Origin of the sequence: Coprococcus intestinalis (genome assembly GCF_023656595.1) — a bacterium.
GTDB lineage: Bacteria > Bacillota > Clostridia > Lachnospirales > Lachnospiraceae > Coprococcus_A > Coprococcus_A intestinihominis.
This window is the reverse complement of record NZ_JAMOKJ010000003.1, coordinates 57,672-115,342: the sequence shown is the minus strand read 5'-3', so window position 1 is coordinate 115,342 and position 57,671 is coordinate 57,672. Positions and strand designations below refer to the sequence as shown.

Here is a 57,671-nt window from a genome sequence, read left to right as displayed (position 1 = left end):
AGCAGATGAGGCGGCCTCACCTGCTGTGTACTGCACAGATGTGTGAGCAGGTCAGAATAAGAGAGGAGTGTGGCAGTGCGTATATATCCGGCAATTCATATTTCAGATGGCAGATGCATCAATGAGCTGCCTGACGGGATAACAAGGGGTCGTATACTGACGTCTCAACCGTTGGAAATGGCCAGAAGGTGGCAGGATCAGGGAGCGGAATGTCTCCATGTTGTCGATCTGGACGGTGCGGATTCCGGTACTTCCGTGAATGGAACAGTGATCCGTGAGATTCTGGAGAATGTCCATATTCCTGTGCAGGTCGGTGGCGGTATCCGTTCTATCAAGGATATTGACCAGTATATGAATATAGGTGTACATCGTGTTGTCATCGGAACTCAGGCAATTGAGAATCCGGTTTTAATAAAGGAAGCTGTCCATCTGTTCGGCAGTGATAAGATTCTGGTATCTATTGATGCGAAAGATGGGCTGATTGCCACTGAAGGACGAAAGAAATTCAGTCATTATAACGCAACGACAGTGGCTTCCAACATGAAGGCAATGGGAATAGAATCCGTTATTTATACGGATATTCTCAGAAGAGGACTTTATAATGGTGCCGGTATCATGCAGGCACGGGAGATTGCACAGAAACTGCATATGAAGGTGATCTACAGCGGCGGAATTGTTACCCTTAAAGACATCGAGGCATTCACAGATATGCCGATGGAGGGAATCATTATCGGAAGAGCGCTGTATGAATCCCGATTAAAGCTGTCCGAAGCAATCGAAGTGTGCAGATGGCATGAACGTTCAATTTGAGTCGAGGAGAATAGATTATGGAAGTTAAGAGTATATATCCGATTATCAATTTCAGTGATGAGGATGAGATTGCTGTTCAGTATGAACGTCTCGGTGCAGACGGTGTGATTATCATTAGTCCGGATTTTTCTGATGAGGCAATGCTGATCAAGAAAATCAGGAATATCTGTGAAAAGTCGGACTGCCGGTTATATATCTGGCAGCCATACAGAAGACTTGAGGATATTAAGAAAGTGCTTTATGCAGGGGCAGCAGGTGCCTGGATCGAGGCAACAGAGCAGACACTGATCAGAGAAGCAGCAGATCGTTTTGGCGCTGACAGAGTGGGAATGGTGATCAGTGAACCGAAGCTGGCAGCGGATGAATTCAAGTTGGCGAAAGAACTGAATCTGACCAATATTTTTGTGACAGGTACCATTGAGAAGCTGCCGGAGACAGTAGGCAATCAGAAAGTGATCGCAACCTGCCGTTATGAGAACAAGGAAGGCCAGAAACATTTGCTGGCAGATGCCAATGTCAGTGCGATTGCCCTGATTTATGAGAATGAAACAGCAGCGTTGCCGAATATTCATGCCATGAAGGCAGCCCTTGAGACAGACAGTGTGAAGTTTAATCTTTTCAGAAGCAGTCTGCCGTTTTCCTCATTCAAGTTAAACGAAGATGGCCTGATTCCTGTGATCGTACAGGATTTCAGAACAGCTGAGATTCTCATGATGGCCTATATGAATGAGGAAGCCTATGAGCAGACATTGCGTGAAGGTATGATGACCTACTGGAGCCGCAGCCGCCAGGAGTTATGGCGTAAGGGGGATACAAGCGGTCATTATCAGTATGTGAAATCATTGGACATTGACTGTGATCGGGACACGATTCTTGCCAAAGTCGAGCAGATTGGTGCGGCCTGCCATACAGGTCATCGTAGCTGTTTCTACACTAATCTTGCCAGCAAGGCCTATGACGGACGCAACCCGATGACTGTTTTTGAAGATGTTATGGCAACGATTCTTGAGCGCAAGGAAAATCCAAAGGAAGGTTCCTATACGAATTATCTTTTTGATCAGGGTATTGACAAGATCCTCAAGAAAGTCGGAGAAGAGGCAGCGGAGATTATCATTGCAGCCAAGAATCCGGATTCCGATGAAGTGAAATATGAAATCTGTGATTTTCTGTATCATATGATGGTTTTAATGGCTGAAAGAGAAGTTTCATGGAAAGATATCACAAAAGAACTGGCGGAACGCCATTAAATGTGTTATAATATTTTCATGTATTGAATTTAGAACACAGGAGGCGGATCATTATGCTTACAGCATTTGCAACATATCTTGGCAAATTCGTATTCTTTATTGCAGTCGCAGCAGCTGGCTTTACAGCAGGCAAGAAGTTTAAAGCGTCAAAAAAGGCGAAAAATAGCGCGACAGCAGAATAATCAAATTGACAAAGGCGGTATTTGATTTTATAATAAGAAACTGGTAGGTTTTGCTTACCAGTTTTCTTGTGTTATAGGTATTTAAGCATGGCTTGAATTTGAATCTGCAACGCAGAAAGCAGAATTTATACTGCAGTGGCGTTTTAGCCATTACAATGAAAAGAAAGAGCGGTTTCTTTAGGGTGCCGCTATAAACAGGAGGAATAAAGATATGGAAAGACCGTATAGTCTTAACGAATTGAGGAAGATGTTTCTGGAGTTCTTTGAGAGCAAGGGCCATCTGGCAATGAAGAGCTTCTCGCTGATTCCTCATAATGATAACAGTTTACTGCTGATTAACTCAGGTATGGCACCATTGAAGCCATATTTCACAGGCGCAGAGATTCCTCCGCGTCGTCGTGTAACTACATGCCAGAAGTGTATCCGTACAGGTGACCTGGAGAATGTTGGTAAGACAGCAAGACATGGTACATTCTTTGAAATGCTGGGCAACTTCTCATTTGGTGATTATTTCAAGCATGAAGCCATTGCATGGTCATGGGAATTTCTGACACAGGTTGTCGGACTTGATCCTGACCGTCTGTATCCGTCTATCTATCAGGATGACGATGAGGCATTTGATATCTGGAACAAGGAAATCGGTATTGCTCCGGAGCGTATCTTCCGTTTTGGCAAGGAAGATAACTTCTGGGAACATGGGGCAGGTCCTTGCGGTCCATGTTCAGAAATCTACTATGACCGTGGTGAGAAGTATGGCTGCGGTAAACCGGGCTGTACGGTTGGCTGTGATTGTGACCGTTATATGGAAGTATGGAACAACGTATTTTCACAGTTTAACAATGACGGACATAATCATTATACAGATCTTATCCAGAAAAATATTGATACAGGTATGGGTCTTGAACGTCTGGCTGTTGTTGTCCAGGATGTGGATTCTATTTTTGATGTGGATACAATTCAGGCACTGCGCAACAAAGTCTGCGATCTGGCAGGTGTGAAGTATCTTGAGAAGCATGAAACAGATGTTTCTATCCGTATCATTACAGACCATATCCGTTCAGCAACATTTATGATCTCTGATGGTATTATGCCATCCAATGAAGGCCGTGGCTACGTGCTCCGTCGTTTGATCAGACGTGCGGCAAGACATGGAAGACTTCTTGGTATTGAAGGCAAGTTCCTTGCAAAACTCAGTGAAACAGTCATTGAGACATCCAAGGACGGTTATCCGGAACTGGAAGAGAAGAAGGAATTTATTTTTAATGTACTGACACAGGAAGAAGATAAATTCAACAAGACTATCGATCAGGGTCTCAGTATTCTGAATGAGATGGAAGAGAAACTGTCAGCTGAAGGCAAGAAGGTACTTGACGGTGCAGATGCATTCAAGCTTTATGATACTTATGGTTTTCCAATGGATCTGACAAAGGAGATCCTTGAGGAAAAGGGTTATGATATTGATGAAGAAGGCTTTACTGTATGTATGCAGGAGCAGCGTCAGAAAGCAAGAGATGCCCGTAAGGTATCCAATTACATGGGTAAGGATGCCACTGTTTATGATGAAATCGATCCTTCAGTGACAAGCGTGTTTGTGGGTTATGAGAAGACAGAGTGTGAATCCCCAATTACTGTTCTGACAACAGAGACAGAATTGACAGATGCCCTGACAGACGGTCAGACAGGTACAATCTTTACACAAGAGACACCTTTCTATGCGACAAGCGGTGGACAGATGGCAGATACAGGTGTGATCACAGGTCCTGAAGGTACATTTGAGGTTAAGGATGTCGTTAAACTTCTGGGCGGCAAGATTGGCCATATCGGTGTTGTAACAAGCGGTATGTTCAAGAAGGGCGATGTTGTGAAGCTTGCCATCAACAAAGAGCAGCGAAGCGACACAGCCAAGAACCACAGTGCAACTCATTTGCTGCAGAAGGCACTGAGAATTGTCCTAGGTTCCCATGTAGAGCAGGCAGGTTCCTTTAACAATCAGGATAAACTGCGTTTTGACTTTACACATTTCTCAGCACTGACACAGGAAGAACTGGACAGAGTTGAAGCTATCGTGAACGAAGAAATCGCCAAGGGTCTTCCTGTTCTGACAAAGGTTATGAACATTGAAGATGCCAAGAAGACAGGTGCTATGGCACTTTTTGGTGAGAAATACAGTGATGATGTTCGTGTTGTATCCATGGGTGACTTCTCCAAAGAGCTTTGCGGTGGTACACACACAGATAATACAGCTTCTATTGCTGCCTTCAAGATCATTTCCGAGACAGGTGTCGCAGCAGGTGTACGTCGTATTGAAGCCCTGACAGGCAACGGCGTATTTAAGTATTATAAGGAAGTTGAAAAGGAACTTCATGAAGCTGCCAAGGCTGCAAAATGTGATCCTGCTCAGCTTGTAAAACGTATTGAGGGTCTGCACGAAGAAATCAAGACATTAACAGCGGAGAATAATCAGCTGAAGAATAAGATGGCGAAGGATGCCATGGGCGATGTCATGAATCAGGTGAAGGATGTGAATGGTGTTTCCTTCCTGCCTGTACATGTCAAAGATATTGATATGCAGGAACTGATGAATCTGGGCGATCAGCTGAAGGCTAAACTTGGTGACGGTGTTATTCTTCTGGCATCTGAAAACGGCGGCAAAGTAAGCCTTCTTGCTATGGCAACAGACGGTGCCATGAAGAAGGGCGCACATGCCGGCAATCTGATCAAAGCAGTGGCTAAGCTTGTCGGCGGCGGCGGCGGTGGCCGTCCGAATATGGCTCAGGCAGGCGGCAAGAATCCTGCCGGTATTAATCAGGCACTGGAGGCTGGTGCAGAAGAACTTGCAAAACAGCTTCATTAATGGCCTATGAAAGAAGTTAAGAAATTACTTGTTGTTCTTGTAGCGGCAGTGTTTTTTATCGGACTTTTCGTTCTCTGTGATAAGTATTCAGAGAACGTGAAGGCTGATTATGCGTCACAGATCAACCCATCGATTGTGAATCAGGGCAGCAGCGGTACAGGCAGTAAGGGGCAGACAGTGGATGCCGGCCAGCTGTCTGTGGAGAAAATGGTTCAGAATATGGTGACAAAGGATTATTCAGCGTCAGTGACTCTTGCAGCAGCAGGAGATATTCTCTGTCAGCAGTCTGTACTTGAGAAGGCCTACAACAGTGATTCGGAAAAATTCGATTTTTCGGATGATTTTCAGTATGTGAAGGACTTATTCCTGACATCTGATTATGCGGTTGCCACGCTGAAGACAACACTGGCTGGCAAGTATAACGGCAGTTCTGATGAATATTATGGTTATACCACGGAGGACAGCAATTACAATTCTCCGGAGGTGCTGGCGGATAATTTGAAGTCTGCCGGAATTTCTCTGGTGAACATTGCAACGAATCATGCACTGGATAGTGATGCCGCAGGCCTTGTTTCAACTATTGGCTATCTTGATCAGGCTGGTCTGGTGCATGTGGGTGCCGCAGCGACTGCTGACGGCAGTACAGATTATACACAGAATATCGGCGGCGTTAATATAGGTTTTATTGGATATACCAATTCCTCCAATGGTTATTCGTTGGATTCTGATGCAGAATGTGTGCTGAATACATTGAATGATTATAATGCGCAGTCTATAGAGACATTATGTAATCGTGTATCCGCAATGAAAGATGAGACGGATCTTGTGGTTGTGATGCTGAATTTCGGAAGTGTCGAATCAGACAGCATTGAAACAGATCAGCAGGCACTGGCTCAGAAGCTCTGTGATGCCGGTGCAGACCTGATTCTTGGTACAGGTTCAAGAGTGATGAAGCCTGTGGAGAAGCTTTCTTCTGAAGATGAGACGGGTCAAAGCACAAGAAGCTGTCTGGTGCTTTATGGTATGGGGGCACTCCTTTCCGGAGAGACATATGCTTCCAGCGAGAAGGATACAGATATCAGTGCAGTTTTTGATTTTAACATCGCTCGGAATGATTTTGGGGAAACGGCGATTCAGAGTTTTACTGTAACACCTGTTTATCTCAACTGGTATAATGACGCGATTCAGCCGATACCTGTCTGCGAAGCCAAGGATACGGATAAATATACAGAAATGCTGGATGACAATGCCATGGATAGAATCAACAGTGCTTATGAAGGAACGATTACCCATCTGTTGGATGGCAGCGGTCTGACAAGTACCTACGAGAATTATGCCTATCATGTCAGCTTACAGTAAGTATATCTGTTAGTTTTGAGCAATTGAATTTGAATAACACTTTAAAGATGCAATAGAAGAAGACGATGAAGTCTTTGGATATTGCATCTTTTTGCGTTTAGGTGCGCAATCGTGTGAAAAGCTTTTGATTTTCTATATATTGACAATCAATTAACATCATTGTATTGATTCGTATTCAATTTGTATCATTATAAATTTAAATTTGTTATTTTAAAAACGAAATATTAAGAATTTAAATGGAAAATAATAACAAAAAAATTTTTATAAACTAAAAAATTTTGTTAAAAACGAGTTGCAATTTGTTTAAAATATGATAAAATGAAAGTATAGTTTTTGACATATTATGAAAATTGACGAAATAACCATCAATAGAGCAACAGGAAAGTTGAGGATTAAGGATGTATAGTTTCTTTGTAAATGGATGTCAGGTTTCGACATCAAAAAAACAATCTCTTTTGCGCTTCCTGCGGGATGAAATGCACCTGACGTCTGTCAAGGACGGATGCAGTCAGGGGGCCTGCGGTGCATGTACAGTGCTTATTGACGGAGAGACCTGTAAGGCCTGTGTGCTGCAGACAGATCGACTGGAGGGTCGATCAATCATCACTGTAGATGGTCTCAGTAAATGGGAATCAGAGGTTTACACGTATGCTTACGGTGAGGCCGGAGCTGTTCAGTGCGGTTTCTGTATTCCGGGTATGATCATGTGCACCAAGGGACTTCTGGACCGCAATCCGGATCCGACGGAAGAGGAGATTAAATATGCGCTTCGCAATAACTATTGCCGCTGTACCGGCTATGTGAAGATTATTGCCGCGGTAAAGCTGGCGGCAAAGATCATGCGTGCCGGTAAGATTCCGGCGGCAGGTGCGGATGACTGGCTGCTTGGTTCAAGGGTACACAGACTGGATGTGGAGGAGAAGGTGCTGGGTTACGGCAAATATCCGGATGATTACTATCTGGATGGCATGTGTTATGGTACGGCGCTCAGAAGTAAGTATCCGAGAGCAAGAGTTTTGTCGATTGATACAACAGCGGCGAAGGCTCTGCCGGGGGTTATTGATGTTTTTACGGCAGCAGATATCCCAGGAGAGAATAAGATCGGCCATTTGAAGCACGATCAGTATACAATGATCCCGGTAGGCGGATTGACGCATTATCTGGGAGATGCCATTGCACTTGTGGCGGCGGAGGATATGGAGACCGCAGAGAAGGCAAAGAAGCTCATTAAGGTTGAATATGAGGTACTGCCGGCTGTACATAATATTCAGGAAGCGGCTGCGGAAGGTGCACCTCTTGTATTTGATGAAGAGACAACCAATGTTCAGGCTTATAAACATGTCAGCAGAGGCAATGCAGATGAAGCCATCAGTAAGGCGGCGCATGTGATTTCTCATCATTTTGAGACACCATGGACGGAACATGCTTTTCTGGAACCGGAATGTGCAGTGGCTTATATTGATGATGACGGGGATGTCATGATCATTTCTACAGACCAGTCTGCTTATTGCACATTCCATGAAAGCAGTCTGATGCTTGGCACAGACAAGGTGAAGTGTCAGAATGCCCTTGTAGGCGGCGGCTTCGGCGGCAAGGAAGACATGACAGTTCAGCATCTTGCTGCACTGATTACTTATCTGACGAGACGTCCGGTCAAAGTCCGTCTGACAAGAGCAGAATCTCTGCTGATCCATCCGAAACGTCATCATTTTGAGATGGATTTTACCATGGGTTGTGATGAAAAAGGCCATATTATGGGAGTCAAGGCGAAAGTGGCTTCTGATACAGGTGCTTTTGCATCCCTTGGCGGGCCGGTACTGGAACGTGCCTGTACCCATGCAGCAGGTCCATACGCCTATGAGAATTTTGAGATTGAGGGAAGAGCTTATTATACCAATAATCCGCCGGCGGGCGCCTTCAGAGGCTTTGGTGTGACTCAGACGTGCTTTGCCACAGAGACACTGCTGAATATGATGGCAGATGAGATTGGTATTACACCTTGGGAGATCCGTTACCGCAATGCCATTCGTCCGGGAGGTGTTCTTCCGAATGGGCAGATCGTAGATGAATCCACAGGTCTTGTAGAGACACTGGAGGCTGTGAAGGAAGAATATGAAGCCGCGCTGGCTGCAGGCAAACCGGTGGGGATTGCCTGTGCGATGAAGAATGCCGGTGTCGGTGTTGGTATTCCTGACTGGGGCCGTGTGAAGCTGATTGTTGAGGAGGATGCAAAGCTTCATATTTATTCCGGAGCCTCCTGTATTGGTCAGGGACTTGGAACAGTGCTTGTGCAGATGACTGTGACGAATACAGATCTTAAGAGAGATGATATTGTTTATGAGCGAAGCAATACATGGATCGCACCGGATTCAGGAACGACATCCGGTTCAAGACAGACTATGATCACCGGAGAAGCCTGCAGGAGAGCCTGTGAGAAGCTCATGGAAGCAAAGGGCAGCGATAAGTCATTAAAGGATTTGATCGGTCAGGAATTCTATGGGGATTATCTTGCAAAGACAGATCCGCTGGGGGCAGATGTGCCGAATCCTGTTTCACATGTGGCCTATGGTTATGCTACGCAGGTTTGCATTCTTAATGAGAAGACAGGCAAGATCGACCGGATGATTGCAGCCCATGATGTGGGCAAGGCTGTCAATCCATTGTCCTGCGAAGGACAGATTGAAGGCGGTGTGGTGATGTCCATCGGTTATGCGGTGCGTGAAAAATACCCGATCGATGAGAACTGCAAGCCGATTGAAAAATATGGATCCATTGGCCTTATTAGAGCCCATGAGATACCGAAGATCGATGCCATTGTCATTGATAAGCCGGGGTTAAATGTTGCCTGCGGTGCTATCGGTATCGGTGAGATCACATCCATACCGACTGCGCCGGCTATCACAGATGCGTATTACCGTTATGACGGCAGCAGACGTTATGTTCTGCCGATTGACAATACCCCTTATGAGAGGAAGGAATAAATATGGCTGTTAAGAAGAAATTTCCTTATCGTTCAGCATTGGTGGCCTGTAATGGAGGATGTCATGTACAGGAAGGACAGAGCTGTGAAAATGGCTGTATCGGCTGCGGCATATGTGTGTCAGTCTGTCCGTTCCAGGCGATTGTCATCAATGAAAATGGTGTGGCACAAGTAGATGAAGCAAAATGTGTTGCCTGCGGCAAATGCGTGCGTGAATGTCCGAAACAGGTGATCCATATCCATGAATGTGCCAATTATATTGTGGTTCGTTGTTCTAACCGACAGAATGGCAAAGAAGCCAGACAGGTCTGCTTGGCCAGCTGTATCGGCTGCGGTATCTGTGAGAAGACCTGCACAGCTGGTGCTATCAAGGTAACAGAGCACTGTGCAGTGATTGATGAATCTGTCTGTCTCAGCTGTGGCATGTGCGTAGTTAAGTGTCCGCGTCACGTTCTGACAGATTTAAGAGGAATTATCTGTTAGAATCGCATAGTGGGCGGCAAAAGCACAGATGAAGCGCATATGATGAGGTTTGTTGGTCGGTGTCGGCGCTGTCCATGAAAAAAGACGGATAGAGTGATAAAAAATAGTTGACGAATTAAAAATTTATGGTATAATGCTTTTAGTGCTATGAATATACCCACAGTTGTATCAGCACAATACACAACTGGAGGGAGGTAAGGTGTGAGCTATGTCGAATGTAATCGTTAAAGAAAACGAAACTTTAGATAGTGCTTTACGCAGATTTAAAAGAAACTGCGCTAAAGCCGGTATCCAGCAGGAAATTCGCAAAAGAGAGCATTACGAAAAACCAAGCGTAAGACGTAAGAAGAAATCAGAGGCAGCTAGAAAACGTAAGTATAAATAAGCTGTAGTTCTCGTATTGCAGTATGAAAGAATCAAAGGGTTGTTTCCGTTTAGGAAGCAACCCTTTTTTCGTAAAAGTTCTGCAGATATGGCACGTGTACATCGTTTTCGAAGGGCTTGTAGCCGACAATGAATTAAGAGGGAAAGTTATGGAAAGAGCATTTGCTATGTTGGCTGAACTTCTGCAGCAGGAGCAGTTTGAGCTGCTTATATCGGAAGAGGATCAGACGGATCACAGTGTAGAGACGGATATTCGCCTTGTCTATTTGATGAATGATGCAGTGGAAAGTTTTCTTGTTTTTAAAGAAGCAAAAATGACTGGTAAGTATCTGAGAGACTATGAGGGTATGCTGGACGCGACACTCAGCAAAGAGGAAGAAACTTATATTCTGACTGTATGGCAGGATGATCAGGCACTGACAATCTTTTTTAAGCAGTTGGAACTGGAAGTTCATCTTTATGAATATGGCGAGGTTGCGCATTTCTGGGTACCGGGATATGAATATCTGCGTCTTTTGGAGTATCAGATTGCCATTTTGCGGGACAAATATGATTACCTTGGAGAAAATTACTGCACGGATATTGAAAAGAAACTGGCTCAGTTGGCGGATTTTCCGCCTTTAAATGATACATGTTATCCTGCGGTGCCGGAGAAATATCTGGTACCGAGAGTCAATGGGTGGAGGCCAACAAAGGCGGCAATTGATGTGATGATTGAATTGGCTGGAGAAGTCAATGATCGAAGCATGATCAGAAATTTGAAACTATACAGGAAGTGTCATGGAAGGTGGATGACACGGAAGATTGCCGGAATGCTGTGTCAGACGATACATCAGCAGTTGATTGTTCTGATTTCCGAAAAAATGCAGGAGGGAACCAGACATTACTCAAAACGCATTTTTGATGAAAAAATTGAAGATGAGTTTAATCGTCGATTAAAAAAGGCAGTGAAGCGGCAGCAGAAATTGATTGCTAGCGGTATCAGAGCCCTGGTGTACCGGGAAGAACCATTTACGACAGCAAAGGACAGTCTGGAATTTCATGTTTACCTTATGATTGATGAAAAGTGCAGAAAAAACAGGAAGGTTCGAATTGAAGAAATCAGATGAAGGTGCACTTACAATTACGACAATCAGTGGTGCTTTGCTGATGTGTGATAAAGAAGCAATAGAAGTGTAAAAAATTTTGCCGTTCCTATCCGGCACTTGCGCATTGTGTCGGATAGGTCGGGCGGTTATTCGGGCAAGTCCACCTTGCCGCCAGCATACGGGCAGCGTCAAAGGACGCATGACGAATAACAATCCGGCAATAGGTATCATGGGTATAGCGGATATGTTCTTGATAGGCTTCCTGTTCGGTCATGGAAACTCCCCCTTCCTTCGATTATGGGAAAGGGCGGCAGCACTTTTTACTGTCGCCCCTTGATTCCCCACCAGCAAGGACAGACGGGGCTGTCAACGGTGGGCGCAGCACATTCACTTGCCGTTGACTGGCTCGGCTGGGTTTGCTATTTTTGAATGGTAATTGCAGATTTAATTCTTGCGACTATATCCAATGGTGCTTATTATGAGGGAAATTCCAAAAATCAAAATTGCCGCTATCCCTGTGATTAGCACATATGAATGAACAGAATTTACCATAGCAGCCATTCCCGGCCCATCTTCAAAATATTTTACAAAGTAAAACATTGGAATTACCACAATCAATCCCATAGTTTGCGCAGAACGAAAACCAAACCAATAAGTTAATGGCAAGCAAATTCCTGTCCATAATAATGGGATAATAATTGCTGCTGCAATCGAAAATAACCAGATAAGCATATCAAAGTTTTGAAAAATTATGCTGGATAAACTATTGAACGCAATGCTTCCCAAAATGCTGATTGCAACAGTATATATTACGGAAACATATTTACTTGCAACAACAGTAAAATTGCTTATCGGCATAGCTAATTGATATTTTTTCCAGCTTGCCTTTTCATCACTTGCGAAACTCATAATATTTTGCATACCGATTGTCATGGCAAACATAACGGAAGTAAATAAGCCGGCATAAATTCCAGCATTGAAAATAAGCAGAACAATAGCTGCTGCTGCAATCAGAATAAGTTTCTTATCAATACTCTTGAAGAAAATGGATATGTCTTTATATATCAATCCTCGCATGATGTACCTCCTTTAACATAGAAAAGCATAATATCTTCTAATGTGGCATTATCCACAATGATGTTTTTGTATTTTCGTTTGAATGCTTCCTTGTCATGAACAAGACACTCCACGCTCATATTTGTAGTTCGATGTATGATATAATCATCAGAGGAAAGCTGTGCAAATTTTTCTTTTCCGCACTTTGCCACGCCATAATTATAAACAAGATCATCTTTCTGTTCCTCGAAAATGATTTTTCCCTGATGAATTAAAATCACATAGTCTGCAATTTTTTGTATGTCCGAAGTAATATGCGACGAAAAGAAGATAGAGCAATCTTCATCTTGGATAAATTCCAAAAATAGGTCTAATACTTCATCACGCACAACGGGGTCAAGACCTGTTGTTGCTTCGTCAAAAATCAACAGTTTAGGTCTATGTGCCATAGCACAAATGATAGACAACTTCATTTTCATGCCTTTAGAAAATGTGCCAATCGTTTTCTTGGTCGGGATTTTGAATTTTTTCAAGTATTGTGAAAAAAGGTTACTATCCCATGTCTTATAAACTCCTTTCAAGATTTTTTCAATATCTGCGGCTGTGAACACATCATGAAAATTACATTCATCAAAAACGACGCCAATATTTTCTTTGACAGTTGGAATTGTATGGTCTATTCCAAAGACTTGTATCTGTCCGCTATCTTTGCTTAGTTCATTTAATATCAGATTGATAGTAGTGCTTTTTCCTGCACCATTCTCGCCAATAAAACCTACAATCCTGCCTTTAGGGACTTTGAACGAAACATTGTCCAAAGAAAAATCCTCGAATTGCTTGCATAAATTCTGCACCAAAATGTTGTTATCCATGCCTGTCACCTCTCGTTATTCCTCGTAAAATAGTTTTAGAATATTCGTCATTTGCTCAAGACTAATGCCATGTGCTCGACCAATTTCTGCGACCTTTTGTAAAAGTTCTTCAGCAATTCGTAACTGTTCCTCTTGAATAAATTCCCTATTCTGTGATGCTACAAAACTGCCTTTTCCAGATACAGTTTCTATAAATCCATCTCTCGTTAAATCTTCATATGCTCTCTGAACGGTAATAACACTGATATGTAAATCTTTTGCTAAAGCTCTCATAGAAGGGAGGGCTTCGCCAGCAGATAATGTGCCGTCCATAATAAAACTTTTTACTTGCATACAGATTTGTTCGTAAATAGGCTTATCACTGCTATTACTTATGATAATCTCCACTTGCTCACCTCACCATGCGTACTTATCGTAATAAGCGTACTTATTCGATAAGTACAATATAGGCGATTTGTGTGAACCTGTCAAGAGAAAAGATGTAAATACATTCGGAAAAGTGAGTGGCTGTCTATCAAATTCTTGTGTGTTACTTTACCGCACATGAGCATTTATACATGGATTATAAGAATGACATTTCATTTTTGATAGACAGCACATTGAATTTATATGAGCATCAGTCAACGTGGAATCCGAATATGCCGCTTCGTGGATTGGGATATTTTGCGCGATTATATGAAGACTATGTCCGATTGAATGAACTGAATATTTATTCTGAGACGCGTCTTAAACTGCCAAAACCTCAGTATTTTGTCTTTTACAATGGTACAAAGGCTGAACCTGACAGACAAATTCTAAAATTAAGCGATTCATTTCCAGATGATGGCATACAATCGCATCTCGAAGTTATGGTAGTTGCATTGAATATTAATTATGGCCATAATAGAGAACTTATGGAGAAGTGCCGGAAGATCTTAGAAGAATACTAGGAGAGCAGAAGAATTCAGTGATACTCAGGAATAAGAGCGAATGATGTTTAGCTTTAGCCTGAGTTCGGTTTTTTGTATAGAAAAAGTGGAATACCTAAAAGGATTGCTGATAACAGAAACACTTGCCAGAAAAATGATTGAATTTGAATAACAATGGTATGTTTAACAGCTGCGTGCATAAACTGATGTGAGGAGAATGTGGAGGCGGCAATGGTGAAACAGCATAAGCGGTTTGTTCAAAATCAGGTTCAGACACATTTTTCTCAAAAAGAGAAGAAAAAGTATCCTTTTTGGAAGATTGCCATGGCAACTTTTTTTCAAGTGCCGGATGAGACTTTGGCGACCTTGCCGGTTTTTTATGGTGTTGGCAGGCATCGGCTTCGGGTGGAAAATTATTCCTCTATACAAATTTATCAGGAGGAAAAGATTGTACTGCATTGTCCGAAAATGTCTGTGACGATTGTCGGAAAAGCGCTTCAGATTATCTGTTTGAATGAGGATGAGGTGATGATAGAGGGCTACATAGAGCATATAGAATATCGCTGAAAAAACAGTATAAAGTAAGGATATTGTTGATGACAGCAAATATAAAGGAGGCGCATCATGTCCGTCGTGTCAAATCAGGTGCGGTGTCTTGTGACAGGTGAAGAAACCCTGCGTTTTGTGAATCTCTGTCGGAATAACGGCATTGAGTTGCGGCATTTGGTTCGGAGAGAAAATGCCATACAGATGGAAATAGATGCAGAGAATTTTAAAAAGCTGAGACCATTGGTTCGGAAAACACATGTTAAAATACATATTCTGAATCGGCATGGGCCGGCTTTTTTCTTTTACAGACATAAGCGGCGATGGTGGTTTTTGTTGGGAATGACGGTTTTTGCCGGCATGATCTATATATTGTCTCTCTTTGTCTGGCAAATTGATATTGACGGTAACCGCAAATATACGGATGCCTTGATTTTACAGGCATTGGCGCAGATGGATGTGAAGACCGGATGCCGAAAATCAGAGATTGATCTTCCGGAAATTGAAGAAGAATTAAGGATTATGTACAATGAAATTACCTGGGTGTCGGCCAGTATCGCGGGAACAAAACTGCAGATTGAACTGAGGGAAGGTGATTTGAAAATATCCGGAAGTTCAGGAGGCGGGCAGACCGGAAATGTGAAGCGTGTTGAGAATCGAGAGAATAACCCCAAAACGCAGAATGGTGAAAGTGAGACTGATTTGCCGGCAAATTTGGTGTCAGATGAAGATGCGATTATTACCAATTTGGTGGTACGGCGGGGGACAGTTGCAGTCCGCTATGGTGATGAAGTCAAAAAGGGTGATGTACTGATTGAAGGAAAAGTGTATATTTATAATGAAGATGAAACACTGAAAAAAGTGGATTATTTGACCGCGGAAGGAGATGTTTTCGGAAAATATCAAGAATTATATGAGAAACATTATCAGCGAAAACATGAAGTGCGCAGCTATACGGGGAAAAATTATCGAGAACTTGGGGTGGCAATAGTCGGAAAGAGCTTTTGCCTGCCTGTATGGGAGAACATTTTAAAAAAGCAATTGGAGGAGAATACTTTAAGTGAGGTATGGTCCTGGAAGAAGCAGTTCAGGCTGACACCGACTTTTTATTTGCCTTTTGCACTGGAGTATACGGAGTATGTTCCTTATAAAAATGTTGTGGAAGAGTATACCGATGAGGTCATCAAAAAGATGGCGGAAGAGGAATTGCAGAAGTATTTGAATGAATTGGAGAAAAAAGGGGTTCAAATTATCTCGAATAGTGTTACAATATCACTAGATGCTGACGGAGGTCATGTTAAGGGAACACTGATTCTGGATGGGCCGATTGGAAAAGAAGTGCCCATCAGCAGTGAGCATATGGCATCGACGCGGCATAATGAATAGATGGAGGATTATGCGACAGGATGAGTATTACTGAAGAAATCATTGATATCCCTGCGGAACATATCAGAAATGTATTTGGCGAATTTGATCATTATATCAAAAATATCGAACGGGCTTTGAATGTGACCATTATCGCCAGAGGCGGCAGCCTGAAGATTATTGGTGAAGCTGCAAAAACAAAGCGGGCAGTGAATGTACTGAATCAATTGATTCAATTATCTGTCAACGGAGAGGTTATTACAGATCAGAATGTTAATTATACGCTGGCACTGAGTATGGAAGATAAACAGGAGAAAGTGACGGAGCTTTACGATGAACTGATCTGCCATACCATTGGCGGACGGCCGATCAAGCCGAAGACGCATGGACAGAAGAATTATATTCGCAATATCCGTGAGAAAATGATTGTATTCGGTGTAGGTCCCGCCGGCACGGGCAAGACATATCTTGCCATGGCTATGGCTATTACGGCCTTTAGGAATAATGAAGTCAATCGAATCATTTTGACAAGACCGGCTATTGAGGCAGGTGAGAAACTCGGTTTTTTGCCGGGAGATTTGCAGAGTAAGATCGATCCTTACTTGAGACCTTTATATGATGCGCTGTATGAGATCATGGGAGCAGAAAGTTTCCAGAAGAACATGGAAAAGGGATTAATTGAGGTGGCGCCGCTTGCTTATATGAGAGGGCGTACCCTTGATAATTCGTTTATTGTTTTGGATGAGGCGCAGAATACAACACCGGCTCAGATGAAGATGTTCCTGACCCGTATCGGTTTTGGCTCCAAGGTTATTGTGACAGGTGATTTAAGCCAGAAGGATCTGCCAACGGGGCAGCAGTCTGGACTGGATGTGGCACTGAAAGTGTTAGGCGGCATTAATGATATTGGGATTTGTATGCTTTCCAGCCAGGATGTTGTGAGACATCCGCTGGTACAGAAGATTGTCAAGGCTTATGATGATTATGAAGCGAAGCAGAAGCATTTGTCAAAAGACGGTCTGAAGAAAGATGAAGCAGCCAGGGCTAGAACAAAGCGATCATCAGTACGCAGAAAGATAAGCGAACGAGGAGATAAATAGGAGAGAGTTTATGACAGTAAATATTGATTATGAAGCAGATAAGAAGCTTGATTTTGACTATGAGAAGATTATCAGGGAGGTCATCAATGGTGCCCTTGATTTTGAAGAATGTCCCTATGAAACAGAAGTAAATGTGGTTTTGACAACGAATGATGAAATTGCAATGATTAACAGAGACTACAGAGATCTGTTCAAACCGACAGATGTGTTGTCATTTCCTATGATTGACTATGTACGGCCGGGGGATTTTTCAGTATTGGAGGAGGGATTGACAGAAGATTTCTTCAACCCGGAGAGTGGTGAACTGATATTGGGGGATATTATTTTGTCTGTGGACAAGATTATTGAGCAGGCTGCAAGTTATGGCCATTCCCAGCAGAGGGAATTGGGCTTTCTTGTGGCTCATAGTATGCTGCATTTGTTCGGATATGACCATATGCAGGATGAAGAGCGGGAAGTGATGGAGGAGAAGCAGAGAGACATTTTGAATATGCTGAATCTGAAGCGTTAGTGTATGTAGGACGGAAGGATTCAGAGATATTTTTAGTGGAAAGACAACAACACAAATTTATAAGATAATGGGGGTAATTTTATGAAAAAGATGAAATATGGTATGACAGCTGTATGTTTGGCAGTAGGTATGATGCTGGCAGTAACTGCTTGTGGCGGTAAGAAGACAGAATCAACGGAAACAGAGACTCAGACTGAAGTTACGGTTGAAACACAGACAGAAAGTGAGACAGAAACGGAAGCAGAGACGGAAGCAGCTTTGCCTGCCGGCGAAATGTACAGTTATCTGACTGGAGAGCCTGTCAGTGAGACAATCGGAAAGCAGCGTCCGTATGCGATTATGATCAATAACATTGATGTGTCGCTTCCGCAATCTGGTGTCAGTCAGGCTGAAATGATTTATGAAGCACAGGTAGAAGGCGGTATTACGCGTCTTCTGGCTCTTTTTCAAGATGTGGATAACGTTGAAAAAATCGGGTCTGTCCGGAGTGCAAGACATAATTATATTGATTTTGCCAATGATAATGATGCTATTTATGTACACTATGGTCAGTCAAGGTTTGCACTTGAACGTATTGAAAATGAGAATATTACGACAATTCATGGCATATCAAGCTATGAACCGAAAGTTTTTTATCGTTCAACGGATCGTGTAGCACCACATAATGTCTATACAACCGGCAAGATGCTGGCAGCGGGACTTGAAGTCACAGGCCTTACCAGAGATTATCCGGAGGGATATACACCGCGACTGCAGTTTAATCATGTTGATACGGAGCTGAAAGATGGAATAAATGCACAAAAAGTGAATATTCCATTTGACTCGAAGCCATATTTCACATATAATACTGAGGATGGTCTTTACTATCGCTATCAGTTTGGTGAAGCCCATATCGACCGGGAGAATAATGAACAGCTGGCCTTTAAGAACATTATTGTTCAGTATGTAGCTCAGAAGTCCATCAGCGAAGAAGATTATCAGGATATGACGTTGAATGGTTCTGGCAAGGGACTGTATATTACAGATGGCAAAGCTGAAGAGATTACATGGAAAAGAAATGATAATGCAGATAAGACGAAATACTATGATGCATCAGGCAATGAGATTTCCTTGAATCCTGGAAAAACATTCTTCGAGGTCGTATCAGACAGTAAAACTGTCACTTTAGAATGATATAGACAAGAGGTGTATGAATGGGAAGCTCTTCCAAAAGCAAAAACAAAGGCGGCGATATCATTGTGCAGGGGTCGATCCTGGCCGCTGCACAGATTATTGTCCGCCTGATTGGGCTGTTCTACCGTATTCCGCTCCAGCGAATTGCAGGAGATGTTGCGATGGGGTATTACGGCTACGCATATGATATTTATATGTTACTGTTGCTTGTTTCGTCCAATGGTGTGCCGCTGGCAGTCAGTAAGTTGGTGTCAAAGACGCATGCCAAACGGGATTATACCAATGAACACAGAATTATGGTCAGTGCCCTTTTGTGGACACTGGTTGTGGGATCTGTGATCGGCCTTGGTACATTTATCTTTGCGAAACAGATTACAAGTGCTGTATTTGGCCCTGAGATGATTGGGGTGGTGCCGGCACTCAGAGTTCTGGCACCGACAATTTTCCTCTGTTGTGTCATGAGTACTTTCAGAGGTTATTTTCAGGGAATCGGCAGCATGATGCCTACAGCCATTTCACAGATTTTTGAACAGATTTTTAATGCAGTTGTCAGTGTAGCAGCCGCAGCAATCCTTGTATCCCAGGGACCTGCATGGGCCGCCATGGGCGGTACCCTCGGTACCTGTATCGGTGCACTTGCAAGCACGATTTTCCTGATTATTATATATATGTTGTATCACCCACGGTTTATGCATCGTGTACACAAGGATAAACTGCATCAGCCGGAATCCTATAAGAATATTTATAAAGTGTTAACACTGACGATGGCACCGGTTGTTTTGAGTTCTGTTATTTATCAGGTGAGCGGCATCATTGATTCTTCTTTATATAGTAATATTTTAGCTAAACTTGGCTATGATGCAGAACTGATTTCATCTTTATATGGCGTCTACAGCAGCAAGTATAAGATGCTTGTGAATGTACCGATGGCGATGGCAACAGCACTTGGATTGGCCGTTGTCCCGGGTATTTCATCAGCCATGTTAAGGGGTGACAGGGAAGAAATTCACAGCAAAATAGAGACAACAGTTAAATTCTGTATGATCATTGCAATCCCGGCCTGTGTAGGTTTATCCGTGCTTGGCGGACCGATCATGCAGCTGCTGTTTAATGATTCATCTGCGCTGACAAGACATTTGATTACGATCGGTACACCGTATTTGTTGTTTTATTCTTTGTCGACGGTAACGATTGGTGCACTTCAGGGAATTGACAAAATGAACACACCGATTGTGAATTCAGGTATTGCTCTGGCGATTCATACGGTATTTATTGTAATTCTGCTGAGATTCTGTGATATGAATATTTACGCAATTTTATATAGTAATATTCTATTTGGTTTCCTGATGTGTATTTTTAATCAGGTTGCTTTAAGACGTTATATCGGTTATGAACAGGAAGCAAAACAGACATTTCTGATACCTGCAGCTGCATCGGCGGTGATGGGCGTAGCTACATTTATTGTTTATAAGGGTGTTTATTTTGTTTTACATATCAATGCAATTGCAACATTGCTGGCAATCATTGTCGCAGTGGTTGTTTATGCAGTGGCATTGCTGAAGTTCCATGGTCTGACGGAGGAAGAATTATATTCTTTCCCGAAGGGAACAACACTGAGTGTGTATTTAAAACGTTTTCATTTGATATAAGGAGCCTTGTATGATTTACGATGTATGTATCATCGGAGGAGGCGCTTCCGGACTGGCTGCAGCGATTGCAGCCGGGAGGGAAGGAGCCTCAGTTTTAGTTATTGAAAGAATGGATAAAACCGGCAAGAAGATTCTGGCAACGGGCAATGGCAAGTGTAATCTGACCAATCAGGCCATTCGAAGGGGCTGTATTTCCTCCGGTGTTTACAGATCCGGGCAGGAGGTGTTTCCGCTTCATGTACTGGAGAATTTTGATGCCGGTGATACACTGGCTTTTTTTGAATCCATGGGGCTTTATACAAAAGCGCGAGATGGTTATGTATACCCGATGTCTGAACAGGCCGCATCGGTCCGAGATATATTGTGCTGGGAACTGGCAGAGCAGAAAGCCGATGTGGTAACCGGACAGGAAGTAAAGAAGATCAGAGTTGGCGGTAAAGGTTTGTCGAAGGGCGGTTTTACCGTTTATTCGGTAGACAATGTTTATCAATGCAGAAAACTGATCATGGCCTGTGGCGGCGCATCTGCATCCAAACTTGGCAGCAACGGTTCCGGATACAGACTGGCAGAGAGTCTTGGACATCATGTGTCTGCACCGGTGCCTGCATTATGTGCGCTTCATTGTAAGGAGAAATATTTTAAAGAACTGGCGGGAATTCGTCTTCAGGGCAGGGTAAGACTTCTTACAGGCGGCAAAATGGCTGCGGAGGACAGCGGTGAAATCCAATTGACTGCGTATGGTATTTCAGGAATTCCGGTGTTTCAGGTGAGCCGTTACGCCGCGAAAGCTTTGCAAATGAAAAAAACAGTGACAGCGGTACTTGATTTGATGCCAGCTGTCAGCGACAAAGGACTTCGTGCCAGACTGATGTGGCAGATGCATGCCAGTCCGAAGTGGACAATGCGGATGGTGCTTTCGGGAATGATGAATAGTAAGCTGGCAGCCTGTCTGTTAAAATGCGCTGGCATAGACGGCGGACAGCCATGCTGCAAAGTAGATGATCGTGCACTGGAGCGTTTGATTGCACTGGTGAAACATCACGAAGTGCATATTAACGCGACAAACGATTTTGAACAGTCCCAGGCAACAGCCGGAGGGGTTGATACAAGAGAAATAGATGAGAAGAATATGGCATCAAAAATTGTCAGAGGACTTTATTTTACCGGAGAATTATTGGATGTTGATGGCATCTGCGGAGGATACAATCTGCAGTGGGCTTGGGCAACCGGTATTCTTGCAGGTTCAGATGCCGGAAGGAGCTGCCGTGTTAAAGGTTAATCAGATTAAACTGCCTCTGAACCATTCAAAAAAACAATTAAAAGAGGCGATTGTGCATAAATTGCGTATCAGACCGGAGGAGATGATAGATTACCGGATTCTCAAACAATCAATCGATGCGAGAAAATCCGGAAAAGGCGGGCATGCCGGGGAAGTTCTTTATCAGTATTCCGTGGCAGTGACATTAGCAAATGAAAAGCAGTATCTGAAAAAGCATCATGCCAATAAAGATATACTGCCTTATACACCGGTCATCTATCAGATGCCGGAAAAGGCAGCGGACAAACCAGCAAAGCCTCCGGTAATCATCGGCAGCGGACCGGCCGGCCTGTTCTGTGGGCTCATGCTGGCCAGACAGGGATATGATCCGATTATTCTGGAGCGGGGAAGTGAAGTGCACACCCGTATGGAGAAGGTGAATGCCTTCTGGGCAGGCGGTAAGCTTGATAAGGAGTGCAATGTACAGTTTGGTGAGGGCGGTGCCGGTACTTTTTCAGATGGTAAACTCAATACGCTTGTTAAGGATCCATCTGGACGACAGAGAAAAGTTATGGAGACTTTTGTAGAGGCGGGAGCACCGGAAGATATCTTATATGTGCAGAAGCCGCATGTGGGGACAGATCTGCTTGTAGGGATTGTTGAAAAACTTCGCAATGAGATACTTTCTCTGGGCGGTCAGGTGCACTTTGATTCAAAAGTGACAGATTTTGTGATAGATGCTCAGAATCATATTAGAGGTGTTATTGTCAATGACCGTGAGAAAATTGAAGCTGACCAGGTTGTTCTGGCAGTGGGACATAGTGCCAGGGATACTTTTGAGAAACTTTTGGAGAGAAAGATTACCATGGAGCCAAAGCCGTTTGCTGTCGGTGTGCGCGTGGAGCATCCGCAGTCAATGATTAATGCATCCCAGTATGGCAGCGTAGCAGACCAGCTTCCGGCAGCCAGTTACAAATTAACTTACCGGACGGGTAAGGGGCGCCAGGTGTATACATTCTGTATGTGTCCCGGCGGCTATGTGGTGAATGCTTCTTCAGAAGAAGGCATGTGTGCGGTGAATGGTATGAGCAACCGTGGACGTGACGGTGCCAATGCCAACAGTGCGGTGATCGTGGGCGTTTCACCGGAGGATTTCGGCAGTTCTGATATTCTTGCCGGGATGGCTTTTCAGCGAAAATGGGAGAAACTGGCTTATGAAGAAGGTCAGGGACTTGTGCCAGTGCAGCTTTTCGATGATTTCAAAGAAAAAAAAGTCTCAGAACGTTTTGGAGCGGTGAAGCCCGAACATAAAGGCGGTTATCATTTCGGCAATTTATGGCATTGCCTGCCGACGTTTGTCTGTGAAAGTCTGGTAGAAGGCATTGATGCTTTCGGCAGAAAGATCAAAGGTTATGACAGACCCGATGCTATTCTTTCGGGTGTTGAAACGCGAACATCTTCACCGGTGCGAATACCGAGAGATGAACATTTTGAAAGCAGTGTTGGGGGCCTTTACCCATGCGGTGAGGGAGCCGGTTATGCAGGCGGCATTACAAGTGCTGCTATGGATGGCCTGCGTGTAGCGGAAGCTGTAGCAGCGGCTTATGCCGCCGTTGAACAGGCAAAGTAGAAATGTTTGTCAGAAACAGAGAAATAATTGTCTGGGGACAATGACAGAGAGAGAATGGAGGCAGACATGCTGATTACGAATAAACATTACAGACAGAATCTGAAAAACAAAAAGAGAATTGTCATTAAAGTGGGATCGTCCTCGCTTGTGCACCCGGAAACCGGAGAGACAGATCTGCTGAAACTGGAGCAGTTGGTGCGAGTCCTGTGTGATCTGCGCAATCAGGGCAAGGATGTGGTACTTGTTTCATCCGGTGCCATTGGTGTAGGGAGAAAAGCCCTTGGTTTAAACGAGCGTCCGAAGGAACTGGCTCAGAAACAGGCCTGTGCTTCAGTGGGTCAGGGAATGCTGATGATGATTTATCAGAAGCTTTTTAATGAATACAGCCATGTGGCTTCCCAGATTCTTATGACGAAACATACTATTGTCAGAGAAAAGAGCCTGCACAATGCCAGAAATACATTCAATGAGCTGCTGAAAATGGGTGTGATTCCGATTGTCAATGAGAATGACACCGTTTCAACGGATGAGATTGAGATTGGTGACAACGATACCCTGTCAGCGGTGGTGGCGGCGATTACCAGCGCAGATTTGCTGATTTTGTTGTCAGATATTGATGGCTTGTATACAGATGATCCGTCTCAGAATAAGGATGCGCTTTTTATTGAATGTGTGACGGATATTGATGATTCTCTTTACGAGATTGCCAAAGGAGCCGGCAGCGATTACGGTACCGGCGGCATGAAAACAAAAATTGACGCGGCACGTATTGCCAATGATGCAGGATGTGATATGATTATAGCAAACGGCAAAGATTTTCATGTCATTGACGACATTATGAAAGGACAGGAGAAGGGTACTTTATTCCTGGCTCATAAGAGTGAGAAGTTTAACATTCTGGATTATATAGAACCTGAAAAAATCATCAACGGAGGAGAAGAAGAAATTCATGATTACAGATGCTGATATTAAAAGAATTAATGAATTATACCATAAAAGTAAAAGTGAAGGGCTGACACCGGATGAAAAGCAGGAACAGGTGAAATTAAGAGAGGCTTATATCGAATCTGTCCGTGCCAATATGAGAAGACAGCTGAACAATATTGATGTAAAAAGACCGGATGGAAGTATTGTATCCTTGAAGGAGCAGGCAGCACAGAATCTGGCTAAGAAGAAAAAACATGCCAACTGATATCTGTGAAGCAAAGAGAATGCTGCGAAAGGAAATTCTTTCAAAGAGACGGCATCTTGGCGAAGAAATATGCCAGACATTCGGCAGACAGTTCACAGAGCGAATCGTCGGTCTGGATGAATATAAAGCGGCAGATACGATTTTATGCTATGCTTCCTGCAAAGGGGAGGCGGACACCTGGAAGCTGATAGAAAAAGCTTTGGAGGACGGCAAAAGAGTAGCATTGCCTAGAGTCACAGGTCCGGCAGAAATGCACTTTTATAAAATTACATCTATGAAGGATGTGGCACCGGGATATTATGATATTCCTGAACCGCTGGAAAACTGTCAGGAGGAAGTATTTGAAGGGTTTCTGGTTGTTCCCGGGACAGCTTTTGACAGACAGATGCACCGGATGGGCTATGGCGGCGGTTTTTATGATGTGTGGCTGAAACGTCATGGCAGTCAGGTGACAGCCTGTGGGCTGGCCTATGATTTTCAGTTAAGGAATGAAATACCTTTTGAAAGGCATGACAGAATGATGAATATAGTGATAACACCGGATGAGGTGATACGGAAAGGAGATGCGGCAGGTGACAACGATTGAGGAACTTGGCAGAAGGGCCAAACAGGCATCAAGACATATGAACAGAATGGGGACAACACAGAAGAATCAGATTCTGGCCTTGGCAGCACAGGCGCTGGTGGATGAGCAGGAAGAGATTTTGAAGGCCAATGCCATGGATATAGAGGCGGCAAGAAAGAAAAATATGCCGGAGCCGATGGTGGATCGCCTGGTTTTGTCAGAAAGCCGCATTGCCGGTATGGCAGAGGGACTGACACAGCTGATTGCCTTGGAAGATCCGATTGGTGAAATCATCAGTTCTACCGTTCGTCCAAATGGTCTTGAAATCTGCAAAAAGAGAGTGCCTATCGGCGTCATAGGAATTATTTATGAGTCCAGACCAAATGTGACAGCGGATGCCTTTGGGTTATGTTTTAAGACAAATAATACCGTGATTTTAAAGGGTGGCAGTGATGCCATTCATTCTAATATGGCCATTACAAAAGTATTGAGAAAAGCTATTGCCGCAGGGGGCGGCTGTGAAGATGCCCTTCTGTTGGTGGAAGACACAAGCCGTGAAACAGCAAAAGCCATGATGCGCCTGAACCAGTATATTGATGTACTGATTCCAAGGGGCGGTGCAGGATTGATTCGTACCGTTGTGGAGAACAGTACAGTGCCGGTGATTGAAACCGGAACAGGCAATTGTCATGTTTATGTGGATGCTTCTGCGGATATTGACATGGCGGTAAAGATTATTCTGAATGCAAAGACCCAGAGAACAGGTGTCTGCAATGCCTGTGAATCGCTGGTGATTCATAAAGACATTATCGGAGAGGCGCTTCCGGCTATTGCAAAGGCTCTGAGAGATAAGCACTGCGAGCTTCGCGGTGATGAGGCAGCCCTTGAAGTGGTGCCGGATATGAAGAAAGCAACAGAGGAAGACTGGGGAACTGAATACCTGGATCTGATTGCTTCTGTGCGTACCGTTGCTTCTGTGGATGAAGCCATTGAGCATATCAACCGCTACAATACCGGCCATTCTGAGGCCATTGTGACAAAAGATTACGCCAATGCGAGAAAATTCCTGGATGAGGTGGATGCTGCAGCGGTTTACGTCAATGCATCAACCCGTTTTACAGATGGATTTGAATTTGGTTTTGGTGCCGAAATCGGCATCAGCACACAAAAACTTCATGCCAGAGGGCCGATGGGGTTAAAAGAACTGACCACTACCAAGTATGTGATTTATGGGGATGGCCAGATTCGGGAATAAATATCTCAATCTTTGATTGTGATAAACTGGAGGATATGAATGAGCATTAATGATTATACAAAAGCAGAGGGTGTGTCACAGCTGCCTTCTGATGAAACTGAGAAACAGCTGTTTATCATCGAGCAGTTACATGAACAGATGCAGGCGGATTATGCCAGAACAGGGAAGAAAAAGACCTATCATGTGGTGACTTTCGGCTGTCAGATGAATGCCAGGGACTCAGAGAAACTGGCGGGCATTCTGGAACGCATCGGTTATGCAGAAACAGATACGGAGGATGCGGATTTTGTCATTTACAATACCTGTACGGTACGTGAAAATGCCAATCTTCGTGTTTACGGCCGCTTGGGACAGATGAAGCGTACTAAGCAGCACCATCCGGATATGCTGATCGCATTGTGCGGCTGCATGATGCAGGAGCCCCTTGTTGTTGACAAGATTCGTAAATCTTACCGTCATGTGGATATTATTTTCGGTACACACAATATCTTTAAATTGGCAGAGCTGATTCAGACACGTTTGAATACCGGCAAAATGGTGGTAGATATCTGGAAAGATACCAATCAGATTGTGGAGGATCTGCCGAATGAACGCAAGTACTCTTTCAAAACAGGTGTCAATATCATGTTTGGCTGCAACAATTTCTGCAGTTATTGTATTGTCCCTTATGTGCGTGGTCGTGAGAGAAGCCGTGAACCGAAGGATATTATCCGTGAGATTGAGCGTGACGTAGCAGATGGCGTGAAGGAAGTCATGCTCCTTGGACAGAATGTCAATTCCTACGGTAAGAATCTGGAAAACCCAATCAGCTTTGCCAAGTTGCTTCAGGAAATCGAGAAGATTGAAGGACTGGAACGTATTCGTTTTATGACTTCTCATCCGAAGGATTTGTCTGATGAACTGATTGCTGTTATGGGGCAGTCAAAGAAAATCTGCCGTCATCTTCATCTGCCGCTGCAGTCAGGCAGCAGTCGTATTCTGAAGTTGATGAACCGTAAATATACCAAAGAATCATATCTTGACCTGGTGGACCGCATCCGTAAAGGCTGCCCGGATATTTCTTTGACAACAGATATTATTGTGGGCTTTCCGGGAGAAACAGAAGAGGATTTCTTAGAGACCATGGATGTGGTGGAGAAAGTTGGATTTGACAGTGCCTTTACTTTCATTTATTCTAAAAGAACAGGCACCCCGGCGGCTTCTATGGAGAATCAGGTGCCGGAAGATGTTGTCAAGGATCGTTTTGATCGTCTGTTAAAGCTCGTACAGCAGAAGGCCTCTGAAGCTTCTGCACGTTTTACTGGCTCCGTACAGAAAGTGCTTGTGGAAGATGTGAATGAGCATGACGAAACCATGGTAACAGGCCGTATGAGCAATAATCTGCTGGTACATTTCAAAGGAACACCGGATTTGATTGGTCAGATAGTGGATGTTCATCTGGAAGAGTGCAAAGGTTTTTATTATATTGGTAATTTGTCAGAATAATAAACAAAATCGTGAAAAAAGAAAAATAATTGGTGAACTTTTACAAAAGAAAAAATAATCATAAAAAATAGTTGTATTTTCCAAATTTTGTGATATGATGAATGAGAAGTTAAGTTTGAAGAGCAAAGGCGTTCTCATTTATTTGAGGACGCCTTTTTACTTTACCGGGGTTCAGGTGCTATTTTTAGCACAGCGGTTAGTCAGAAGTGAGAGATGACGAATACCGTATAGCTCCGGAACAAGCAAATAATATTGAAATGAGGTAGGAACTATGTCAGTAAAAATCAATGTATCAGAGATTTTTGCATCTAACGTATTTGATGATGCGACAATGAAACAGCGTTTACCAAAGAAGATTTATGCTGAATTCAAGAATACACTTCTTGAAGGCAAGGACCTTGAACCACATGTGGCTGAGATTATCGCCCATGAGATGAAAGAGTGGGCCATTGAAAAAGGTGCCACACATTATACACACTGGTTCCAGCCTTTGACCAATATTACGGCTGAGAAGCATGATGCGTTCATTAATCCGCAGAAAGACGGCTCTATTCTTCTTTCTTTCTCAGGAAAAGAGCTGATCAAGGGTGAACCGGATGGTTCTTCATTCCCTTCAGGTGGTATCCGTGCAACATGTGAAGCAAGGGGTTATACAGCATGGGATTGTACATCACCGGCTTTCATTCATGAAGCTCCGGACAGCACACCGGTTCTTTATATTCCGACTATTTTCTGTTCTTACACAGGTGAAGCACTGGATAAGAAGACACCGCTTCTTCGTTCCATGGAAGCACTGAGCACACAGGCTATGCGTATTATCAAACTCTTTGGTGATACAACAGCAACAAAGGTTGTAACAAGTGTCGGACCTGAACAGGAATACTTCCTTGTAGACAAGGATACATATGACAAACGTAAAGACTTGATCTTCACAGGCCGTACATTATTCGGCGCACCTGCTCCTAAGGGTCAGGAACTGGATGATCATTACTTTGGTACAATCAAAGAGAGAGTCCTTGCTTATATGACAGAGTTAAATGAAGAACTCTGGAAATTGGGTATTACAGCAAAGACACAGCATAATGAAGTTGCACCTGCTCAGCATGAACTGGCACCGATTTATGATACAACCAATATTGCCACAGACCACAATCAGCTGATTATGGAAATTATGAAGAAAGTTGCACTTCGCCATAATCTTGTATGCCTGTTACATGAGAAACCATTTGCAGGTATCAATGGTTCCGGTAAACACAATAACTGGTCTATGAGCACAGATACAGGCAAGAATCTGCTGGAGCCTGGTGATACACCACATTCCAACAAGCAGTTCCTTCTTGTATTGGCATCTATCCTGAAAGCTGTTGATGATTATGCACCATTGCTTCGTATGTCCGCAGCAATTCCTGGCAATGACCACAGACTTGGTGCTAATGAAGCACCTCCAGCAATCATCTCCGTATTCCTTGGCGATCAGCTGGAAGATGTATTAAGCCAGTTATGTGAAAAAGGCGAAGCTACAAGAAGTCTGGAAGGCAGCCAGCTTGAAACAGGTGTATCCACTGTACCAAGATTCAGCAAAGATGCTACAGACCGTAACAGAACATCACCATTTGCATTTACAGGCAATAAATTCGAATTCCGTATGGTAGGTTCTTCTGCGTCCATCGCAGACCCTAACATTGTATTAAATACAATTGTTGCAGAGACATTATGTCAGGCAGCAGATATTCTTGAAAAGGCCGATGATTTTGAACTGGCTCTCCATGATCTGATCAAGGACTGGGTAACTGACCATATCCGTATCATCTTTAATGGTGATGGTTATTCAGATGCATGGGTAGAGGAAGCTGCCCGCCGTGGCCTTCCAAACATCAAGAATACAGTAGATGCTACATCTGTACTGGCAGATCCAGAAGTCATCAAACTTTTCGAGAAACATGGCGTATTCTCAGCAGTAGAGCTTGCAGCCCGTGAAGAAGTTGGTTACGAGAATTATTCTAAGGCTATCAATATCGAAGCAAGAACCATGATCGATATGGTTAAGAAAGAAATCATTCCTGCTGTTATGGAATATACAACAACTGTTGCAAAATCTGTTGCAGCTGTTAAGGCTGTTGGCGCAGATGCTTCTGTACAGGAAAAGGTTCTGAAAGAGATTACAACAGAGCTGTCCAAACTGGATGCATCTGTTGTTAAACTGGAAGCAGCAACAGATGCTTCTGTTAAGATTGAAGATCCTAAGGCTCAGGCTATTGCATACAGAGACGATGTATTCGCTCAGTTTGCAGAAGTACGTGAACCGGCTGATAAACTGGAAACACTGGTTGATGAGAAAGCTTGGCCATTCCCAACATATGCAGAACTGCTGTTCAACGTCTAAAAAGAGACGGAGCATTCGCGCTAAGTAGTTAGTAAAGTGCGGTTTTAGATTATCGATAAAAGGATTCCCTATGATCTGTTCAGCACAGGTGCATAGGGAATCCTTTTTTGAAGTTTATAGACCGCTTATTATCAACATTGAAGCTCAAAAAAATGAACCGAATGAATATGATATATTGAATCGGGCAATTTTTTATGTAAGCCGAATGATTTCTTCATAAAAGGAAAAGGATTTCAAACCTGGCTATTACAAAAAAGACAGCGGCAATGATGAATGATACAACTATTCGAAACAGGGAATAGCTGTATAATTTTTCCGGAGTGAATTTGTCATAACGTACTTTCACTGCCCCGCCGATTTGTGAGGACACAGGCACTTGTATGCGGTTATGGGACTGATAGATTCTGCCCTTTACTTTGTAGGAAACAACCGCCCATTTTGAATTGCGAAACTTTGATGTTTCAGGACCTGGTGTTTTAATGGATATAATGGTTCCGACGGTTTGCGCCGTTTTGTTGTAATTCAAAAGAAATTGAAGGATATTGAACAGGCAAAAGCACAGGGCGGCTGCGCTGATCATATAGAGAAAAATTTTTTCGTTATTCATATTTTAAACTCTCTTTCATGCTAAATCAGTTCTGTTATAAAATTTTATGGACAAAGCAGCAGATACTGCCAGAATCATACAGGAAAGCAACAAGACACTTCCGCAAATAAGGATTGGGGAAAATTCGGAAAGAAAGTTCAGGTTGAAATTTTCCATTTTCATGAGCTGAGGCAGGAGGAAAGGCGAAGCTATGATGACAACTGTAAAGGCAAATTTGGTTTTCTCGTAACCCAGCTTATACTGTATTGGAAGATAGATACTGATCAATACAGAGATGACTAAAAACATCAGGAAGAACATGGCTGCATTCATAGTGTCTAAACCGGGGATAATCAAAGCTTCAATGGTATAGATGGTGCAGCAGACCACATAAACGGCAATACAGAAAATGTACAGGGACAATACCATCATTTTTCGTGAAAAAGTTGCTGCGCATAGCAGAGAGGCTGCCTTTGGAAATTGATATTCTTTTAAAGAGATATATTGCAGCAGGATTAAAACGCAGAAAATGACAGACAGCATGAAGCCCAGAATCCCGGCATATTCAGGGACACGCCAGAGCATAAAAGGCGGGATAAGTACCGCAGCAGCCAGCATAATCAGTACATACTTTTTGATAATCAAGATATCTTTCTTTAATAAATACCATAGCATCATTTTCCACAACCTCCTAGATTGGCCAGCATAATATCTTCAATGGTGGGGCGTTCTGTGATGGCATCTGGAAGATACGACTGTACTCTGGCAGCATGTCTGGTGACGCCGGTAAAACCAAATGCAGTTTCTGTGATGTTTAAAAATAGCTGGCGTATATTCTCAGTTAATAATTTTTTATCACCTTTGATGATTCTGTAATTGTCAAGGAGAAAATCCTTCTCTTCCTGAAAGACGATGCGGCCATTGTGAATCATAATCAGCATATCAGCGATTTTGTCAAGGTCCGAAGTGATGTGGGTTGAGAAAAGTACACCTTTGCCGCCGTTTTCCATATAATCATTCAGAACATTCAAGAGCTGGCTTCTGCTTAGAGGGTCCAGTCCGCTGGTGGGTTCATCCATAATCAGAAGTTCAGCATTGTGAGAAAGGGCCAGAGTAAGGGCGTATTTCATCTTCATTCCTTTGGAAAGGGTATTGATTTTCCTTTTAGGGTCAAGGGAAAACATATTCATATAGTGTTTAAATTCTTTACTCTCAAAATATCTTTCATTGTTAATCCTCCTCGTAAAGAATATCCATCATGGCATTCAGTTCTTCTTTAGTAATTTTCAGTGATTTCGCAGTTTGTATCATATCGAGCATTTTCTGCTCTACAAGACGCCGTTTGGAATCCCGCAGTAATTCAAGATTGCCGGCAGATACAAAGGTGCCGATGCCGACCTGACTTGTAATAAACCCTTCCTGTTCCAGTTCCTCGTAAACCCGGCGAATGGTCAAAACGCTGACTTTCAGGTCATTGGCAAATGCACGGATAGAAGGAAGTGCATCACCCTCCACTAATTCTTCCTTTAAAATAGCGTCTTTAATCTGGTCTTTGATTTGCTGGTACAAAGGGCTGTCAGAAGTATTTGAAATAAGAATCTTCAAGTTTGTTCTTCATCCTTTCTACTAGTGTGCTGTTTACATATGCACATTATAAACATTAAGCACATAAATGTCAATAGGAGTGTGGAAATTCAGTATTAGGTGTATTATAATGGGAGTATAAACTTTGCACAGGAATTGGGATGCGGAATGTGTTGAATGTGTTTATAGTCTGCGAAGCAGACTGGATGCCGCGCCAGGGGATGCAAGGGAGTCTTGAAAAATTTACAGATAGAGAAAGAAAGGAATTAAAAGTATGGGAATAAAATATACGTCATTGACAAAAAAAGCCATGATGATTTGCTTTGAGACACATAAAAATCAAAAGGATAAAAGCGGCATGCCCTATGTTTTTCATCCATTTCATCTGGCAGAACAGATGGAGACAGAGGATGAAATCTGTACAGCGCTGCTGCATGATGTGGCAGAGGATTCAGACTGTACAATAGAAGATTTGAAAAAGGAAGGCTTTTCAGCGGACACGATAGAAGCCTTGCGGCTGTTGACCCATGAAAAATCTGTACCATATATGGATTACATTGCGGCACTTAAAGGAAATCCGATTGCCAGAAAGGTGAAGCTGGCAGATCTGGCACATAACAGCGATATCGGGAGACTGGCTATCGTGACGGATAAAGACCTGAAAAGGATGGAAAAGTATCAGAAAGCGAGAAATTTGCTTTTAGAAGAGTAATAATCGGTGCTTGTGATTAAATTCGATATATGCTAAAATGTAGAATGCAAAAAAAGACGAATTGACCGATGAAGAAACTCGGAGGAGAAATATATGGCAGCATTGACACCGATGATGCAGCAATACATGGCGATCAAGGAGCAGTATAAAGACTGCATCCTTTTTTATCGTCTGGGCGATTTTTATGAAATGTTTTATGATGATGCCCTGACTGCATCCAGAGAACTTGAGATAACACTGACAGGCAAAAACTGCGGTCAGGAAGAGCGGGCACCAATGTGTGGTGTCCCTTATCATGCCGTGGATGTTTATTTGAACAAATTGGTTGCAAAGGGCTACAAGGTTGCAATCTGTGAGCAGGCGGAGGATCCGAAACAGGCGAAAGGCATTGTGAAGCGTGAAGTGATCCGGATTGTCACACCGGGAACGAATCTGAGCCAGCAGGCCCTGGATGAGGGCCGCAATAACTATCTGATGTGTCTTGTATATGACAATAATCAGTTCGGATTGGCAATCACGGATATTTCAACCGGCGATTTTTATACAACGGAAGTGGCAACACTGAAGGAACTTTATGATGAAATCCATCGTTTTTCACCATCAGAAATTATCTGCAACGATTCCTTCTATATGAGTGGGGCCAGTCTGGATGATTTCAAAGACCGTCTGCATGTTTCTGTATCCACACTGGATACGTGGTATATGGATGAGGCGGTGAGTGTTCAGAAGATCAAAGAGCATTTTAAGGTGGCCAGCCTTGACGGTCTTGGCTTGACAGATTTTCCATCTGGGACATTGGCTGTGGGCGCATTGCTATTATATCTTTATGAGACACAGAAGAATACTCTTGACAATCTGACCAAGATTACACCGTACCGCTCAGGTGGATATATGATCATTGACAGTGCCACTAACAGGAATCTTGAATTGATTGAGACCCTGAGGGAAAAGCAAAAAAAGGGCTCATTGCTGTGGGTGCTGGATAAGACAAAGACGGCCATGGGTGCCCGTCTGATGCGAAACTGGATTGAGCAGCCACTGATTGAGAAGAAGAAGATTACCGCAAGGCAGGATGCGGTGGAAGAATTATATAATGATATGATTACTAGAGAGGAGATACGGGAATATCTGAATGCAGTATACGATCTGGAACGTCTGGTGACTCGCATCAGTTACAGAACGGCGAATCCCCGGGATCTGATTGCTTTTAAGACATCTCTCGGAATGATTCCTCCTGTCAAACAGCTGCTTTCTCAGGCAAAAAGCGCAGAATTGAAAGAAATTGATGAAAGAATGGATTGTCTGGAGGATATTTATGATCTGATTGAAAAATCTATTCAGGATGAGCCACCGATTATGATTCGTGAGGGCGGCATGATCAAAGAGGGGTATAATGAAGACGTGGATAAGTTCCGTCTCTCAAGAACAGAAGGCAAAACCTGGCTGGCGGAGTTGGAGGCTCGTGAGAAGGAGAAAACCGGTATCAAGAATCTGCGTGTGCGCTATAACAAAGTTTTCGGCTATTATCTTGAAGTTACCAATTCCTATAAGGAGCTGGTGCCGGAGGACTGGACCCGCAAACAGACACTGGCCAATGCAGAGCGTTATATTACGCCGGAATTAAAAGAGCTGGAAGATATGATCCTTGGTGCGGAAGATAAGCTTGCTGCCCTTGAGTATGATCTCTATTGTGAAGTCAGGGACAGTATCGGTGAGCAGGTCGTTCGTATTCAGGAGACAGCTAAGGCAATCGCGCATTTGGATGTATTGGCTTCTCTGGCTTGTGTGGCTCAGAGCAATGATTACGTGCGCCCGTCTATTAACACAAAGGGCGTTATTGATATTCAGGGCGGCCGCCATCCGGTAGTAGAGAAGATGAACAACAATCAGATGTTTATCGACAACGATACTTATTTGGACAACAAGAACCATCGTATATCTATTATTACCGGTCCGAATATGGCTGGTAAGTCTACCTATATGCGCCAGTCGGCGCTGATCGTGCTCATGGCTCAGATCGGAAGCTTTGTACCGGCAAAATCAGCCAATATCGGCATTGTGGATAGAATTTTCACCCGTGTCGGTGCATCAGATGATCTGGCCAGTGGACAGAGTACTTTTATGGTGGAGATGACGGAAGTTGCCAATATTCTTCGCAATGCCACCAGCCGAAGTCTGCTGATCCTGGATGAAATCGGAAGAGGTACCAGTACATTTGATGGTTTAAGTATTGCCTGGGCGGTAGTAGAACATATCAGCAATCCGAAGCTTCTGGGGGCAAAGACATTGTTTGCTACCCATTATCATGAACTGACAGAACTGGAAGGAAAGCTTGACAGCGTGAACAATTACTGTATTGCCGTCAGAGAGCAGGGGGATGATATCATTTTCCTGAGAAAGATTATCCGCGGCGGTGCAGATAAGAGTTATGGTATTCAGGTAGCCCGTCTGGCAGGGGTACCTGATTCTGTCATTGACAGAGCAAAAGAGATTTCCAGCTGGCTGGAAGAAACAGATGTTACTGACAAGGCGAAAAATCTGCAGGTGAGAACTTCTGCTAAGAAAAAAGAAGTGGTCAGAGAGGCAGTTCCTGCTGAAAAACAGATGAGCCTTTTTGATATTTACCCGGCAGATCACCCGGTTCTGAAGGAACTGGCAGGACTGGATGTGTCCAACATGACACCGATTCAGGCACTGAATACATTATATGAACTTCAGAAAAGGTTAAAAGAGACAAATTAGCCATCAAATGGTCACAAAATACTGATATACTATTCATTTGGGATAAAATAAACAGGAGAGGGGGCAGCAGGATGAAGTCTATTCATTTACTGGACAGTGATACCATCAACAAGATTGCAGCCGGAGAGGTTGTGGAGAGACCGTCCTCGGTGATTAAAGAACTTGTGGAGAATGCTATTGATGCGAAAGCATCGGCAATTACGATTGAGATTAAAGAGGGCGGCATTGCCATGATGCGTGTGACGGATAATGGCGGCGGTATTGACAGAGATGATATCAAGACGGCGTTTGTCAGACATGCCACAAGTAAGATCGAAACGGCTATGGATCTGATGACAGTGGGATCACTGGGGTTCAGAGGAGAGGCTTTGTCAAGTATTGCCTCCGTTTCTCAGATTGAGCTGATTACAAAGGTACACCGGGAATTATTGGGGGTTCGTTACTGTATTGACGGTGGTGAAGAAAAGAGCTGTGATGATATCGGATGCCCGGACGGCACCACGATCATTGTGAGAAATCTGTTCTATAATACACCGGCCAGGAGAAAGTTTTTAAAGACGGCAGCCACGGAGGCGGCCTATATTAATGATCTGGCAGGACGACTGGCATTGTCCCATCCAGATGTATCCTTTAAGTTTATTAACAATAATCAGAATCGGCTTCATACCTCCGGCAACGGCAATCTGAGAGATATCATTTATCAGATTTACGGACGGGATGTGACAGGACAGCTGCTGGAAGTGGATGTTCAGGGCAAACTCTGTCATGTGACAGGATTTATCGGCAAGCCGATTTTATCCAGGGGTAATCGTTCCTGGGAGAATTATTTTATTAACGGCCGTTATATCAAGAGCAATATTATTACAAAGGCGATAGAGGATGCTTATAAGACATTTGTCATGATTCACAAATATCCTTTTACGGCCTTTCATATTGAAGTTGATCCGGCACTGATCGATGTCAATGTGCATCCGAGAAAAATGGAATTGCGGTTTAATCAGAATGAGGCTGTATATCAGGAAATTTATGATATTATCCGTGCAGTGCTGGAACACCGGGAGCTGATACCGGCCATTTCTCTGGAAGACCAGAAAAAGGCGAACGGGAAAGAAAAAGAAAAGGAATCTGGTCCGGAACCTTTTGAGCTGCAGCGATTGGCTGCTATGGGTGCCGGACAGAAGAAACCGGAGCAGTCATCATCGGCATATTCAAAGTCGGGACATTCTGTACCAACAGGTTTTTCAGCTAAATCATCGGTGGCAGCAGGCAGTGGCTATTCGGCGGCATCTTATCCGAATCAGGGTGCTGACAGCAAACCATATACTGCACCGACAGGACAATCAGGAAGTGCATTTGTGCGGGAAACACCGACGGAATATCATCATAAAGAGACGATGACACAAAGTACTTCGAAATTGCAGGATGAAAATAATAGGGCAGTGATGTTTGAAACTACGGAAGAACAGAAGAAAACAGAAGTGACGCTGTCTGAAGCAGCAGAGAAAGCACCGAAGCCGCATATGCCGATTGTTGGAGAACAGATGCAGCTTTTTGGTGAGGATGAAAGGCTTCTGGATGAGAAAGCAAGAGCACGGCATCGTTTGATCGGACAGGTTTTTGATACCTACTGGATGGTAGAATATGATGGCAAGCTTTTTATTATTGATCAGCATGCGGCCCATGAGAAGGTACTATATGAGAAGTTGATGAAAGCTTTTTCACAGAAAGCACTTCAAAAGCAGATGTTGTCACCGCCGGTTATACTGACATTGTCTATGCAGGAAGAGAATATTTATAAGCAGTATGCAGATTATTTTGCGGAACTTGGATTTGAAATAGAATTATTTGGCGGCAGAGAGTATGCAGTGCGCGGTGTGCCATTGCAGCTCTTTGGTATGAATGCCAGAGATATTTTTATTGAAGTTTTAGACAGTGTGACGGAGGAGAGCCGCAGATTGGATGGAAGTGCTATTACGGATCATATTGCAACGATGGCCTGCAAGGCGGCGGTTAAAGGTAATAATAAGCTGTCTTTCAAAGAGGCAGATACCCTGATCGAACAACTTTTGCAGGCAAAGAACCCGTATACATGTCCCCATGGCCGGCCGACGATTATTTCACTTTCAAAGTACGAACTGGAGAAGAAATTTAAACGAATTCAATCATAGAATGGGAGAATGAAACATGAAACAGCCACTCATTGTACTGACCGGACCGACAGCTTCCGGAAAGACAGCACTTTCCATTGGACTTGCCAAAGCAATTGGCGGTGAGATTATTTCTGCGGATTCTATGCAGGTTTACCGGCAGATGGATATCGGCACAGCCAAGATCCGTCCGGAGGAGATGGAGGGAATACCCCATTACCTTGTGGATGTGCTGGAACCAGATGCATCTTTTAATGTTGTTATTTTTCAGCAGATGGCCAGGGAGGCCATGGCCAGGATCCGAGCCAATGGCCATGTTCCGATAATTGTCGGCGGCACAGGCTTTTATATTCAGGCGATTCTGAATGATATTGATTTCAAAGAGAATGAAGATGACGGTTATCGCACGCAGTTGGAAGAGATGGCAGCTAAGGAGGACGGTCCGGAAAAACTTTATGAGATGTTGAAGAAAGTGGATCCGGAATCAGCAGAGAAGATTCATGGTCATAATACAAAGAGAGTCATTCGGGCGTTGGAGTATTTCCACCAGACAGGTCAGAAGATTTCCGAACATAATGAGCAGGAAGCGCAGAAAGAATCACCCTATAATTTTGCCTATTTTGTTTTGAACCGGCCAAGGGAGATCCTGTATGACCGGATTGACAAGAGAGTGGATCAAATGATGGAGGAAGGCCTTGTCGAAGAAGTTCGGAGTTTAAAAGAACATGGATACGATAGAAGTCTTGTCTCTATGCAGGGATTGGGATATAAGGAGATATTAGCTTATCTTGATGGGGAGATAACCCTTGAGGAAGCCGTTTATATATTAAAACGGGATACAAGACATTTTGCCAAAAGGCAGCTGACCTGGTTTAAGAGAGAACGGGAAGTGCTGTGGATAGATCAGTCACAATATGACGGGAAAGAGGCTATACTGACAGATATGATACATATCCTTCGCCAAAAAGGCATAATAGACGGATCTTGTATCATATAATAGGAAAGACAGCATCAGGATCTGTAAACAGGTTCCGAAGATGCGTTATTATATTAAGGAGAAAACAATGACAAACGATAAGATAGAATATGAATTAAAAGGACTGTATGAACATCTGCATCTGGATGAAGATGTGTATGATTATTGCAGCAAGATTGAGAAATCATTAAAAGAACGTTTTGAGGCAATTGATCAGGTTGCTGAATACAATCAGCTGAAGGTTATTCATGCTATGCAGAAGAACAGAGTCAGTGAAAGACATTTTGCAGGCACAACAGGTTATGGGTATGATGATGACGGACGAGATACCCTTGAGAAAGTATATGCAGATATTTTTCATACAGAGGATGCCCTTGTGCGCCCGCACATTACCTGTGGTACCCATGCATTAACGGTTGCTTTATCCGGCAATCTCAGACCGGGGGATGAACTTTTATCACCTGTGGGCAAACCATATGATACGCTGGAAGGCGTCATTGGTATCCGCCCGGAAGTGGGTTCTCTGGCAGAATACGGAGTGACTTACCGTCAGGTAGAACTTCTGGAGGATGGTTCTTTTGATTATCCGGCCATTGAAAAAGCCATCAATGAGAAAACAAAACTGGTAACGATCCAGCGATCAAAAGGGTATCTGCCGCGTCCGACGTTCTCTGTACAGCAGATTGGTGAACTGATCAGCTTTGTTAAGAAGATCAAACCGGATGTGATCTGTATGGTTGATAATTGTTACGGAGAATTTGTAGAGACGATTGAACCATCGGATGTGGGCGCGGATATGTGCGTCGGCTCTCTGATCAAAAATCCAGGCGGTGGCCTTGCGCCAAGTGGCGGCTATATTGTCGGACGTAAAGATTGTGTGGAAAGAGCTGCGTACAGATTGACAGCACCGGGGCTTGGAAAAGAGTTAGGTGCGAATCTGGGCGTGAACCGGGCACTGTATCAGGGACTTTTCCTGGCACCTCAGGTAACGGCTTCAGCTTTGAAATCCGCTATTTTTGCAGCGAATATTTACGAAAGTCTCGGATTTAAAGTGGTTCCAAACAGCACAGAATCCAGACATGATATTATTCAGGCTGTTGTACCGGGAACGGCAGAAGGCGTGATCGCGTTCTGTAAAGGTATTCAGGCTGCTGCACCGGTGGATAGCTATGTGACACCGGAGCCATGGGCCATGCCGGGGTATGACTGCGATGTTATTATGGCGGCCGGAGCCTTTATCTCAGGCTCATCCATCGAGCTGAGTGCGGATGGACCGATCAAGCCACCGTATGCGGTTTATTTCCAGGGCGGTCTGACATGGCACCATGGTAAATTCGGTATTATGATGTCACTTCAGAAAATGAAAGAGGCTGGATTAGTGCATCTGCCTTTGTAAGATTTTTGTCAGAAAGGATTTACAGTAAACTGTGTATACATGAGAATCCTTTTGTGATAAAATGAAATGAACTGTGAAGCTCCGATTGCCTGAATTGAAAGGAGCAGCAGTATGCAGAAAATCAAAAAACATCTGACAATGAAGGAGTTACCGGTTACGGAACGGCCTTATGAAAAGTGTGAGAAAAACGGAGCAGGGACGCTTTCCGATGCGGAGCTTCTTGCTATTATACTCAAGACAGGAACCAGAGGGGACAAGGTGATGGATTTGGCTGTACAACTGCTGAATTTGAATCCATCCTGTCCGGGCCTTGAGGGGATCATGGGGCTTGAACTTGCAGATTTTCAGAAGATACGCGGCATTGGACGGGTCAAAGCCGTTCAGTTGGCCGCTGTTTGCGAGTTGTCCAGAAGGATGACCCGCATTCAGTTCAGTGAGAGTTATGCTTTCACAACACCGCAGTCAATTGCGGATTATTATATGGCTTATATGTGCCGCCTGGGACATGAGGAAGTGCATGTGATGATGCTGGATACCAAACAGCATATGATCAGTGAGTGCCTTCTTACCAAGGGCACGGTCAATGCTTCTTTAATTGCTCCGAGAGAGATATTTATACAGGCATTGAAAGCCGGTGCAGTCAGCATTGTACTGGTACATAATCACCCCAGCGGTGATGATACACCCAGCAGAGAAGATCTGGCTGCAACAGAAAAGGTGAGATCAGCGGGCGAATTGATAGGTATCCGGCTGATTGATCATATTATTATCGGCAGCGGACATTTTACAAGTCTGTGCGGAAGTTGGAACCATTAGGAAAGGGGAAACACCATTGGCGGGAAGAAAATACGGTCTCGACCTTGGAACAATGAATATCAGGATTTTTCAGGGCGGACATGGACTTGTCGTATATGAAAAGAATATGATTGCCATACAGCGAAAGAAAGAAGTAGCGGCAATCGGGAATGATGCATTTGAAATGTATGAGCGGACGCCGGCATCCATTGTGATCTCGAATCCGGTCAGAGACGGTGTGATCGCAGACGTTAACAATATGAACAAAGTGGCAGAGGCACTTTTGAAAAAGTGCGGATGTACAACGGGCTTCATGAGAAATAACAGCTTTTATCTTGCGGTACCGTCAGATGTGACGGAGGTGGAGAAACGGGCCTATTTCGATCTTATTGCGCACTCCGCTTATAATACGCATAATATTTTTGTTGTAGAAAAACCATTGGCGGCAGCTCTTGGGGAGAATGTAGATGTCAAGAGTAAAAAGGGTATGATGATTGTGGATATGGGTGCTGGTACAACAGAGATCACAGTCATCACCATGGGCGGAATTGTGGTCAGCAAGTTGCTGAAAGTGGGTGGCAACACCATTAACGCATCCATTTGTCAGCTTGTGAAGGAGCGTCATCATCTGGTGATCGGGGATAAGACCGCCGAGTATCTGAAACTGGAATTGGGACATGCAATTCCCGGACAGGGACGCGGCAAAACAGTATTTGGAAGAGATGTGATTACAGGACTTCCGTCTAAAGCAGAAGTTTCAGATCATCTTGTTTTTGATTCCATGAAGAACTATCTGTTTCAGGTTGTGCGGACAATCCGCAACATTATGGAGACAATTCCACCGGAATTGTCCGGAGATATCATTGAGAACGGCATTTATTTTACAGGCGGAACGACATTAATTCCTGAATTGGACAGACTGTTTAATGCATCCCTCCGTGTGAAGGTTGTTTTTGCACCGAAGCCCCTTGAAAGTACTGCCAGAGGGCTTGGGGTGATCATGGATCATGCATCCGATTATAAGGATCTGACATTCTCATTGAGAGATGCAGCTTTTGAATAGAGGAATGAATATGAAGAACAACAAAAAAAATAAAATAAACCCGAAGTATGTACTTGCGGCCTTAAGTCTTTTGTGTATTGCCGGTATTGGTTTAAGCCTGTTTCGTGGTTTCTCGATGCCTGCAGCCGGTACGATCGTCAATTCGCTGATGGCGCCTATGCAGGAGGGCATCAATAGTTTTGGTAATTTTACAGCAGGTATTGTCCAGAGAAAACATAAGACGACGCAGCTCCAGAATGAAAATGAGGAGCTGAATAATGAAGTAGATAAGCTTCAGGCAAAGCTGACAGCTATGGAGAATAATCTGTCCGATTATGAGGATCTGCTGGATCTTCTGGCGCTGTCTGAGAAGTATCCCTCTTATGATATGACAGGTGCAAGGATCATTGGTAAAGATGCAGGCAACTGGTATGATACTTTCACGATCAATAAGGGAAGCGTTGACGGTATTAAGAAAGATATGAATGTTGTCGCAGGCAATGGCCTTGTGGGAATTGTTACACAGGTCAATGCCAATTCGGCAGTTGTTAGAAGTATCATTGACGATGCCAGCAATGTCAGCGGTATGATCAGCAAGAACCGGGATATCTGTATCGTCAATGGTGATCTGACATTGATGGACAGCGGATTGCTGGATGTCGAATTGATCACAAAGGGTTCAACGGTTGTCAAGGGTGATGAGGTGGTCACTTCCTATATCAGTGATAAATATCTCCCGGGACTTCTGATCGGTTACATCAGTGATGTGACAGAGAATGATACAGAGCTGACGCTCAGTGCCAAACTGACACCGACGGTGGATTTCCAGCATTTGTCCAATGTCCTTGTTATTAAACAGCTGAAAGAGGATATGAAAGAAACAGGAAGTGCATCAGAAACCGTTGCATCGGATACGCAGAGTACATCCGAGACACAAAGTGATACGGCGGATTCGACGGACAGCAGCGAGGAGGGTGAATAATGAAAAAGATATTGGCCTATGGCGGTCTGATTCTTCTTTTTCTTTTATTGCAGTGTTCATTTTTTGTACATCTCAGTCTGGCAGATGTTGTGCCGAATCTTCTGATTATATTGACAGCATCGATTGCCATTATCAATGGCAGTCTTGAGGGATGTCTTGTTGGATTTTGCTGCGGATTGTTGCTTGATCTGATGTTTGGACCGTATATCGGCATGTACGCCTTTGGTTATATGCTGTGCGGCTATTTGACAGGTATTGGTAATCGCCTTTTTTACAAAGAGGATTTGACATTTCCCGTACTGATGATTGCAGCAGCAGATCTGTTTTATGGATTTTATATGTATGTTTTCGGTTTTATGATCAGAGGCAGATTGAATGTATTGTTTTATTTGCGGAGGATCATCCTGCCGGAGGCTGTTTATACAGTGATTATCGCTGTTTTCCTTTATCGAATTATATTACTGATAACAGAGCACTTAGAGAAAAAAGGAAGTGAGAATCTCATTGTTTAAAAATCTGCTGGAAGATATATTGAGTTTTATTAAAACACGAACATTTATCCTGGGCGTTGTTTATACGATACTGCTGGCTGTTCTTATTCACCGTCTGTTTCAGCTTCAGATCATCAATGGCGAAGATTATCTGAATACGTTTACTTATCGTATTCAGAAGGACACAGAAATAGAGAGCCCGAGAGGCACCATCTATGATTGCAACGGGGTGCCGCTGGCGTACAACAAGTTGTCGAATGCTATCACGATAGAGGACAGCACATTGCTGACAGATAATCAGACGAGAAATACGATGATTGCCAAGCTGATCGGTTTTATTGAATCAACAGGCAACACATTGAATTATGATATTCCACTTGAAATGGACGCTTCAGGAACGTTGAGTTTTAATGCAGGTGAGAATACCGTTCTGAGATTCAAAAAGGACGTTTATAGTTCAGAGAAACTGACGGATGAACAGACGAATGCGACTGCTGAGGATGTTTATGCGTATATGAGAGGAAAGAAACTGTTCAATCTGGACGAATCCTATTCAAAGGAAGAGGCATTGAAGATTCTTTCTGTTCGCTTTGATCTCTGGATGAAACGTTATGAGAAATATCTGTCTATCACAGTGGCTAATGATGTCAATGATCAGCTGGTGGCTGCAGTCAAAGAAAATGCTGAGGATCTGCCGGGTGTATCGGTGGAACAGAGTTATACACGTGTTTATGCGGACAGCAAATATTTTTCTAACATTACAGGGTATATCGGATCGATTTCCGAAGATGAACTGGCTCAGTATAAAGAGGAGGGAAATGACAGCTATTCGCTTAATGATCAGATTGGCAAGACCGGTGTGGAATCCTATTTTGAATCCAAGTTGAAGGGGACGAAAGGTTCTCAGAAATTGTATGTCAACAGTCTGGGAAGTGTTCTGGAAGTAGCAAAAAAGGAAGATCCTATTCCGGGTGAGGACGTTTACCTGTCCATCGATGCAGATCTCCAGAAAAAAGCCTATGATATGTTGGAGGAGCGAATTGCGGGTATCCTGCTGACTTATATGTCAGATACCACGACAAACACAGGCAGTGATATTATGATTCCAATCAAAGAATATTACTATGCGTTGATTGATAATAATGTCATCAGTTTGTCTCATTTAAGTGCAGATGATGCAGATGACAGAGAGAAGAGTTTCTGGAAGGACTATAAAAACTACGAGTCATCCATTGCCTCTTCCCTGGACAGCAAAATGGACACGGCACTTGGAGAATTGGATGATGAGTATAAGGATTATCTTTTAATGACCTATTCCATGCTGAAGGATAAGTCTATATTGAATACAGGTGATCTGGATGATAATGACGAAACGCTGGCTAAATGGAATGACGGAAGCATCAGTTTTAATGAGCTGCTTGATTATGCCATCACGAAGGATATCGTCAATGTCAGTGCACTGAATCTGGAGAGCGATTATCTGGATACCAATGAGATCTATCAGGCATTGATTGAATATGTGGCACAGGAACTCCCTTTATATGAAGGCTTCGAAAAAAAGGCCATTTATTATATGTTGGAGAGTGATTATATAAACGGTACAGACATTTGTCTTTTATTGTATTCACAGCATGTACTGGAAGAGGATGATGATTATCAGGGCCTCCTTTCCGGCAGTCTTTCCGCAAAGAATTTTATGTACAATAAGATTTATAATCTTGAGATCACACCGGATATGCTGGCACTTCCGCCTTGTTCAGGTTCCTTTGTCCTGACGGATATTAATACCGGCAAAGTCAAGGCTCTGGTATCTTATCCGGGTTATGATGCCAATCAGATCAATAATGTCAGCTATTATGCATCGTTGATCAATAATTCATCATCACCTTTATATAACCGTGCGACGCAGCAGACATTAGCTCCGGGTTCAACTTTTAAACCGATTTCAGCCATTGCGGGTCTGGAGGAAGGCGTGATTGATGCAGACACTTATATCACAGACTATGTAGAGTATACAAAGGTTGTGCCGCATGCCAACTGCTGGAATTCAGCGGGACATGGCACCATCAATGTTGAACAGGCGATAGAATATTCCTGCAACTACTTCTTCTATGAAGTGGGTTACAGGCTGGGCTCGAAGAATAATACAACCGAACTGAATGATTCAACAGGTCTGGCTCTTTTAGCCAAGTATGCGAAGATGTTCGGACTGGATTCCGTCAGCGGACTTGAGCTTCCGGAGACAACCCCGAGAATTTCCGATGAGAGTGTTGTCCGTTCAGCAATTGGACAGGCAACCCACAACTATACAGCGGCTGAATTGGCACGCTATGTGACAGCTATTGCCAATTCCGGCAATTTGTATCAGTTATCCATTCTGGATAAGATTACCGACAGTGAGGGCAATGTACTGGAGGAAAATGAACCGAAGCTGACCAACAAGATTGAACTGAAACAGAGCACATGGGATATGGTACATACAGGTATGTATAAGGTATGTAATGAATCTTCTTACCGTTCACAAATGGGCGGACTGAAAGTGACTCTGGCAGGTAAATCCGGTACGGCGCAGGTATCAGAGAAACTGCCTAACCATGGACTTTTCATTGGTTATGCGCCTTATGAGAATCCGGAGGTTGCCGCAACGCTGATCATTCCGAATGGTCATGGTTCTTCAAATGTACTGGATCTGTATGCGGATCTGATGTGTTACTATTTTGGTGTGCCGGAAAAGAATGCTTCAGATGATATATCCGGTTCGGCAACAAGAACAGCGAATATTCCGGATCAGAATATTCAGGCGGATTAATTCAACGGACATGAACATACAAAAGAAAACAATGATCTAAAAATAAAAGGATTCAATGGTTTTTGGGAGGTATGAGCATGGGAGAAGTATTTGTCATTACATCAGGTAAAGGCGGTGTAGGAAAAACAACATCAACAGCCAATATCGGTGCAGGTTTAGCTGCTGCAGATAAGAAGACAATTCTGATCGATACAGATATTGGCTTAAGAAATCTGGATGTGATCATGGGACTTGAAAACAGGATTGTTTATCATCTGGTAGATATTATCGAAGGCGGGTGCCGGATCAAGCAGGCACTGATCCGGGATAAACGTTATCCGAATTTGTTCCTTCTTCCATCCGCGCAGACGAGAGACAAGACAAGTGTTTCGCCGGAACAAATGAAAAAGCTGATCGAGCAGCTGAGAGATGATTTTGATTATATCCTGATTGACTGTCCTGCAGGCATTGAAAGAGGCTTCTACAATGCCATTGCCGGGGCAGATCGTGCATTAATCGTGACAACACCGGAGGTATCGGCCATCCGGGACGCGGATCGGATCACGGGTCTTCTGGAAGCATCCCATATCAAAAATATTAATCTGATCATTAATCGGATTCGTTTTGACATGGTAAGGCGGGGAGATATGATGAGTATAGAAGATATTGTAGATATTTTGTCACTGGATCTGATCGGTGTGATCCCGGATGATGAAAATGTGGTTGTTGCTGCCAATCAGGGGGAATCATTGACAGGTTATCATACGCCTGCGGGAAAAGCCTATGAGAATATCTGCAGACGTATCATGGGAGAAGATGTTCCCCTGGCCTGTTACCCTCGAAGAAAAAGCTTTTTCTTCCGGGTTGCGGATTATCTGATTCACAGATAGAAAGGAGCTGTCAGGATGTTTTCATTTCTGTTTGGAAGAAAAAGAAAGATTTCCGGTAAAGTCGCCAGCAGCCGGTTAAAGCAGCTGCTTCTGTCGGACAGAATAGCTTGTCCGACAGAGATCACAGATAGTATTCGAGGAGATATTGTATCTGCACTTAGCAAATATGTCGAAATAGACATTCAGAATATTGATATTCATATTACACAAAAGGAAAATCAGAATCGGTCCAGGTCACCGCTTCTGACTGTTTATGTGCCTTTTAAGGAAATAAACCGTCATTCGGTATGATAGGAGAAAAATGTTACAAAGAAGAAAAATATTACAGTATCACACAAATAAATATAATATCCATATGTATAATTTCAGACTGGTTTTATATGTATGGGTGCTAAGTATTATTGGTATACTCGTTATTAACAGTGCAGCCGATGGTTTCGCCGCTAAACAGCTCATAGGCTTTGTCGGTGGATCGGTCGTCATGATAATTTTTTCACTTATTGACTATAATTATATTGCAAAATTCGAATGGTTTTTGTATTCTATTAATATAGGTATGTTGATTGCTGTCAAGCTTTTTGGTATTAGTGTGAATGGTGCCAGAAGATGGTTTTCATTGGGGCCTTTTGGTACTTTCCAGCCATCAGAGCTCAGCAAGGTGATCATGCTGATTATTTTTGCACATCTGATCAGTGAGCAGAAGGAGAAGATCAACAGTCTGGCAACGATTCTGAGGATTGGTATTTTATATATGATTCCGATGTTTCTGGTTGCATGGGAGCCGGATCTCTCGACAACAATGGTTTTTGCATTTTTGTTTTGTACATTGATGTTTGTTGGCGGTATCAGTTATAAGATTATCGGTGCGATACTGGGTGCAGCCCTGCCGTTGGGCGGTATTTTGATCTGGTATATCCAGCAGCCCGGTCAGATCTTATTACATGATTATCAGCTTAATAGAGTTCTCAGTTTCCTGAATCCTTCGGATTATCTTTTGACAACCTATAATCAGCAATATAATTCCATTATGGCGATCGGCTCAGGTATGCTCACTGGTAAGGGACTTGATAATAATACGATTACATCCGTCAAGGGAGGCAATTTCATATCAGAGCCTCAGACAGACTTTATTTTCGCAGTTGTCGGAGAAGAACTGGGATTTATAGGAAGTTGTGTTGTCATAGGGCTCATTTTATTAATTGTGATCGAATGCCTGCGTGTTGCAAAGGATGCAAGAGATATGAGAGGCCACCTGGTCGCATCGGGGGTTGCCGGTATTATTACATTCCAGGCTTTTGTCAATATTGGTGTGGCAACAGGCATACTGCCGAATACGGGGCTTCCGTTGCCCTTCGTCAGTTATGGTCTGAGTTCATTGCTGAGTAATTTTATATGTATTGGTTTAGTTTTGAATGTTGGTTTACAGCGGAACAGGAGGTAAGTTTTTATGAACATTGGTTTAGTAGCCCATGATACAAAAAAAATGTTGATGCAGAATTTCTGTATCGCTTACAGAGGAATACTGGCGCGTAATGAATTATATGCGACAGGCACCACAGGGCGTTTAATAGAAGAAGTGACGAATCTTAATATACACAAGTTTCTTGCCGGACATCTCGGCGGGGAACAGCAGTTAGGTGCACAGATTGAACATAACAACATTGACCTGATGATTTTCCTGAGGGATCCGTATACGCCAAAGCGTCATGAACCGGATGCCCACGCAATTGTCAGCTTATGTGATGCACATAATATTCCGATCGCAACAAACCTGGCAACAGCAGAACTTTTGATCAAGGCTCTGGACAGAGGCGATCTGGAATGGCGTGAATTTTATAAATAACAGGTGAAGAGAATGAAGAAAATATTAACAGCAGCCTGCATATGCAGTGTACTGTTATGCGGATGCCAGAGCCAGACAGCGTATCTGAAGCCCTATACAGTTGTGACGGCGAGTAAGACTGCAGATGCGGCTTCCATGCTGAATATAGAGGCTTGGGAAGGCTTTGCGGAGAACCTAGGTGTTGTATCGGTGGAAGACAGTGAGAACGGCATCAACCAGGAGACACTTTCACAGCTTGACGCCAAGGAAATTTTTCTGACGGGCACAACGGATAAGACGGTCATCACGGCGAAGAATATTTATACACAGATGCCGCCGGCCAGCATTACCAAGATTCTGACAGCGCTGGTGGCACTGGAGACTGTTCAGGATCTGGATCAGGAAGTAACTTTGACGGATGATGTGAATGTTGATGTCGCAGATGCACAGGTGTGCGGTTTTAAAGCCGGAGATAAGATGACTTTGAAGACCTTATTGTATTGTATGCTGATCTATTCCGGCAACGATGCAGCCAATGCCGTAGCTTCTGCAGTCAGCGGGGGAGATATACCGGCTTTTTGTGACAAGATGAATGCGGAAGCCCAGAGGCTTGGTGCAACGCAGACACATTTTGTGACGCCGAATGGTCTGGATGATCCGGATCATTATACAACAGCTTATGATCTTTATTTGATTTTCAATGAATGTCTGAAGTATGATCTGTTTAAGGATGCGATTCATCAGGCACATTATACCGCTGTATTTACACGGAATGGGCAGGAAGTGCAGCAGACGTATGACTCGACAAATTATTATCTGCTGGGCAACAAGACACCGCCCGAAGGCGTCAGCATTATTGGTGGCAAGACCGGTACAACAGATAATGCAGGACTGTGTCTGATTCTTTATGTGGAGGATGGCTCAGGAAACGGTTATATTTCCGTTTTGCTTGGTTGTCCGGATAAAGATACGCTTTATTCGAGTATGTCAAAATTATTATCAGATATTAGCAAATAAGCATTGTATTTTTAGACAATTTATACTATAATTAAGACAAATATATTTAAATTTTTTTAAATTTAAATATAATTTACGTGCATAAGCTAGGAGGAGATTACAATGATACAGATTATATCAGGTGTAAAAGGCAAAGGTAAAACAAAATTCTTGATTCAGAAAGCGAATGAAGCAGTAAAGGCTGCAAACGGCAGTGTTGTCTATCTCGACAAGAATAACAAGCATATGTATGAATTAAGCAACCGCATTCGTTTGATCAATGTTGGCGATTTCCCGATTGATACATATGATGCATTTATTGGATTTATCTGTGGTCTGATTTCACAGGACAGAGATCTGGAGCATATGTTCTTTGATAGCTTCCTGACAATTGCAAGCGTATCTGATGATTATGTTGGCTACGTATTATCTAAACTTGCAGATGTATCAGAGAAGTTCAATGTAGATTTTACGATCAGTATTTCCATTGATGCGGATAATATTCCAGAAGAGTTTAAGAAGGATATCGTTATCTCCTTATAATTTGGATATTATATCATGATTTAGAAGAAAACAGCAGAAGTACTTAAGTGGTATTTCTGCTGTTTTTGTTCTGTATGGAGCCATTTCATTTCCCCGGAAAAGGATTAATTTGTCCTGAGTTTCCAGAAAAGGATCAGGGAATAAATACCGGCAATGCCCACAACGGCAAAAATAATCCGGGTCACAGCAGTGAGTGTGCCGAAGAAGTAGCTGATCAGGTCAAATTCAAAAAAACCGATGAGTCCCCAGTTAATAGCTCCAATGATGATCAGTATCAGAGCTGTAATGTCAAGCCAGTTCCTTTCCATGTCAATTCCTCCTTTCGCGAAGCGGCATGATATCATTATTATTGAATAAAAATTGAAGATTATGTGTACTTTATGATAATTTTGTGAAAAAGGGTTCCAATATAAGTCAAAAAAAGATATAATTAATGAATGCAGGTATTTATGAAGGAGGAAAAAACAGTGTTTTATCCCTATTCTAGCTGGCTTAAACAGCGCTATGGAGAAAAGGTTTACAAGCTTCCGGTCAACCTGCCGGTATCCTGCCCGAACCGTTGTGACGGACATGGAGGATGTACATTTTGTTCTGAAAAGGGAACCGGGTTTGAATCTGTCTGGCAGCCTGCATCGGTGACGGAACAGATGCAGCATGCAAGAGATGTTGTTGCCAAACGGTATAAGGCCCGTAAGTTTATTGCATATTTTCAGAATTATACGAATACATTTATGGCAATGGAACTATTTAAAGCTTATCTGGAGGAAGCGGCGGCTTTTCCGGATGTGGTTGAGATTTCGGTTTCCACAAGACCTGACTGTATCCGTACAGATTATCTGGCGTGTCTGGCAGAACTTCAGGAGCGCACCCACGTTGGCATCAATATAGAATTGGGATTGCAGACGGCGAATTATCATACCTTGGACAGAGTTCACAGAGGACATGGACTGGCTGAATATATAGATGCGGTTCTGGCAATCAAGAGATATCCGTTTACTGTGTGCACACATCTGATTGCCAATCTCCCGGGAGACACTCTTCGGGATGCAGTGGAAACAGCCAGAATTGTTTCTGTTCTGCATTCGGATATTGTGAAGATTCATTCATTATATATAGCAAAAGACAGTCAGATGGCTGAGGATTACCTGGCAGGCAGACTTACGATCTGCAGCAAAGAAGAATATTTTGAACGTGTCAGGGCAATGCTTGAGAATCTGGATCCATCTATTGCGGTTGAGCGGTTGTTCAGTCGTATACCGGAGCAAGATGCTGTTTTCTGCAACTGGGGAATCAGCTGGTGGAAGCTGAAGGATGAGTTTGAAGTATATATGCAGCAGAATAGCAGCTGCCAGGGTAAACATTTTGATTATATGAATGGTTCGGCACTAAAAGGAGTTTTTTAATGGGGTCAGAGAAACAGACCGTCTCGAAAAACGGCGGAAGGCACTTGAAACTGAATATAGGGCTGATTGTATTTATAGGCATTTTTATTTATTTGATAGCAATCGGTCTGTCCTACCTTATGAGAAATCATATTTCTTTTTATGAAGTTCAGCAAGGATGGATTGTTGACAGTGATACCTTTACAGGCTTTATTCTTCGTAATGAGGCAGTTGTAAACACCGGACAAAGCGGTTATATCAACTATTTTGTCAATGATGGTGCCATGGTTGCCAGAGAGGGCAATGTCTGCATGGTCACTACCAATGCCGGCAGCAGTGTACAGGGAACAGCAGATGGATCAGCATTGATGTTGAATGACAGTGACTATAGTGATATTCGGGAACAGGTTTTGTCTTTCAAAAAGAAATATAACGATAGTGATTATGCGTCGGTGTATGATCTGGATTATCAGTTGGGAAATATTGTCAGTAATATTGTCAGCAGGAATAATATTAATTCCATGAATCAGGCTGATTCCGCCAGTGGATATACGGTAATGACGGCTGATCAGTCAGGAATTGTCAGTTATTCTTATGACGGCATGGAAAGCTATACGCAGGATGATATGACACCGGAACTTTTTTCGGCCAGGAACTATGAGAAGACCCAGTTGTCTGCCGGTATGAAGATAGACAGCGCATCACCGGCCTATAAGTTGATCTATGATGATAACTGGCAGATTGTGATTTGTCCGACGGCGGATCAGTACAAAAGGCTCAAAGAGCTGGATACGGTGAATCTGCAGCTTCAGCGGGACAATATTACAGTCAGCGCAGATGTATCGACCTTTCAGAAAGACGGCACCGATTATGTCAGCTTTTCGTTATCCAACTATATGGTCCGCTATTGCAATGATCGTTATATTGATATTGAGATTATCTGGGACAACCATGATGGATTGAAGATTCCAAAGTCATCAATTGTGTCCAAGAATTTTTACAGGATTCCGGTTGATTATCTCCAGAGGGAGGAAGAGAGTTCGGAAAGCGGCTTTTATTCGGTGGATAATGATGAAACAGTTTTTATCAAACCGGTTATTTATGCACAGAATAAGGAATATTGTTATGTAGACTGTGCGGATATTGCGGAAGGTACTGTTCTTAAGAAACCTTCTTCCGATGAGACCTATACAATTGGAGAGACAGAAGCTTTAAAAGGTGTTTATAATATCAATAAAGGCTATGCAATGTTCCGCTTGATTGATATTTTGTATGAATATGGCGATTATTGTATTGTCAGTGATAAGACGGATTATGGTGTGACGTTGTATGATCATATTATTTTGAATGGCAGCAGTGTCAAAGAAAATGATATTATATATTAGATATAGATGAAAGGGGAAGAAATATGCTTACAGAGAATGTTATAGAGGTTGAAAAGCATGTCCAGGCTGCCTGTGACAGAGCAGGACGTTCAAGAGATGAAGTCACTTTGATCGCAGTGAGCAAGACAAAGCCGGTGAGTGATATTGAAGAGGTACTGACAACAGGTATTCTTGACTACGGTGAGAACAAAGTTCAGGAATTATCCGACAAATACGAAGTGCTTCCGAAGAATATTCGCTGGCATATGATCGGACATCTTCAGCGCAATAAGGTCAAATACCTGATTGGCAAAGTTGTCCTGATTCATTCCGTAGATTCACTGAGACTGGCAGAGCAGATTGAGCATGAGGCTGCAAAGGCTGATATCGTGATGCCGGTACTGATCGAGGTGAATGTGGCAGAAGAAGAATCAAAGTTTGGGACAACCAGTGAGGCTGCCATGCAGCTTGTGGAAGCGGTGTCGAAGTTGCCGCATATCAAAATCAGGGGATTGATGACAATTGCGCCATTTACGGATAATCCTGAAGATAATCGTATCTATTTCAGAAAATTAAAACAATTATCTGTTGACATAAAAAGCAAAAACATTGATAATGTTGATATGGATGAATTATCAATGGGTATGACGGGAGATTATGAAGTTGCAATTGAAGAAGGTGCAACAATGGTCAGAGTGGGAACCGGTATATTCGGCAAGAGAAATTATCAGATATAGATAATTTGCAGTTATTTGAGGCAGGAGACATTTGAAGGGCTGGTTTTGAATAGTTGGTAATTGATTAAATAAGTAGAGGAGCGTATAGCAGAATGAGTAAAGGCTTTAACAAAATTCTTGATTTTATGAAGCTTAATGATGATGAATATGAAGAATATGATGATGAAGAGATAGATACAGAAGAGGAGCCGGAGGAGGCACCGAAGAAAAAGACATTTGCACGCAGTACGGCGAATAGCAGAAAGACATCTGCGAGACAGAAGGACGAGCTGGAAGATATGGCAGATGACTGGGATGATGAGCCGGAGGTGAAGAGTACACGGTCAACACAGGCCCATACTTCATCACGAAGTACGCGTAAGGCAACGCCTTACGGCAGGAGCAGCAAGATTGTTCCGATGCACTCCAATATAACATCCCGTAGCATGGAGGTATGTGTTTCAAAACCGGATGAGTTTGATACATGCCAGGAAATCTGTGACATTATCCTGTCAGGAAGAGCTGCGATCATCAATTTTGATGCTGTAACAACGCAGGAAGCTCAGAGAATTATTGATTTTGTTTCCGGTTCCTGTTATGCGATCAACGGCAATATTAAGCCGATATCAGATACAATTGTTATTGTGACACCGGAAGATATTGATATTACAGGCGATCTTCAGGAACTGGCATCTTCAAGTGTCAATGTACCTGCTTTTGGATATTCTGAAGAAGAGGAATGACTATTCGGAAACGGGAACAGGAAGAAACAGGATGATGAGATCGATAGACAGATGAAGGAGGTCTGGAATTAATGTTAACACCAATTGAAATTCAGGGTAAGACTTTTAAGAACAGTGGTATGGGGTATTCAAAGGCAGATGTGGACAGCTTTTTCTCAAGTGTTTCTGCTGATTTTGAAGCACTTTACAAGGAGAATCTTTCTTTGAAGGAAAAGATCAATAATCTGGATGCAAGTCTCAGCCATTATAAGGAAATAGAGAAGTCACTTCAGAAGGCACTTGTTCTTGCAGAGACAACTGCAGAGGAGACAATTGTAGGTGCGAAGAAGAATGCCACTGTTATTGAACAGGAAGCCGTTTTGAAGGCACAGTCTATTGTGGCAGATGCTAAGGTGGAACTTGAGCAACTGCATGTGAAGACAACAGATCTGCTTCAGCAGTATGACCGCTACAGAACACAGTACAAAGCACTTGCTTCGGCACAGCTGGATCTGCTGAATTCAGAAGCATTTGATATTGATGTTGCAACGATGAAGGCAATTTCAGGCCTTGAGGAATCAGCCGCAGAGCATACAGATCAGCTTCAGGCTGAGCCGGTATATGCTGTGGAAGAGACTGAGAGTGAAGAAACCGCAGTAGAACAGGAAGAAGACTTTGATGAGACACTTTCAACAGATGATGCAATGATCAAGGATTTCTCCGAGATGTTTGACAGCGAGAAGGACGAAGAGAACCAATAAAGCGGATGTACTTATTTCAGTATAGCATAGTTATTAATAGAATATTCAGAAGTCCGGGTCAGTGGCTGAAGCGCATGCCCGGACTTTTTGTACAGAAAAGGAAGACAGCAAAATGCAGAAAATGATGATTCATTACAATGATGTACCAATTTATCCAATTGTTCTTTCGGAGAATTTTGATGCGCTTGGTGAAGCGCTGGATGATCTGATGATCAAAGACAGAAAGGTGTGCATCGTAACAGACAGCCATGTGGCAGATTTTTACCTTGAACAGGTAGAGCATATTGTAAAAGAGCATTGTGCAGCTGCCAGTCATTTTATTTTTCCGGCCGGTGAAGAGAGCAAAACGCTGACAACAGTTGAAAATCTTTATGAATTTCTGATTCAGAATAAAATTGAACGTAAAGATATGCTGGTGGCGCTTGGCGGCGGTGTTGTCGGTGATCTGACAGGCTTTACAGCGGCAACTTATCTGAGAGGCATTCGTTTTATCCAGATTCCCACAAGTCTTCTGGCACAGGTGGACAGCAGCATCGGAGGAAAAACAGGTGTTGATTTCAGAGCCTATAAGAACATGGTGGGGGCTTTTCATCAGCCAAAACTGGTGTATTCCTGTGCAGAGACGTTGAAAACACTGACCAGTCAGCAGTATATATCCGGCCTGGGTGAGATTATTAAACACGGATTGATCAAAGATGCCGCCTACTATGAATGGCTGAAGGCACACAAAGAAGCGATCTTGGCCAGGGATACGCAGACGGTGATTGATATGATCGCAGTCAGCTGTCACATCAAGAAAGAAGTGGTTGAGAATGATCCTGAAGAAGCCGGCGAACGTGCTTTACTGAATTTTGGCCATACATTGGGGCATGCAGTGGAGAAACTGATGAATTTTACAATGCTGCATGGAGAATGTGTTGCCGTCGGCATGCATGCGGCGGCATGGTTGTCCATGGAGAAAGGAATGCTGACAGAGGCGGCTTATAAAGATATCACAGATACCATTGCATCATTCGGCTTGCCGGTCAGTGTCAAAGGGCTTGAGCCTGAGCAAATCGTAGCCGTTTCAAAATCAGACAAAAAGATGGACAAAGGACGGGTTAAGTTTATACTGCTGGATCCCGAAGGGCATGCGGTGATTGACCGGAGTATCCGTGATGAACAGCTTTTGGCAGCGGCCTCCGTTATCGTCAGAAATGGAGAACAGTCATGAAATATATAAAGGCGGGAATTGCAGTTTTACTGCTGGTTCTTCTGGATCAGTGGACCAAGGTGCTGGCCGTAAGGCATCTGATGAATACAGACGGCATCACACTTATACCGAAAGTTTTCAGATTATATTATCTGGAAAACAGAGGCTCTGCTTTTGGATTAATGCAGAATCAAAAAGTCTTTTTAGTCTTTTTTACAGTTATCATACTGGCAGCTTTGACGTTTCTTTATCGTAAGATTCCGGATACCGGAAGGATGATGCCGCTTAAAATTGCAGCGGTTCTGATTTATGCCGGTGCCATCGGCAATTTTATTGATCGGATTCGTCAGAGCTATGTGGTAGATTTCTTTTATTTTGAATTGATTGATTTTCCTGTGTTTAATGTTGCAGATATTTATGTGACAACAGCGGCCATTGCCCTGATCATCCTCGTTATATTTTATTACAAGGATGAGGATTTTGAGTTTCTTGGCGGTAAGAAAGCAAAGAAGACAAAAGCATAAAAGAGGCAGGTGAAAACGTGGAACAAAGAAGTTATGTTGTTGATGAAGCCAATGATGGCGTACGTATTGATAAGTATCTGGCACTCTTGATGGAAGAATGCTCAAGATCTTATATACAGAAAATAATTGGCGATCAGTCGGTGTGTGTAAACGGAAAAGCGGTTAAGGCGAATTTCAAAATTC

At 43.2% G+C, this 57,671-nt stretch carries 57 protein-coding genes and 1 pseudogene (2 of these 58 cut by a window edge); 49 read left to right on the top strand and 9 right to left on the bottom strand.

Annotated elements, in window-relative coordinates; translation table 11 throughout:
- The 10 genes from hisB to NBH03_RS03345 form a co-directional block, all read left to right on the top strand.
- Nucleotides 1-2, top strand: partial view of an imidazoleglycerol-phosphate dehydratase HisB gene (gene hisB / locus NBH03_RS03385; RefSeq protein ID WP_215689450.1) — a 2-nt sliver only. It extends 586 nt beyond the left edge of the window; only 2 of the gene's 588 nt are visible here; the start codon falls outside the window, past its left edge; only part of the stop codon is in view: it crosses the left edge, with 2 bases visible at nucleotides 1-2.
- Nucleotides 3-69: 67 nt separating this feature from the next.
- Nucleotides 70-810 carry a 1-(5-phosphoribosyl)-5-[(5-phosphoribosylamino)methylideneamino]imidazole-4-carboxamide isomerase gene (locus NBH03_RS03380; protein ID WP_215689451.1) on the top strand — a complete coding sequence of 247 codons (741 nt, stop codon included), beginning with the start codon at nucleotides 70-72 and terminating at the stop codon, nucleotides 808-810.
- Nucleotides 811-827: 17 nt separating this feature from the next.
- The gene (gene hisIE / locus NBH03_RS03375) at nucleotides 828-2,057 is read left to right on the top strand and encodes a bifunctional phosphoribosyl-AMP cyclohydrolase/phosphoribosyl-ATP diphosphatase HisIE (RefSeq protein ID WP_250797099.1); all 1,230 of its coding nucleotides are present in this window, start codon (nucleotides 828-830) and stop codon (nucleotides 2,055-2,057) included.
- A gap of 53 nt (nucleotides 2,058-2,110) precedes the next feature.
- Nucleotides 2,111-2,239, top strand: coding sequence for a hypothetical protein (locus NBH03_RS15845; protein WP_015514082.1), 129 nt, complete (start codon nucleotides 2,111-2,113; stop codon nucleotides 2,237-2,239).
- 211 nt (nucleotides 2,240-2,450) lie between these two features.
- A complete protein-coding gene (gene alaS / locus NBH03_RS03370) occupies nucleotides 2,451-5,093 on the top strand; it encodes an alanine--tRNA ligase (protein WP_227081469.1) in 2,643 nt (880 codons plus the stop codon).
- A 6-nt stretch (nucleotides 5,094-5,099) separates the two neighbouring features.
- Complete coding sequence (locus NBH03_RS03365; protein ID WP_250797084.1) at nucleotides 5,100-6,452, top strand: CapA family protein; 1,353 nt, start codon at nucleotides 5,100-5,102, stop codon at nucleotides 6,450-6,452.
- Between the two features lie 398 nt (nucleotides 6,453-6,850).
- A complete protein-coding gene (gene xdh, locus NBH03_RS03360; protein WP_250797079.1) occupies nucleotides 6,851-9,433 on the top strand; it encodes a selenium-dependent xanthine dehydrogenase in 2,583 nt (860 codons plus the stop codon).
- Nucleotides 9,434-9,435: 2 nt separating this feature from the next.
- Nucleotides 9,436-9,915, top strand: coding sequence for a 4Fe-4S binding protein (locus tag NBH03_RS03355; RefSeq protein ID WP_215689456.1), 480 nt, complete (start codon nucleotides 9,436-9,438; stop codon nucleotides 9,913-9,915).
- A 208-nt stretch (nucleotides 9,916-10,123) separates the two neighbouring features.
- A complete protein-coding gene (gene rpsU / locus NBH03_RS03350; RefSeq protein ID WP_008400815.1) occupies nucleotides 10,124-10,300 on the top strand; it encodes a 30S ribosomal protein S21 in 177 nt (58 codons plus the stop codon).
- A gap of 148 nt (nucleotides 10,301-10,448) precedes the next feature.
- Nucleotides 10,449-11,408: a DUF3878 family protein gene (locus NBH03_RS03345; protein ID WP_250797074.1), complete on the top strand. Its 960-nt coding sequence runs from the start codon at nucleotides 10,449-10,451 to the stop codon at nucleotides 11,406-11,408.
- 32 nt (nucleotides 11,409-11,440) lie between these two features.
- On the opposite strand, the pseudogene NBH03_RS16185 reads toward NBH03_RS03345, so the two are convergent.
- From NBH03_RS16185 to NBH03_RS03325, 5 genes and pseudogenes are all read right to left on the bottom strand, one after another.
- A pseudogene (locus tag NBH03_RS16185) lies at nucleotides 11,441-11,512 on the bottom strand (Maff2 family mobile element protein); the annotation flags it as partial.
- Complete coding sequence (locus NBH03_RS03340; protein ID WP_227081473.1) at nucleotides 11,494-11,661, bottom strand: hypothetical protein; 168 nt, start codon at nucleotides 11,659-11,661, stop codon at nucleotides 11,494-11,496. The gene NBH03_RS03340 and the pseudogene NBH03_RS16185, both read right to left, overlap by 19 nt.
- Before the next feature lie 170 nt (nucleotides 11,662-11,831).
- Nucleotides 11,832-12,464, bottom strand: coding sequence for an ABC-2 transporter permease (locus NBH03_RS03335; RefSeq protein WP_215689458.1), 633 nt, complete (start codon nucleotides 12,462-12,464; stop codon nucleotides 11,832-11,834).
- Nucleotides 12,452-13,315, bottom strand: a complete 864-nt coding sequence (locus NBH03_RS03330; protein WP_250797069.1) for an ABC transporter ATP-binding protein — start codon at nucleotides 13,313-13,315, stop codon at nucleotides 12,452-12,454. The genes NBH03_RS03335 and NBH03_RS03330 overlap by 13 nt, the downstream gene beginning before the upstream one ends.
- Before the next feature lie 15 nt (nucleotides 13,316-13,330).
- Nucleotides 13,331-13,702: a GntR family transcriptional regulator gene (locus tag NBH03_RS03325; protein ID WP_055066322.1), complete on the bottom strand. Its 372-nt coding sequence runs from the start codon at nucleotides 13,700-13,702 to the stop codon at nucleotides 13,331-13,333.
- 170 nt (nucleotides 13,703-13,872) lie between these two features.
- On the opposite strand from NBH03_RS03325, the gene NBH03_RS03320 reads away from it, so the two are divergent.
- From NBH03_RS03320 to NBH03_RS03250, 15 genes are all read left to right on the top strand, one after another.
- Nucleotides 13,873-14,244: a hypothetical protein gene (locus tag NBH03_RS03320; RefSeq protein ID WP_250797067.1), complete on the top strand. Its 372-nt coding sequence runs from the start codon at nucleotides 13,873-13,875 to the stop codon at nucleotides 14,242-14,244.
- Between the two features lie 210 nt (nucleotides 14,245-14,454).
- Nucleotides 14,455-14,790, top strand: a complete 336-nt coding sequence (locus NBH03_RS03315) for a YabP/YqfC family sporulation protein (RefSeq protein ID WP_227081477.1) — start codon at nucleotides 14,455-14,457, stop codon at nucleotides 14,788-14,790.
- Nucleotides 14,791-14,847: 57 nt separating this feature from the next.
- A complete protein-coding gene (locus NBH03_RS03310; RefSeq protein WP_250797064.1) occupies nucleotides 14,848-16,155 on the top strand; it encodes a sporulation protein YqfD in 1,308 nt (435 codons plus the stop codon).
- 20 nt (nucleotides 16,156-16,175) lie between these two features.
- The gene (locus tag NBH03_RS03305; protein ID WP_215689462.1) at nucleotides 16,176-17,234 is read left to right on the top strand and encodes a PhoH family protein; all 1,059 of its coding nucleotides are present in this window, start codon (nucleotides 16,176-16,178) and stop codon (nucleotides 17,232-17,234) included.
- Nucleotides 17,235-17,244: 10 nt separating this feature from the next.
- Entirely contained in the window at nucleotides 17,245-17,745 is a 501-nt protein-coding gene (gene ybeY, locus NBH03_RS03300) for an rRNA maturation RNase YbeY (RefSeq protein ID WP_015514097.1), read from the top strand.
- Nucleotides 17,746-17,826: 81 nt separating this feature from the next.
- Complete coding sequence (locus NBH03_RS03295) at nucleotides 17,827-18,918, top strand: DUF3048 domain-containing protein (RefSeq protein WP_250797062.1); 1,092 nt, start codon at nucleotides 17,827-17,829, stop codon at nucleotides 18,916-18,918.
- A gap of 20 nt (nucleotides 18,919-18,938) precedes the next feature.
- Nucleotides 18,939-20,567 (top strand): putative polysaccharide biosynthesis protein, encoded by a 1,629-nt coding sequence (locus tag NBH03_RS03290; RefSeq protein ID WP_250797060.1) that lies wholly within the window; start codon nucleotides 18,939-18,941, stop codon nucleotides 20,565-20,567.
- 10 nt (nucleotides 20,568-20,577) lie between these two features.
- Entirely contained in the window at nucleotides 20,578-21,846 is a 1,269-nt protein-coding gene (locus tag NBH03_RS03285) for a BaiN/RdsA family NAD(P)/FAD-dependent oxidoreductase (protein ID WP_250797054.1), read from the top strand.
- On the top strand, nucleotides 21,833-23,455 hold the full coding sequence (locus tag NBH03_RS03280) for an NAD(P)/FAD-dependent oxidoreductase (RefSeq protein ID WP_250797411.1): 1,623 nt from the start codon (nucleotides 21,833-21,835) through the stop codon (nucleotides 23,453-23,455). Before NBH03_RS03285 ends, NBH03_RS03280 begins: the two co-directional genes overlap by 14 nt.
- 66 nt (nucleotides 23,456-23,521) lie before the next feature.
- Entirely contained in the window at nucleotides 23,522-24,421 is a 900-nt protein-coding gene (proB, locus tag NBH03_RS03275) for a glutamate 5-kinase (protein ID WP_015514102.1), read from the top strand.
- Nucleotides 24,405-24,647, top strand: coding sequence for a DUF896 domain-containing protein (locus NBH03_RS03270; RefSeq protein WP_181966955.1), 243 nt, complete (start codon nucleotides 24,405-24,407; stop codon nucleotides 24,645-24,647). The genes proB and NBH03_RS03270 overlap by 17 nt, the downstream gene beginning before the upstream one ends.
- A complete protein-coding gene (locus NBH03_RS03265; RefSeq protein WP_250797047.1) occupies nucleotides 24,637-25,233 on the top strand; it encodes a 5-formyltetrahydrofolate cyclo-ligase in 597 nt (198 codons plus the stop codon). The genes NBH03_RS03270 and NBH03_RS03265 overlap by 11 nt, the downstream gene beginning before the upstream one ends.
- Nucleotides 25,220-26,467 carry a glutamate-5-semialdehyde dehydrogenase gene (locus NBH03_RS03260; protein WP_331476041.1) on the top strand — a complete coding sequence of 416 codons (1,248 nt, stop codon included), beginning with the start codon at nucleotides 25,220-25,222 and terminating at the stop codon, nucleotides 26,465-26,467. The genes NBH03_RS03265 and NBH03_RS03260 overlap by 14 nt, the downstream gene beginning before the upstream one ends.
- A 39-nt stretch (nucleotides 26,468-26,506) precedes the next feature.
- A complete protein-coding gene (gene miaB / locus NBH03_RS03255; RefSeq protein WP_250797039.1) occupies nucleotides 26,507-27,952 on the top strand; it encodes a tRNA (N6-isopentenyl adenosine(37)-C2)-methylthiotransferase MiaB in 1,446 nt (481 codons plus the stop codon).
- 271 nt (nucleotides 27,953-28,223) lie between these two features.
- A complete protein-coding gene (locus NBH03_RS03250) occupies nucleotides 28,224-30,335 on the top strand; it encodes a glutamine synthetase III family protein (protein ID WP_215689470.1) in 2,112 nt (703 codons plus the stop codon).
- Nucleotides 30,336-30,957: 622 nt separating this feature from the next.
- Here NBH03_RS03250 and NBH03_RS03240 read toward each other — a convergent pair.
- The 3 genes from NBH03_RS03240 to NBH03_RS03230 are packed head-to-tail and all read right to left on the bottom strand — an operon-like array spanning nucleotide 30,958 to nucleotide 32,526.
- Complete coding sequence (locus NBH03_RS03240; RefSeq protein WP_250797037.1) at nucleotides 30,958-31,599, bottom strand: ABC-2 transporter permease; 642 nt, start codon at nucleotides 31,597-31,599, stop codon at nucleotides 30,958-30,960.
- The gene (locus NBH03_RS03235; protein ID WP_442872329.1) at nucleotides 31,596-32,105 is read right to left on the bottom strand and encodes an AAA family ATPase; all 510 of its coding nucleotides are present in this window, start codon (nucleotides 32,103-32,105) and stop codon (nucleotides 31,596-31,598) included. The genes NBH03_RS03240 and NBH03_RS03235 overlap by 4 nt, the downstream gene beginning before the upstream one ends.
- A 46-nt stretch (nucleotides 32,106-32,151) precedes the next feature.
- Nucleotides 32,152-32,526, bottom strand: a complete 375-nt coding sequence (locus NBH03_RS03230) for a GntR family transcriptional regulator (RefSeq protein ID WP_117526776.1) — start codon at nucleotides 32,524-32,526, stop codon at nucleotides 32,152-32,154.
- 253 nt (nucleotides 32,527-32,779) lie between these two features.
- On the opposite strand from NBH03_RS03230, the gene NBH03_RS03225 reads away from it, so the two are divergent.
- From NBH03_RS03225 to NBH03_RS03150, 16 genes are all read left to right on the top strand, one after another.
- Nucleotides 32,780-33,217, top strand: a complete 438-nt coding sequence (locus tag NBH03_RS03225) for a hypothetical protein (RefSeq protein ID WP_015514111.1) — start codon at nucleotides 32,780-32,782, stop codon at nucleotides 33,215-33,217.
- 93 nt (nucleotides 33,218-33,310) lie between these two features.
- Complete coding sequence (mutS, locus tag NBH03_RS03220) at nucleotides 33,311-35,959, top strand: DNA mismatch repair protein MutS (RefSeq protein ID WP_227081490.1); 2,649 nt, start codon at nucleotides 33,311-33,313, stop codon at nucleotides 35,957-35,959.
- Nucleotides 35,960-36,030: 71 nt separating this feature from the next.
- Nucleotides 36,031-38,127: a DNA mismatch repair endonuclease MutL gene (gene mutL / locus NBH03_RS03215; protein ID WP_250797032.1), complete on the top strand. Its 2,097-nt coding sequence runs from the start codon at nucleotides 36,031-36,033 to the stop codon at nucleotides 38,125-38,127.
- A gap of 16 nt (nucleotides 38,128-38,143) precedes the next feature.
- Nucleotides 38,144-39,103 (top strand): tRNA (adenosine(37)-N6)-dimethylallyltransferase MiaA, encoded by a 960-nt coding sequence (gene miaA / locus NBH03_RS03210; RefSeq protein ID WP_117526780.1) that lies wholly within the window; start codon nucleotides 38,144-38,146, stop codon nucleotides 39,101-39,103.
- Between the two features lie 67 nt (nucleotides 39,104-39,170).
- Nucleotides 39,171-40,478 (top strand): methionine gamma-lyase family protein, encoded by a 1,308-nt coding sequence (locus NBH03_RS03205; RefSeq protein WP_227081492.1) that lies wholly within the window; start codon nucleotides 39,171-39,173, stop codon nucleotides 40,476-40,478.
- Between the two features lie 111 nt (nucleotides 40,479-40,589).
- Complete coding sequence (gene radC / locus NBH03_RS03200) at nucleotides 40,590-41,294, top strand: RadC family protein (RefSeq protein ID WP_215689478.1); 705 nt, start codon at nucleotides 40,590-40,592, stop codon at nucleotides 41,292-41,294.
- Between the two features lie 16 nt (nucleotides 41,295-41,310).
- Nucleotides 41,311-42,336, top strand: a complete 1,026-nt coding sequence (locus tag NBH03_RS03195) for a rod shape-determining protein (protein WP_250797025.1) — start codon at nucleotides 41,311-41,313, stop codon at nucleotides 42,334-42,336.
- Between the two features lie 10 nt (nucleotides 42,337-42,346).
- Nucleotides 42,347-43,297, top strand: coding sequence for a rod shape-determining protein MreC (gene mreC, locus NBH03_RS03190; RefSeq protein ID WP_015514117.1), 951 nt, complete (start codon nucleotides 42,347-42,349; stop codon nucleotides 43,295-43,297).
- Nucleotides 43,297-43,809: a rod shape-determining protein MreD gene (mreD, locus tag NBH03_RS03185; RefSeq protein WP_015514118.1), complete on the top strand. Its 513-nt coding sequence runs from the start codon at nucleotides 43,297-43,299 to the stop codon at nucleotides 43,807-43,809. The genes mreC and mreD overlap by 1 nt, the downstream gene beginning before the upstream one ends.
- Nucleotides 43,802-46,597, top strand: coding sequence for a penicillin-binding transpeptidase domain-containing protein (locus NBH03_RS03180; protein ID WP_250797020.1), 2,796 nt, complete (start codon nucleotides 43,802-43,804; stop codon nucleotides 46,595-46,597). The genes mreD and NBH03_RS03180 overlap by 8 nt, the downstream gene beginning before the upstream one ends.
- 77 nt (nucleotides 46,598-46,674) lie before the next feature.
- Nucleotides 46,675-47,466 (top strand): septum site-determining protein MinD, encoded by a 792-nt coding sequence (gene minD, locus NBH03_RS03175; protein WP_015514119.1) that lies wholly within the window; start codon nucleotides 46,675-46,677, stop codon nucleotides 47,464-47,466.
- Nucleotides 47,467-47,481: 15 nt separating this feature from the next.
- Nucleotides 47,482-47,757: a cell division topological specificity factor MinE gene (locus tag NBH03_RS03170; protein ID WP_015514120.1), complete on the top strand. Its 276-nt coding sequence runs from the start codon at nucleotides 47,482-47,484 to the stop codon at nucleotides 47,755-47,757.
- A 10-nt stretch (nucleotides 47,758-47,767) separates the two neighbouring features.
- Nucleotides 47,768-48,907 carry an FtsW/RodA/SpoVE family cell cycle protein gene (locus tag NBH03_RS03165; protein ID WP_250797015.1) on the top strand — a complete coding sequence of 380 codons (1,140 nt, stop codon included), beginning with the start codon at nucleotides 47,768-47,770 and terminating at the stop codon, nucleotides 48,905-48,907.
- A 6-nt stretch (nucleotides 48,908-48,913) separates the two neighbouring features.
- Complete coding sequence (locus NBH03_RS03160; protein ID WP_015514122.1) at nucleotides 48,914-49,309, top strand: methylglyoxal synthase; 396 nt, start codon at nucleotides 48,914-48,916, stop codon at nucleotides 49,307-49,309.
- Between the two features lie 12 nt (nucleotides 49,310-49,321).
- Nucleotides 49,322-50,305 (top strand): serine hydrolase, encoded by a 984-nt coding sequence (locus NBH03_RS03155; RefSeq protein ID WP_250797013.1) that lies wholly within the window; start codon nucleotides 49,322-49,324, stop codon nucleotides 50,303-50,305.
- Between the two features lie 102 nt (nucleotides 50,306-50,407).
- Nucleotides 50,408-50,827: a hypothetical protein gene (locus tag NBH03_RS03150; protein WP_015514124.1), complete on the top strand. Its 420-nt coding sequence runs from the start codon at nucleotides 50,408-50,410 to the stop codon at nucleotides 50,825-50,827.
- Between the two features lie 104 nt (nucleotides 50,828-50,931).
- On the opposite strand, the gene NBH03_RS03145 is transcribed toward NBH03_RS03150, so the two are convergent.
- Nucleotides 50,932-51,135 carry a DUF378 domain-containing protein gene (locus tag NBH03_RS03145; RefSeq protein ID WP_015514125.1) on the bottom strand — a complete coding sequence of 68 codons (204 nt, stop codon included), beginning with the start codon at nucleotides 51,133-51,135 and terminating at the stop codon, nucleotides 50,932-50,934.
- Between the two features lie 129 nt (nucleotides 51,136-51,264).
- Between NBH03_RS03145 and mnmL the strand changes: the two genes are divergently transcribed.
- From mnmL to NBH03_RS03105, 8 genes are all read left to right on the top strand, one after another.
- Complete coding sequence (gene mnmL / locus NBH03_RS03140) at nucleotides 51,265-52,230, top strand: tRNA modification radical SAM protein MnmL/YtqA (RefSeq protein ID WP_250797011.1); 966 nt, start codon at nucleotides 51,265-51,267, stop codon at nucleotides 52,228-52,230.
- A complete protein-coding gene (locus NBH03_RS03135) occupies nucleotides 52,230-53,594 on the top strand; it encodes a biotin/lipoyl attachment domain-containing protein (RefSeq protein WP_250797010.1) in 1,365 nt (454 codons plus the stop codon). The genes mnmL and NBH03_RS03135 overlap by 1 nt, the downstream gene beginning before the upstream one ends.
- A gap of 23 nt (nucleotides 53,595-53,617) precedes the next feature.
- The gene (locus NBH03_RS03130) at nucleotides 53,618-54,310 is read left to right on the top strand and encodes a YggS family pyridoxal phosphate-dependent enzyme (RefSeq protein WP_015514128.1); all 693 of its coding nucleotides are present in this window, start codon (nucleotides 53,618-53,620) and stop codon (nucleotides 54,308-54,310) included.
- Nucleotides 54,311-54,402: 92 nt separating this feature from the next.
- Nucleotides 54,403-55,032 (top strand): cell division protein SepF, encoded by a 630-nt coding sequence (locus NBH03_RS03125; RefSeq protein ID WP_215689487.1) that lies wholly within the window; start codon nucleotides 54,403-54,405, stop codon nucleotides 55,030-55,032.
- A 71-nt stretch (nucleotides 55,033-55,103) separates the two neighbouring features.
- Nucleotides 55,104-55,772, top strand: coding sequence for a DivIVA domain-containing protein (locus NBH03_RS03120; protein ID WP_015514130.1), 669 nt, complete (start codon nucleotides 55,104-55,106; stop codon nucleotides 55,770-55,772).
- Between the two features lie 112 nt (nucleotides 55,773-55,884).
- Nucleotides 55,885-56,985, top strand: coding sequence for a 3-dehydroquinate synthase (gene aroB, locus NBH03_RS03115; protein WP_250797009.1), 1,101 nt, complete (start codon nucleotides 55,885-55,887; stop codon nucleotides 56,983-56,985).
- Nucleotides 56,982-57,488 (top strand): signal peptidase II, encoded by a 507-nt coding sequence (lspA, locus tag NBH03_RS03110; RefSeq protein WP_227081501.1) that lies wholly within the window; start codon nucleotides 56,982-56,984, stop codon nucleotides 57,486-57,488. Before aroB ends, lspA begins: the two co-directional genes overlap by 4 nt.
- A 17-nt stretch (nucleotides 57,489-57,505) precedes the next feature.
- Nucleotides 57,506-57,671: the 5' end (the start) of an RluA family pseudouridine synthase gene (locus NBH03_RS03105; RefSeq protein WP_250797008.1), read on the top strand. It continues 761 nt past the right edge of the window; the window shows 166 of its 927 coding nt (coding positions 1-166); it begins with the start codon at nucleotides 57,506-57,508; the stop codon falls past the right edge of the window.

Coding starts and splice junctions, on each gene's coding strand:
- NBH03_RS03165 (WP_250797015.1), top strand. CDS start 47,768: ATGTTACAAAGAAGAAAAATATTACAGTATCACACAAATAAATATAAT.
- miaB (WP_250797039.1), top strand. CDS start 26,507: ATGAGCATTAATGATTATACAAAAGCAGAGGGTGTGTCACAGCTGCCT.
- minD (WP_015514119.1), top strand. CDS start 46,675: ATGGGAGAAGTATTTGTCATTACATCAGGTAAAGGCGGTGTAGGAAAA.
- NBH03_RS03160 (WP_015514122.1), top strand. CDS start 48,914: ATGAACATTGGTTTAGTAGCCCATGATACAAAAAAAATGTTGATGCAG.
- aroB (WP_250797009.1), top strand. CDS start 55,885: ATGCAGAAAATGATGATTCATTACAATGATGTACCAATTTATCCAATT.
- NBH03_RS03285 (WP_250797054.1), top strand. CDS start 20,578: ATGATTTACGATGTATGTATCATCGGAGGAGGCGCTTCCGGACTGGCT.
- radC (WP_215689478.1), top strand. CDS start 40,590: ATGCAGAAAATCAAAAAACATCTGACAATGAAGGAGTTACCGGTTACG.
- ybeY (WP_015514097.1), top strand. CDS start 17,245: ATGACAGTAAATATTGATTATGAAGCAGATAAGAAGCTTGATTTTGAC.
- xdh (WP_250797079.1), top strand. CDS start 6,851: ATGTATAGTTTCTTTGTAAATGGATGTCAGGTTTCGACATCAAAAAAA.
- NBH03_RS03310 (WP_250797064.1), top strand. CDS start 14,848: ATGTCCGTCGTGTCAAATCAGGTGCGGTGTCTTGTGACAGGTGAAGAA.
- mutL (WP_250797032.1), top strand. CDS start 36,031: ATGAAGTCTATTCATTTACTGGACAGTGATACCATCAACAAGATTGCA.
- NBH03_RS03335 (WP_215689458.1), bottom strand. CDS start 12,464: ATGCGAGGATTGATATATAAAGACATATCCATTTTCTTCAAGAGTATT.
- mreC (WP_015514117.1), top strand. CDS start 42,347: ATGAAGAACAACAAAAAAAATAAAATAAACCCGAAGTATGTACTTGCG.
- mreD (WP_015514118.1), top strand. CDS start 43,297: ATGAAAAAGATATTGGCCTATGGCGGTCTGATTCTTCTTTTTCTTTTA.
- NBH03_RS03290 (WP_250797060.1), top strand. CDS start 18,939: ATGGGAAGCTCTTCCAAAAGCAAAAACAAAGGCGGCGATATCATTGTG.
- NBH03_RS03150 (WP_015514124.1), top strand. CDS start 50,408: ATGATACAGATTATATCAGGTGTAAAAGGCAAAGGTAAAACAAAATTC.
- hisIE (WP_250797099.1), top strand. CDS start 828: ATGGAAGTTAAGAGTATATATCCGATTATCAATTTCAGTGATGAGGAT.
- lspA (WP_227081501.1), top strand. CDS start 56,982: ATGAAATATATAAAGGCGGGAATTGCAGTTTTACTGCTGGTTCTTCTG.
- NBH03_RS03345 (WP_250797074.1), top strand. CDS start 10,449: ATGGAAAGAGCATTTGCTATGTTGGCTGAACTTCTGCAGCAGGAGCAG.
- NBH03_RS03295 (WP_250797062.1), top strand. CDS start 17,827: ATGAAAAAGATGAAATATGGTATGACAGCTGTATGTTTGGCAGTAGGT.
- NBH03_RS03135 (WP_250797010.1), top strand. CDS start 52,230: ATGGGGTCAGAGAAACAGACCGTCTCGAAAAACGGCGGAAGGCACTTG.
- NBH03_RS03235 (WP_442872329.1), bottom strand. CDS start 32,105: ATGTTTTCCCTTGACCCTAAAAGGAAAATCAATACCCTTTCCAAAGGA.
- NBH03_RS03170 (WP_015514120.1), top strand. CDS start 47,482: ATGTTTTCATTTCTGTTTGGAAGAAAAAGAAAGATTTCCGGTAAAGTC.
- NBH03_RS03145 (WP_015514125.1), bottom strand. CDS start 51,135: ATGGAAAGGAACTGGCTTGACATTACAGCTCTGATACTGATCATCATT.
- NBH03_RS03365 (WP_250797084.1), top strand. CDS start 5,100: ATGAAAGAAGTTAAGAAATTACTTGTTGTTCTTGTAGCGGCAGTGTTT.
- miaA (WP_117526780.1), top strand. CDS start 38,144: ATGAAACAGCCACTCATTGTACTGACCGGACCGACAGCTTCCGGAAAG.
- NBH03_RS03130 (WP_015514128.1), top strand. CDS start 53,618: ATGCTTACAGAGAATGTTATAGAGGTTGAAAAGCATGTCCAGGCTGCC.
- NBH03_RS03270 (WP_181966955.1), top strand. CDS start 24,405: ATGATTACAGATGCTGATATTAAAAGAATTAATGAATTATACCATAAA.
- mnmL (WP_250797011.1), top strand. CDS start 51,265: ATGCAGGTATTTATGAAGGAGGAAAAAACAGTGTTTTATCCCTATTCT.
- NBH03_RS03320 (WP_250797067.1), top strand. CDS start 13,873: ATGGATTATAAGAATGACATTTCATTTTTGATAGACAGCACATTGAAT.
- NBH03_RS03125 (WP_215689487.1), top strand. CDS start 54,403: ATGAGTAAAGGCTTTAACAAAATTCTTGATTTTATGAAGCTTAATGAT.
- NBH03_RS15845 (WP_015514082.1), top strand. CDS start 2,111: ATGCTTACAGCATTTGCAACATATCTTGGCAAATTCGTATTCTTTATT.
- NBH03_RS03250 (WP_215689470.1), top strand. CDS start 28,224: ATGTCAGTAAAAATCAATGTATCAGAGATTTTTGCATCTAACGTATTT.
- NBH03_RS03225 (WP_015514111.1), top strand. CDS start 32,780: ATGGGAATAAAATATACGTCATTGACAAAAAAAGCCATGATGATTTGC.
- NBH03_RS03120 (WP_015514130.1), top strand. CDS start 55,104: ATGTTAACACCAATTGAAATTCAGGGTAAGACTTTTAAGAACAGTGGT.
- NBH03_RS03240 (WP_250797037.1), bottom strand. CDS start 31,599: ATGATGCTATGGTATTTATTAAAGAAAGATATCTTGATTATCAAAAAG.
- mutS (WP_227081490.1), top strand. CDS start 33,311: ATGGCAGCATTGACACCGATGATGCAGCAATACATGGCGATCAAGGAG.
- NBH03_RS03330 (WP_250797069.1), bottom strand. CDS start 13,315: ATGGATAACAACATTTTGGTGCAGAATTTATGCAAGCAATTCGAGGAT.
- NBH03_RS03355 (WP_215689456.1), top strand. CDS start 9,436: ATGGCTGTTAAGAAGAAATTTCCTTATCGTTCAGCATTGGTGGCCTGT.
- NBH03_RS03155 (WP_250797013.1), top strand. CDS start 49,322: ATGAAGAAAATATTAACAGCAGCCTGCATATGCAGTGTACTGTTATGC.
- NBH03_RS03315 (WP_227081477.1), top strand. CDS start 14,455: ATGGTGAAACAGCATAAGCGGTTTGTTCAAAATCAGGTTCAGACACAT.
- rpsU (WP_008400815.1), top strand. CDS start 10,124: ATGTCGAATGTAATCGTTAAAGAAAACGAAACTTTAGATAGTGCTTTA.
- proB (WP_015514102.1), top strand. CDS start 23,522: ATGCTGATTACGAATAAACATTACAGACAGAATCTGAAAAACAAAAAG.
- NBH03_RS03205 (WP_227081492.1), top strand. CDS start 39,171: ATGACAAACGATAAGATAGAATATGAATTAAAAGGACTGTATGAACAT.
- alaS (WP_227081469.1), top strand. CDS start 2,451: ATGGAAAGACCGTATAGTCTTAACGAATTGAGGAAGATGTTTCTGGAG.
- NBH03_RS03305 (WP_215689462.1), top strand. CDS start 16,176: ATGAGTATTACTGAAGAAATCATTGATATCCCTGCGGAACATATCAGA.
- NBH03_RS03340 (WP_227081473.1), bottom strand. CDS start 11,661: ATGACCGAACAGGAAGCCTATCAAGAACATATCCGCTATACCCATGAT.
- NBH03_RS03265 (WP_250797047.1), top strand. CDS start 24,637: ATGCCAACTGATATCTGTGAAGCAAAGAGAATGCTGCGAAAGGAAATT.